Below are 49,455 nucleotides of genomic sequence, written 5' to 3' on the forward strand. Positions count from 1 at the left end.
CGCGCCCTCGGAGGAGTACGAACCGCCGCCGCCACCGCCGGCGGACGCGGCCGGAGCCGCAGCCTCGCCACCCTCGGCCGCAGCGGCCTCGTCGGCCTCGCGGGACTTGATGACCTGCTGCTGGTGCTGCTCGAAGCGGGACTGCGCCTCGGCGTACTGGTGCTCCCACGCCTCCCGCTGCTTCTCGTAGCCCTCGAGCCAGTCGTTGGTCTCGGGGTCGAAGCCCTCGGGGTAGATGTAGTTGCCCTGGTCGTCGTACGACGCGGCCATGCCGTACAGGGTCGGGTCGAACTCGACCGAGGCCGGGTCGGAACCGAAGGCCTCGTTGGCCTGCTTCAGCGAGAGGCTGATGCGACGACGCTCGAGGTCGATGTCGATGACCTTGACGAAGATCTCGTCGTTGACCTGGACGACCTGCTCCGGGATCTCCACGTGACGCTCGGCCAGCTCGGAGATGTGGACCAGACCCTCGATGCCCTCGTCCACGCGGACGAACGCACCGAACGGAACCAGCTTCGTGACCTTGCCGGGCACGACCTGGCCGATCTGGTGGGTGCGGGCGAACTGCTGCCACGGGTCTTCCTGGGTCGCCTTCAGCGACAGGGAGACGCGCTCGCGGTCCATGTCCACGTCGAGAACCTCGACGGTGACCTCCTGGCCGACCTCGACCACCTCGGAGGGGTGGTCGATGTGCTTCCAGGACAGCTCGGAGACGTGGACCAGGCCGTCGACGCCACCCAGGTCCACGAAGGCACCGAAGTTGACGATCGAGGAGACCACGCCGGAGCGGACCTGACCCTTCTGGAGGGTCGTGAGGAAGGTCTGGCGGACCTCGGACTGGGTCTGCTCGAGCCAGGCGCGGCGGGACAGGACCACGTTGTTGCGGTTCTTGTCCAGCTCGATGATCTTGGCCTCGAGCTCCTTGCCCACGTAGGGCTGGAGGTCGCGGACACGGCGCATCTCGACCAGCGAGGCCGGAAGGAAGCCGCGGAGGCCGATGTCGAGGATGAGACCACCCTTGACGACCTCGATGACGGTACCGGTGACGATCCCGTCCTCTTCCTTGATCTTCTCGATGGTGCCCCAGGCACGCTCGTACTGGGCGCGCTTCTTCGAGAGGATCAGGCGGCCTTCCTTGTCCTCCTTCTGGAGAACAAGGGCCTCGATCTCGTCACCGACGGCGACGACCTCGTTGGGGTCGACGTCGTGCTTGATCGAGAGCTCGCGGCTCGGGATCACACCTTCGGTCTTGTAACCGATGTCGAGCAGGACCTCGTCCCGGTCGACCTTCACGATGACGCCGTCGACGATGTCGCCGTCGTTGAAGTACTTGATCGTCTCGTCGATCGCGGCGAGGAAGGCTTCCTCGTTACCGATGTCGTTGACCGCTACCTGCGGGGTGGTGGCGGTGGTCTCGGTGCTGCTCGTCATGTGGGAAAGGGCTCCGGTACGGACATTGAAGTCGTAGGTACTGCTTACGCCGGGAGCCCGTTTCGCTCTGAAGAAGCCGGACAGCCAAGGAAGCGCCACTTGAGCACCGGAATGCCCGGCGGCGCCTCGAAAACCGAGGGGACATACAACAGATGCGAGCGCAGCCTGCTACGTCTGAGGAGCGCAGGCCCGCAGCGCAACTTGTAGCATACGGGGGCAGCCGGGCAGGGTCAATGCGCGAAGGCGCACACCCGGGGCGGATCACCGCATACCCGGCAGAAGAAAAGTCTCAGCGGGCCGCGCGGGCCCGCGCGAGTCCTTCCGTGGGGGCCCCTGTGCGGGTTGGACGGAAGGGTACGACGAGGGAGCCGATCATCCAAGAGCCGGAAGCGTACGAGCCTGAGGGTTCCGGGGGATCCGAGCCGGAGGCCACCCGGCGTGACGCGGACGTCACGGAGAGCGCGCGGGCCAACCGCGGCTGGTGGGACCGCAACGCCGACGAGTACCAGACCGAGCACGGCACGTTCCTCGGCGACGACCGCTTCGTGTGGTGCCCGGAGGGCCTGGACGAGGTGGAGGCCGAGCTGCTCGGCCCGCCGGAGGAGCTGAAGGGCAGGGCGGTCCTGGAGATCGGCGCGGGCGCGGCCCAGTGCGCGCGGTGGCTGGCCGCACAGGGCGCCCGCCCGGTGGCCCTGGACCTCTCGCACCGGCAGCTGCAGCACGCCCTGCGGATCGGCGGTTCGTTCCCGCTGGTCTGTGCCGACGCCGCCGCGCTGCCCTTCGCGGACGGATCCTTCGACCTGGTCTGCTCCGCGTACGGGGCGCTGCCGTTCGTGGCCGACCCGCGGCTGGTGCTGCGCGAGGCGCACCGGGTGCTGCGGCCGGGTGGCCGGTTCGTCTTCTCGGTGACCCATCCGGTCCGCTGGGCGTTCCCGGACGAACCGGGCCCCGAGGGCCTGACGGTGGCCTCCTCCTACTTCGACCGCACGCCCTACGTGGAGCAGGACGAGGAGGGCCACGCGGTCTACGTGGAGCACCACAGGACGCTCGGCGACCGGGTGCGGGACATCGTGGCGTCGGGCTTCCGGCTGGTGGACCTGGTGGAGCCGGAGTGGCCGGCCTGGAACACCTCGGAGTGGGGCGGCTGGTCGCCGCTGCGCGGGAAGCTGATCCCGGGCACGGCGATCTTCGTGTGCGAGCCGGACCGGATCTCCTAGCCGGAGTCCGCCTGCCTCCCTTCTCCTGCCTCCGCGCATGCGCGGAGGCAGGAGGGTTCCCGCCGTCGTACGACACTGGGGGCGTGATCCGTGACGACGCCCTGGGAGCGCTGCCCGTGCGCTCCGCCCTGCCCGCCCTGACCGGCGCCCTGGAGGATGTCGGCGCCGCCGTGCTGGTGGCGCCTCCCGGTACGGGGAAGACGACCCTGGTGCCGCTGGTGCTCGCGGGGCTGGTCGGCGGCGGTCCCGCGCGGCGGGTGGTGGTGGCCGAACCGCGGCGGATCGCGGCCCGGGCGGCGGCCCGGCGCATGGCCTGGCTGCTCGGTGAGAAGCCGGGCGGCAGCATCGGCTTCACGGTGCGCGGCGAGCGGGCCGTGGGGCGGCGCACGCGCGTGGAGGTCGTGACGACGGGTGTCCTGTTGCAGCGGCTCCAGCGCGACCAGGAACTGGCCGGTACGGATGCCGTCGTCCTGGACGAGTGCCACGAACGGCATCTGGACGCCGACACGGTGGCCGCGTTCCTGTGGGACGTGCGGCAGTCGCTGCGGCCGGACCTGCGGCTGCTGGCCGCGTCGGCGACCACGGACGCCGGAGGGTGGGCGCGGCTGCTCGGCGGAGCGCCGGTGGTCGAGGCGACGGGCGTGACCCATCCCGTGGACGTGGTGTGGGCTCCCCCGGCGCGTCCGGTACGGCCGCCGCACGGAATGCGGGTGGACCCCGCGCTGCTGGCGCACGTGGCGGCGGTGGTGCGGCGGGCGTTGGCCGAACGGGAGGGGGACGTGCTGTGCTTCCTGCCCGGCGTCGGCGAGATCGCGCGCGTGGCCGGACAGCTGGGGGACCTGGGGAGCGTGGACGTGCTCCAGGTGCACGGGCGGATGCCGGCCGCGGTGCAGGACGCGGTGCTGGCGCCCGGGGCGCGGCGCCGGGTGGTGCTGGCGACGTCCGTGGCGGAGTCGTCGCTGACGGTGCCGGGGGTGCGGGTGGTGGTGGACTCGGGGCTGGCGCGGGAGCCGCGGGTGGACCACGCGCGCGGGCTGAGCGGGCTCACGACCGTACGGGCGTCGCGGGCGGCCGGGCGGCAGCGGGCGGGACGGGCCGGGCGTGAGGCGCCGGGGGCGGTGTACCGGTGCTGGGCGGAGGCCGAGGACGGCCGCCTGCCGGCGTTTCCGGCGCCGGAGATCAAGGTGGCCGATCTGACCGCGTTCGCCCTTCAGGCGGCCTGCTGGGGCGATCCGGACGCCTCCGGGCTGGCGTTGCTGGATCCTCCCCCGGGCGGGGCGATGGCCGCAGCGCGGGAGGTGCTGGCGGCCGTGGGCGCGGTGGACCGCGCGGGGCGGGCCACGGAGCTGGGTGTGCGGCTGGGCAGGCTGGGGGTGCACCCGCGGCTGGGGCGGGCTCTGCTGGACACCTCGGGCGGGGGTGCGGAGGTCGTCGCCCTGCTCTCCGAAGAGGTGCCGAGGGAGTACGGCGACGATCTCGCGGGTGCTCTGCGGCGTGCCCGGCACGGAGGTGACGCCTACGCGGGGCGGTGGGCCGCGGAGGTGCGGCGGCTGCGGGCCGTCTCGGCGGAGGTCTCCCGTCCGCCCGCCGGGAAGGCGGCTCCGGGTGATGCCGTCCGGGTCGGACCGGGCACCGGTGACGACCGCCTGGCCGGGATCGTGGCGTCGCTGGCCTTCCCCGAGCGTGTCGCCCGGCTGGACGGCGGGTCGTATCTCATGGCCTCCGGGACGCGGGTCGAGCTGGGTGAGGGGTCGGCGCTGCGGGGGGCGCCCTGGATCGTGGTGGCGGTCGCCGGCCGGCCCGGCGGAACGGGGCACGCGCGCGTGCGGCTCGGGGCCGCCGTGCCCGAGGACGTGGCGCGGGACGCCGCGGCGGCGCTCCTGGAACAGCGGGAGGAGGTGCGCTGGGCCGACGGGGACGTCGTGACCCGGCGCGTGGCGCGGCTGGGGGCGATCGAGCTGGCCGTGCGTCCCCTGAGGGACGCGCGTCCGGCCCTCGTGCGTGCCGCCCTCCTGGCGGGGCTCCGCCAGGAGGGACTCGGGCTGCTGCGTTGGTCGCCGGCGGCGGAGCTGCTGCGGCAGCGGCTGGCGTTCCTGCGTACGCATCTGGGGGAGCCGTGGCCGGACGTGTCGGACGAGGCGCTGCACGCGCGCGTGGACGAATGGCTGGAGCCGGAGCTCGGCCGGGCCCGGCGGCGGGCGGATCTGGCGCGGATCGACGCCGGGCAGGCGCTCGCGCGGCTGCTGCCCTGGGCGGGCGGTGAGGCCGCCCGGCTGGACGAGCTGGCGCCCGAGCGGATCACCGTGCCGAGCGGGTCCAGGATCCGGATCGACTACGGGGATCCGGAGCGGCCGGTGCTGGCGGTGAAGCTCCAGGAGTTGTTCGGGCTTCAGAAGACGCCGGCCGTGGCGGGGGTCCCGCTGCTCGTGCACCTGCTCTCGCCCGCCGGACGTCCCGCCGCCGTCACGGCCGACCTCGCTTCCTTCTGGCGGGACGGCTACCGAGCCGTGCGCGCGGAACTGCGCGGACGCTATCCCCGGCATCCGTGGCCCGAGGATCCGGCGACGGCACAGGCGACCCGGCACACGAAGGCGCGGACGGACCGGGGCTGACCGCGGGGAAGCGCGGGGTGAGGAGTACGACCGGAGTCCTCGTCCCACGGTCCGCCCGTTCTGACGGGACGTCAGAAGGGCGTCGTGGCAGTGTGCTGGTGGGGTGACGACAGGGGCGCCCTGTCCCGCCGGAGCGGGGAGGGCGCCCCTGTCGGTCGGGTGCGGGCTCAGGAAGGGGCGGACCCGGTCGGGGACGGGGCGGTCGGGGACTCGGCGGGGGCGACCTTCAGTTCGACGGTGAGGGTCGCGCCGCCGGTGGTGGTGATGCGGAGCAGGAAGGTGCCGGTGGTGTCGTCCGCGTACAGCTTGGGCAGGGTGAGCAGGCCCTTGTCGTCCGTCCGAAGCGTGGTGAGGGTGCGTACGGGCTTGCCGCCGGCGTCCTTGAAGTAGGGGCCCTTGTCGTTCTCGGTGACGTCGGTCGCGGACCTGACCAGGGTGGCGGTGGCCGCGACCTTGTCCGCGACGGTGCCCAGGTACGTCGCCTTCACCTGGACCTGGTCGGCGAACTCGCCGCCCGGGGCGCAGGTCAGCGGGGTGTCGCTGGTGCGGGCCAGGATGTCGGCGGCGCGCGCGGTGACCGTGGCGGTGTAGTCGACGCCCTTGACCGGACGGCCCACGACGGACACGGCGACCTCGAAGTCGCCGGTCTTCTCGCCGGCCTGGAGCGCCGGGGCGAGCGCGACACCCTTGGCGTCGGTGACGACCGTGGCCACGGTCTCGCCGCCGGTGAAGGTGGCGTCGGTGCCGCCGGTGATGGTGAACCGGAGCCTGACCTTGGCCACCGACTTGCCCACCTTGGTCTCGGCGCGGGCGCCGATCCGGTCGCTGAAGGCGTCGCCGGCCATCGCGGTGAGCTTCCCCGTGCCCGCGTCCTCCAGGTGGTCCACCAGGTCGGTGTTGGACGGCGGGGGAGTCGGCGGGACGGGGGGCGTGGGCGGCTTCGGATCGGGGGTCTCGTGCCCGCCGTTGCCGTTGCCGTTGCCGTTCCCGTTGCCGCCCTTGTCGCCGCCGCCGTGGTCGCCCTTACCGGGCTTGCCGGGCTTGTCAGGCCTGTCGGGCCTGTCGGGCTTCGGGGCGGGCTCGGTCGTGGGCGGGTGCGTGGGCAGCGGGGACGTGGGGAGGCCGGAGCGGGAGTCGCTGCGGTGCTCGGGCACCCCGCCGGTGCCGTCGGGGATGGAGTGGGTGCCCCTGCGGTAGTACTCCATCCAGTTCAGGACCAGGTCGAGGTAGTCCTGCGAGTTGTTGTAGCTGAGGATCGCCCGGTGCAGATCGGCCTCGTGGGACAGGTCCCAGCCGTTGCGGCACAGGTAGTGGCCCGCGGCGAGCGCGGCGTCGTAGACGTTGTTGGGGTCCCGCTTGTCGTCACCGTTGCCGTCGCGGCCGGCCCAGGCCCAGGTGGACGGGATGAACTGCATGGGACCGATGGCCTGGTCGTACGCGCTGTTGCCGTCGTACGCGCCGTCGTCGGTGTCCGCGATGAGCGCGAAGCCGTTGCCGTCGAGCTGCGGGCCCAGGATCCGGCGCAGGGTGGTGCCGCCTGCGTCGACCTGGCCGCCGCGGGCCTGCCCCGACTCCACGTTGCCGATGGCGGCGAGCAGTTGCCAGGGCAGGTTGCAGCCGGGCTTGGAGGCGCGCAGCTCGGCCTCGGCCTTCTTGTACGCGTCCAGGACCGTCGCCGGGATGCCGCCCTCGGCCCTGGTGACGGGACCGGAGGGGCCGGCGCTCGACGAGGGGCTCGGGCTGGGGCTGTTCAGGGGGGGCAGGTCCGTGTAGTACGGCGAGTTGCCGGTGGCGTTGCCGTCGGTGTCCGGCGCGGGTGCGGCGGCACCGGCTGCCGTCTGTCTGCCGTGCTCCTCGCCGGCCGCTCCCGGAGCCTGGGACGCGGAGAGAGCCGCGACCGCCGCCGCGGCCACGGCGGTGGTCGCCGCTCCCTTGCGCAGTCGCCTGCCGAAATGCGCCGCCATGAAGTGAACCCCTCCCGTGGACGCCCGTGCGTCCGTCTCCGCCTGACTGCCTCGCTCTGGTGTGACGGTTGACCCGGTGCTGTGGTTGCCCCTGTTCCGCTTTTCCATGTGTGCGATATGCGTTCGACCGCGCCTCCGGCACGGTGACGCAGGTGACCCTACGACAACTTGCTGTGGGCGGGCACCCGTTCGGCCCCGGTTTCAGTGGCCGGCCGGGTGCCGTCGGCGGCGACGCGCCCGCACGGCTGTCCCGCATACTGGGCGGACCCGATCACCGGTGCCGTGTCCCGGTCCGGCGACCGCTCCAGGGGGTTCCGTTGCCGTTCACACTCAGCCATGCGGCCGCCGTGCTGCCCGCGATCCGCCGGGACGGCAGCGGCCGGGGCCGGCTGGTGCCCGCGGTGCTCGTCACCGGCTCCTTCGCCCCCGACGTGCCCTACTACGCGGCCGGGATCCTGCCGGGCGGCATGGAGTCCGGCACGGTCACGCACACCTTCGCGGGTGTCGTCACCGTCGACGTCCTCATCGCCTGGGCGCTCACGGGGCTGTGGCTGCTGGTCCGGGAACCGTTGCTCGCGCTGCTGCCGACGGCCCGGCAGGGAGGGCCGGCCGCCCTGCTGCGCCTCGGTGCGCCACGCGCGCGCGTGGGCGCCTCCGCGGTGGGCTGGTGGTACGGCTCCGCGGTGCTCGGCGCGCTCACCCATGTGGTGTGGGACGCGTTCACGCATCACGACCGGTGGGGGACGCGGCTGATCCCGGCCGTCGGGCGGGACCGTCCGGCGGGCATGCCGTTGTTCACGTGGCTTCAGTACGGGTCGTCCGTGGCGGGTGCCGTGGCGATCGCCCTGTTCGTGGCACGTGCGCTGCGGCGGGCGCCGGACGGGGTACCGGCGGGCGTACCCGTGCTGTCCGTACGGGACCGGTGGCGGGCGCTCGCGGTGATCGGCGGCTGCGCGCTGGCCGGCGCCGTGCAGCGGGCGGCGGGCTGGTGGGAGCACCGGGGTGCGGTGGCCCGGGCGTGGGAACTGGTGCCGACCCTGTGCTTCGGGGTGGGCGCCGGGCTGGTGCCGGGCCTGCTGCTGTACGCCGTCGGGGTCAGGGTCTGGCGTCCGGCCGCTGCTCCCGGGGTTCGTGGTGAGGCGGCCGGTGCGGGCCGGGAGCGGCCGGTCGCTCGGTGAGGGACGCCACGAAGACGGTGAGGGTGTGCCGGGGACGTGCCCTCGGGATCTGGGCGACCGCGAGGGCGAGATAGGCACGGGCCAGGTCGGCCCACAGGCGCCGGTCGGGGATGCGGGCCGTACGGCCGGCGAGCCGGCGCCGGAGGTCCCTGGTGGCCCTGCGGACGGTGGTGGCCGGGTCGGCCGGGATGCGGGCGGTGCTTGCGTCGGCCGCGACAGCCGGGACCCGCGAGGGGGGCATGGCCTGCGCCGAGAAGGTGTCCGCCCAGGTCCGGGGCACTGCCTCGGGCGTCCGGCGGTGAAGCATGCGTATACCCATGCCCGCAGTGTTGCGGCTGCGGGGGGTGGTGGGCGTTCTGACGGGGGCCACGAGAGTGACGGCCCCTCCGGGGAAGCCTCACGTCTGCTGCCCGGCTTGCGGCTCGGTGCGCAGGTGGGAGGGGGTGCCGGACTCCGGCGCCGAGGGGGTGCGCCAGCCGGGGGGTGTGGATCACCGTTGTGCGGGGTGCGCTGAAGGGGGTTGGGGCGGCTTGTGGGTGCACCGGTGCGGGGGGCTCGGGTGGTGTGCGGTGGATTCGGCACCGCCGGGACCGGCCGGGGGTGGTGGCTCGCCGTCGCAGCGGGGAGAACCCGGTGAGGTGCGTGGGTGGGGCGGCGCGGTGTCGCCTGCGGTGGGACCGGCGGCGCTTGCGGTGGTCCGGTGCCGTCGGGGCCCGTCCGGTCCCGGCTCGCCGCGAACCCGCCTGCCAGAAAGGGCTTGTGGATGCCCCCGGGCCCGGGCCCCTGGAGGGGCGTCCCAGCCGTCCGGCTGTGTCGCCCCCCCTGGCCCGGGCTCGGGGGTCGTGGGCTAGTGGGCCGCCGATTCCCAGTCCGGGCCCACGCCCACCGAGACGTCCAGCGGTGCCCTCAGGTGGACGGCGTTCGCCATCTCGCGGCGGACGATCTCCTCCGCGGCCGCCCGTTCGCCGGGGGCGATCTCCAGGACGATCTCGTCGTGGACCTGGAGGAGCATGCGGGACGTGAGGCCGGCTTCCCGCAGGGCGCTGTCCACCTTGAGCATGGCGAACTTGACGATGTCCGCCGCGGTGCCCTGGATGGGCGCGTTGAGGGCCATGCGTTCGGCCGCCTCGCGGCGCTGGCGGTTGTCGCTGTTGAGGTCGGGGAGGTAGCGGCGACGCCCGAAGAGGGTCGCCGTGTAACCCGTCGCCCGGGCCTCGTCGACCGCCCGGCGCAGATAGTCCCGGACCCCGCCGAAGCGCTCGAAGTACGCGTCCATCAGGGCCCGCGCCTCGGCCGCCTCGATGTTCAGCTGCTGGGACAGGCCGAACGCCGACAGGCCGTAGGCGAGGCCGTACGACATGGCCTTGATCTTGCGCCGCATCTCCGCGTCGACGGCGTCCCGCTCGACGCCGAACACCTGGGAGGCGGCCGTGGTGTGCAGGTCCTCCCCGGAGGTGAACGCCTCGATGAGGCCCGCGTCCTCGGAGAGGTGGGCCATCACCCGGAGCTCGATCTGGCTGTAGTCGGCGGTCATGAGGGACTCGAAGCCCGCGCCGACCACGAAGCCCCGGCGGATCGCCCGGCCCTCGTCGGTGCGGACCGGGATGTTCTGGAGGTTCGGGTCCGTGGAGGAGAGCCGGCCGGTCGCGGCCACCGTCTGGTTGAAGGTGGTGTGGATGCGGCCGTCGCCCGCGATGGTCCTGATCAGGCCCTCGACGGTGACGCGGAGCTTGGCCTGCTCCCGGTGCCGGAGCATGATCACCGGCAGTTCGTTGTCGGTCTGGGCGGCGAGCCAGGCCAGGGCGTCGGCGTCGGTGGTGTAGCCGGTCTTGGTCTTCTTCGTCTTCGGCAGGGCCAGCTCGCCGAAGAGGACCTCCTGGAGCTGCTTGGGCGAGCCCAGGTTGAACTCGTGACCGGCCGCCGCGTGCGCCTCCTTCACGGCCTGCTGCACTGCGCCGGCGAACATCTGCTCCATCGCGTCGAGGTGCGCGCGGTCCGCCGCGATACCGTGCCGCTCCATGCGGGCGAGCAGCGCGGACGTGGGCAGCTCCATGTCGCGGAGCAGGTCGGCGGCGCCCACCTCCGCCAGCCGGACCTCGAAGGCCTCGCCCAGGTCGAGGACCGCGCGGGCCTGGATCATCAGGGCCTCGGCCTCGGCGCCGTCGTCCGCGCCGAAGGCCAGCTGGCCGTCGGCCGCGGCGGCGGGGGCCAGCTCGCGGTGCAGGTACTCCATGGACAGCGCGTCCAGGTCGAAGGAGCGGCGGCCCGGCTTGACCAGGTACGCGGCGAGCGCGGTGTCCATGCGCACACCCTCGACGCTCCAGCCGTGCTCGGCGAGGACGCGCATGGCGCTCTTGACGTCGTGGAACACCTTGGGGCGGCCGGCGTCGGCCAGCCAGGCCGCGAAGGCGTTCTCGTCGGCCTCGTCCAGCTCGGACGGGTCGAACCAGACCGCCGCTCCCCCGGCCGCGGCGAGGGCCACCTCGGCGACCGAGCCGGCGCCCAGCGCCCAGGTGCCGACGGTGGCGACGCCCAGGGTGCCGGCGCCGTGCTCGGCGAGCCAGGGGGCCAGCTCGCCGGTGTGCAGGATGCTGCCGTCGATCTCGACGCCGTCGGTGGCGACCGGGGTGGCCTCGGCCTCCTCCGTGCCGGGGTCGACGGCGAAGAGGCGTTCACGCAGGGACGGGTTGCGGATCTCCAGGGTGTCCAGGACCATCGCGACGGCCTTGCGGTCGTACGGGGCCCGCTCCAGCTCGGTGACCGCCCTGGGCAGCTCGACCTGGCGCTCCAGCTCGGTGAGGACGCGGTTGAGCTTGACCGACTCCAGGTGGTCGCGGAGGTTCTGCCCGGCCTTGCCCTTGACCTCGTCGGCCCGCTCCACCAGCTCCGCGAACGAGCCGAACTGGTTGATCCACTTGGCGGCCGTCTTCTCGCCGACGCCGGGGATGCCGGGGAGGTTGTCGGAGGGGTCGCCGCGCAGGGCTGCGAAGTCCGGGTACTGGGCGGGTGTCAAGCCGTACTTCTCGAGCACCTTCTCCGGGGTGAACCGGGTCAGCTCCGAGACGCCCTTCGTGGGGTAGAGCACCGTCGTGTGCTCGGTGACCAGCTGGAAGGAGTCGCGGTCGCCGGTGACGATCAGCACCTCGAAGCCCTCGGCCTCGGCCTGGGTGGCGAGGGTGGCGATGATGTCGTCGGCCTCGAAACCCTCGACGGCGAAGCGCTGCGCGTGCATCGCGTCGAGCAGCTCGCCGATCAGCTCCACCTGCCCCTTGAACTCGTCCGGGGTCTTGGAGCGGTTCGCCTTGTACTCGGTGAACCGCTCGGAGCGCCAGGTCTTGCGCGAGACGTCGAAGGCGACCGCGAAGTGCGTGGGCGCCTCGTCACGCAGGGTGTTCGCCAGCATCGACGCGAAGCCGTAGATCGCGTTCGTCGGCTGGCCGGTCGCGGTGGTGAAGTTCTCCGCGGGCAGCGCGAAGAACGCGCGGTAGGCCAGCGAGTGCCCGTCCATGAGCATCAGCCGGGGACGCGTGCCGCCGGAGGTCTTGTCGGTCTGCTTCGATGCTGTTTCTGCCACGTCCCCGATCCTGCCACGCCGCACCGACAGTCCGGACCGGGCGTCTCGGCCCCGCCTCCCCCCGGCCCGCCCGGCGGCGTTGTCAGTGGGCCGTGGGAGGATCGTCGGCGTACTTGTCACACGCAGTCGAAGGGGAGCGTGCGATGGCGACGAAGCCGCCCAAGGGTGATCCGGTCCAGGACGCTCCGCAGGTCGGGGAGCCGAAGCACGCTGCGGCGGGGCTGCCGGCCATCGGGCACACGCTGCGTGTCGCTCAGCAGCAGATGGGGGTGCGGCGCACCGCGCTGACGCTGCTGCGGGTGAACCAGAAGGACGGCTTCGACTGCCCGGGCTGTGCCTGGCCGGAGCCGGAGCACCGGCACGCGGCGGAGTTCTGCGAGAACGGCGCGAAGGCGGTGGCCGAGGAGGCCACCCTGCGGCGGGTCACGCCCGAGTTCTTCGCCGCGCACCCGGTCGCGGACCTCGCCGGCCGCAGCGGCTACTGGCTGGGCCAGCAGGGCCGGCTCACGCACCCCGTGTACCTCCCCGAAGGGGGCACGCACTACGAGCCGGTCGGCTGGGACCGGGCCTTCGACATCATCGCCGAGGAGATCGCCGCCCTCGGCTCCCCGGACGAGGCCGTCTTCTACACGTCGGGCCGTACCAGCAACGAGGCAGCGTTCCTGTACCAGCTCTTCGCGCGTGAGCTGGGTACGAACAACCTGCCGGACTGCTCCAACATGTGCCACGAGTCGTCGGGGTCCGCGCTGAACGAGACCATCGGCATCGGCAAGGGCAGCGTCCTGCTGGAGGACCTGTACCAGGCCGATCTGATCATCGTCGCGGGCCAGAACCCGGGCACGAACCATCCGCGCATGCTGTCCGCGCTGGAGAAGGCCAAGGCCAACGGCGCGCGCGTCATCAGCGTCAACCCGCTGCCCGAGGCGGGCCTGGAGCGCTTCAGGAACCCGCAGACCCCGCAGGGCCTCCTCAAGGGCGCCTCGCTCACCGACCTGTTCCTCCAGATCCGCATCGGCGGCGACCAGGCGCTCTTCCGGCTCCTCAACAAGCTGGTCCTGGAGACGGACGGCGCGGTCGACGAGGAGTTCGTGCGCGAACACACGCACGGGTTCGAGGAGTTCGCCGAGGCCGCGCGTGCCGCCGACTGGGAGGAGACCCTCGCGGCGACCGGTCTCACGCGCGCGGAGATCGAGCAGGCGCTGCGCATGGTCCTCGCCTCGCGGCGGACCATCGTGTGCTGGGCCATGGGCCTCACCCAGCACAAGCACGCCGTCCCGACCATCCGAGAGGTGGTCAACTTCCTGCTGCTGCGCGGAAACATCGGCCGTCCGGGCGCGGGCGTGTGCCCGGTGCGTGGGCACAGCAACGTCCAGGGTGACCGCACCATGGGCATCTTCGAGCGGCCCGCCCCGGCCTTCCTGGACGCCCTGGAGAAGGAGTTCGGGTTCGCGCCGCCGCGCGAGCACGGCCTCGACGTCGTACGGGCCATCCGCGCGCTGCGCGACGGTGAGGCGAAGGTCTTCTTCGCCATGGGCGGCAACTTCGTCTCCGCCTCCCCCGACACCGAGGTCACCGAGGCCGCGATGCGGCGCGCGCGGCTGACCGTGCACGTGTCCACCAAGCTGAACCGCTCGCACGTGGTCACCGGCGCGCGGGCGCTGATCCTGCCGACCCTGGGCCGCACCGAGCGTGATGTGCGTGAGAGCGGTGAGCAGTTCGTGACGGTCGAGGACTCGATGGGCATGGTGCACGCCTCGCGCGGGCGGCTGAAGCCCGCGAGCCCGCATCTGCGGTCCGAGCCGGCCATCGTCTGCGGCCTGGCGCGCCGGGTGCTCGGCGGCCGCAGCGTCGTGCCGTGGGAGGAGTTCGAGAGGGACTACGCGGCGATCCGGGACCGCATCGCGCGGGTGATCCCCGGTTTCGAGGACTTCAACGCGCGCGTGGCCCGGCCCGGCGGTTTCGCGCTGCCGCACGCCCCGCGCGACGAGCGCCGCTTCCCGACCGCCACGGGCAGGGCGAACTTCACGGCGGCGCCGGTGGAGTACCCCGCGCTGCCCGAGGGCCGGCTGCTGCTGCAGACGCTGCGCTCGCACGACCAGTACAACACCACGATCTACGGGCTGGACGACCGGTACCGCGGCATCACGGGCGGGCGCCGGGTGGTGCTGGTGCATCCCGAGGACGCGCGGGCGCTGGGGGTCGCCGAGGGGGCGTACGTCGACCTGGTGAGCGAGTGGCGGGACGGGGTGGAGCGGCGGGCGCCCGGTTTCCGGGTGGTGCTCTATCCGACGGCGCGCGGGTGCGCGGCGGCGTACTACCCCGAGACGAACGTGCTGGTGCCGCTGGACGCCACCGCCGACACCAGCAACACCCCGGCCAGCAAGTCCGTCGTCGTCCGCCTCGAAGGCCGCACCGGGGACGCCGGGAGCCGTCTGGAACAATCGGCGACCGACTGAGCGTTTGCTCAGCAGCAGACAGGTGGACGAACGGAGCGGCCGATGGGTGAGCAGCAGCGAGTGAAGTTCCCGCAGGAGATCCTCGACGAGTACGCGGCGCTCGGTGTCGACCTGCCGGCCCTGTTCTCGGCCGGTCATCTCGGCACGCGCATGGGCGTACAGATCCTGGAGGCCTCGGCGGACCGGGTCGTCGGGACCATGCCGGTGGAGGGCAACACCCAGCCGTACGGCCTGCTGCACGGCGGCGCGTCAGCGGTGCTGGCGGAGACCCTCGGCTCGGTCGGCTCGATGCTGCACGGCGGCAGCTCGAAGATCGCGGTCGGTGTGGACCTGAACTGCACGCACCACCGGGGGGTCCGCTCGGGCCTGGTGACGGGCGTGGCCACGCCGGTGCACCGGGGCCGGTCGACGGCGACGTACGAGATCGTGATCAGCGACGAGGAGGACCGGCGGGTCTGCACCGCCCGGCTGACCTGTCTGCTGCGGGACACGCGGCAGGACGAGGGGACGCCCGCGCCGTCCGCCGGAAGCTGAGCCCGTCCCCGCCCGAGCGTTGCACCCCGCCGTCCCTCCCCTTAGCTTCGGCACATGGGACGGCGAGGAGGCCCCCGGCCGGGGGTGAGGTTCCTGGTGTGCGGGCTGCTGGCGGTGCCGGTGTGGCTGTGCGCGACGGGCTGTGGCGGACCCGACGGCTCCGCGCACCCGCCCCCGGGCACCACGGACCGCTCCGCGCACCCGCCCTCGGGCACCCCGCCCACATCCGCGTCCGCCCCGGCACCGGCGTCGCCCTCCGCGGCCTCCGGCACCGGCCTGTGCACCAGGATCATCGCGTACTGGTCACGCAGGGCGCTCGACGGTGACACCTACGGCGACTACCAGTCGATGGGCCTGTCCCATGGGCAGTACCAGATCCTGAGGGACGTCGTGGACGCCGCGCGCGTCACCCTGCGGCGCGAAGGAGCCGCGGCGGCCGACATGGTGATCGACCGTCGGGCGAGCCGGGCGTGCGCCGAGCGGTACCGCCACGGCCCCCCGAGCGAAGGCCCCTGGACATGAGCGGCGTCGGCCCGCCGGAGCCCGGTGAGGGCACGTGCGCGCGGGACACGCGGCGCCCCCGGGGCGCGCGTCCGGCCGGCCGGACGCGCGCGGCCGTTGCCGCCCGGTACGCCCGCCACCGGCGGGCCACCGTGGCGCTGGCCACCGCGACCGCCCTCCTCGGGGCCGGCGGCGCGCTCTACGCCACCCGGCCGCAGCAGCCGCCCCCGCGCCCCGCTCGGCCGCGCCCCGAGGTGCCGTATCCCGCCCAGGTGGTGGACGTGGCCTACCTGGGGGACCGGGTCCCTCCGGCCGACGCCCCGCCGCGCAGTTTCAGCTTCGCGGTCCTGTTCGGCGTGACCGCGGGACCGCCGGTCACCGTGACGCGCGTGACCCAGCCGTACGCGGGGCTGTCCCTGACGACGCGTCCACCGGCTCCGTGGCGGACCGGCGCGGGTTCGGCGCGCGAGATCACGGTGACCATGCACGTGACGAAATGCGGAGAAGTCCCCTGGCATGCGGGGCTTCCTTTCCTGGACGTAACCCTGCGTAATGCGCGCGCAATACAGATACAGAGCTTCATCCTCGGCGGCCGTTACGCACAGCATCTCTCCCACGCCGTGGAAGTAGCCTGCGGCAACAGGATTCGGTAATCAGCAAAACGACCGAGACGCCTGGATGGATCATGGCAGGTCCTGCGGGTTCTCAGAATGCGGACAGCGCGAATCCGTCTTAATTCGTCCGTTCCCCCCACGTCGTACCGCTCTGCATTACGCCGTGTCATAACAAGAGCGTCACAGCCTTGGCCAGACCCTCCTCCACGTTCCCCACACACGCCTAGAGTCACGGCCAGTCACCGCGCCATCGGAATCTCACTTCAGCGCGGCGCGCGACTCGGCCGCTTCCATGGGGAGGCGGTTGTGCCTGGGGAAAGGACTGATCGTGCGTCAAGGTTCGCTTATCGCCATCACCGCCGCGCTGGCGGCGGGAGCGCTCACCCTCACCGCCTGCGGCTCGCGCGACAGCGGCGACAAGGGCTCGGACTCCGGCAAGGGTGACGGCGGCACCACCGTCGTCATCGGCGTCGACGCTCCGCTGACCGGCGACCTGTCCGCCATGGGCCTCGGCATCAAGAACTCGGCGGACCTCGCCGCCAAGAACGCCAACAAGCAGAACCTCGTCAAGGGCGTCACCTTCAAGGTCGAGGCCCTCGACGACCAGGCCCAGCCCTCGGCCGGCCAGCAGAACGCCTCCAAGTTCGTGTCGGAGCAGAACGTCCTCGGTGTCGTCGGCCCGCTGAACTCCTCGGTCGCCGAGTCGATGCAGAAGGTCTTCGACGACGCCAAACTGGTCCAGGTCTCCCCGGCCAACACCGGCCCCGCCCTGAGCCAGGGCACGGACTGGCAGACCAAGAAGGTCCGCCCGTACAAGGCGTACTTCCGCACCGCGACCACGGACGCCATCCAGGGCCCGTTCGCCGCCCAGTACGTCTACAACACCGCCAAGAAGAAGAAGGTCTTCGTCATCGACGACAAGAAGACCTACGGCGCGGGCCTGGCCGCCACCTTCACCGACGAGTTCAAGAAGCTCGGCGGCAAGGTGGTCGGCACCGAGCACATCAACCCCGACGCCAAGGACTTCTCCGCGGTCGCCACCAAGGTCAAGAACTCCGGCGCCCAGGTCGTCTACTACGGCGGCGAGTACCCGCAGGCCGGCCCGCTGAGCAAGCAGATCAAGGCCGCCGGCGCCAAGGTCCCGCTCGTCGGCGGCGACGGCATCAAGGACGACACCTTCATGAAGCTGGCGGGCGCCGAGAGCACCGGCGACCTCGCCACCTCCGTCGGCGCCCCGGTCGAGGACCTGCCCTCGGCCAAGCAGTTCGTCAACGACTACAAGTCCGCCGGCTACAAGGAGGAGTACTCGGCGTACGGCGGTTACGCCTACGACTCCGCCTGGGCGGTCATCGAGGCCGTGAAGAAGGTCGTCGACGCAGGCGGCGGCAAGCTTCCCTCCGACGCCCGTGCGAAGGTCACCGCGGCCATGCAGGGCGTGTCCTTCGACGGTGTGACCGGCAAGGTCTCCTTCGACGAGTTCGGAGACGCCACCAACAAGCAGCTGACCGTCTACGCCGTGAAGAACGGTGCCTGGACGCCGGTCAAGTCCGGTACCTACACGGGCTGACCCCCGCCCGCACGACCCGAAGAGCCGCGCGGGGCGCTGTTCCACTGGCGCCCCGCGCGGACTCGCATCCGGCCACATCCGTCGAACTTTCCGAACGCTCGGAGGACATGCGGTGCACGAACTGCCGCAGCAGCTGGTCAACGGCCTGCTACTAGGATCCATGTACGGGCTGGTCGCCATCGGCTACACAATGGTCTATGGCATTGTCCAGCTCATCAACTTCGCCCACGGCGAGATATTCATGACGGGAGCGTTCGGCGCTCTCACCGTATGGCTCTGGCTTCCCGGCGGCACCACCATGTGGATCGCGCTGCCACTCATGATCGTCGGTGCCGTCGTCGTCGCCGTCGCCATCGCGGTCGGGGCGGAACGGTTCGCCTACCGTCCTCTCCGCAACGCCCCACGGCTCGCCCCGCTCATCACCGCCATCGGTCTCTCCCTCGCGCTCCAGCAGGCGGTGTGGGCCTGGTACCCGGAGGCCAAGTCCGCGCGCACCTTCCCGCAGATCGAGGGCGGCCCCTTCGAGATCGGCAGCGTCACCATCCAGACCGGTGACATCTTCCTGGTCGTCGCGGCACCCCTCAGCATGGCCGTCCTCGCCTACTTCGTGATGAAGACCCGCACCGGCCGCGGTATGCAGGCCACCGCGCAGGACCCGGACACCGCCAAGCTGATGGGCGTCAACACCGACCGCATCATCGTGATCGCGTTCGCCCTGGGCGCCGCGTTCGCCGCGGTCGGAGCCGTCGCCTACGGCCTGAAGTACGGCGAGATCAACTTCCGTATGGGCTTCATCCTCGGTCTCAAGGCGTTCACCGCGGCCGTCCTCGGCGGCATCGGCAACATCTACGGCGCCATGATCGGCGGTGTGGTCCTCGGCGTGGCCGAGACCCTGGCCACCGCCTACATCGCCGACATCCCGGGCATGGACAAGTTCGGCAGCCAGTCCTGGGCCGACGTCTGGGCCTTCGTACTCCTCATCCTCGTACTGCTGTTCAGGCCACAGGGCCTGCTCGGCGAGCGCGTCGCGGACAGGGCGTGAGACCGATGACCACACAGACCACCGCACCCGACACCCCCGACACCCCCGGCGCCGCCGCGGCCCCCGCCCCGTCCGGTCTGCTGCCCCTGCCGGAGAAGGCCGGCCGTGCCCTCGCCCTCGGCGGCAGCGTGCTGACGGTCGTGTCCACCTTCCTCGCCTGGACGTGGACCCAGGACTTCCCCGGCGACCTCACCGTCTACGGCTACCCGGGCGGCCTCCAGGTCCTCGTCCTCATCGGCGCGCTCCTCGCCACCCTGTTCGCCCTGGCGGCCTACGGCGTCCGGGGCCTGGACCGGCTGGTGCCCGCAGGGCCCGGCGCGGCCCTGCGGTTCGCCACCCTGGGCACCTTCGCCACCAGCTGGTACACGGTCCTCGCGATCAGTACCGAACTCGGCGGCCTCGTCAACCTCGAGCCCGGCGGCTTCCTCGTCGCCGTCGCCAGCCTCGCCGCCCTCGCCGGCGCCCTGGCCCTGCCGTTCCAGCGGCCCGAGCCGGAACCGGCCGACCCCGACGACAGCGGCCTGGAGAAGTTCAAGCACCGCCTCGCGTACCAGTGGGAGACGGTCAAGGCGGTCTTCGCCGCCGGTCCCGCGCGGCCCGTGGGCCCCCTGCCGTCGTACGCCGAGATCCTGATCATCGTCGCGGTCCTCGGACTCGGTCTGACCGTCTTCACCTACGGCATCGGCACCGAGTACGACGAACTGTTCGTCGGCTTCCTGATCACCGCGGGCCTCGGCTTCGCCGCCCTCAACAAGGCGGGGCTGATCTCGCAGGCCTCGCAGATCACCTCCCGGCACCAGAACATCACCACCTGCGGCGCGTTCGTCGCGGCGGCGCTGTTCCCCTTCACCCAGACGAACGACCAGTACGCGACCCTCGGCGTCTACATCCTGATCTTCGCCACCGTCGCCCTCGGCCTGAACATCGTCGTCGGCCTCGCCGGCCTCCTCGACCTCGGTTACGTCGCCTTCCTCGGCGTCGGCGCCTACGCGGCGGCCCTGGTCTCCGGCTCGCCCAGCTCGCCGTTCCACGTGCACTTCCCGTTCTGGGCGGCCGTCCTGGTCGGTGCCGCCGCCTCGCTCGTCTTCGGCGTGCTGATCGGCGCCCCGACGCTGCGGCTGCGCGGCGACTACCTCGCCATCGTCACCCTCGGCTTCGGTGAGATCTTCCGCATCACGGCGAACAACCTCGACGGCACCTCCGGGCCCGACCTCACCAACGGCTCGAACGGTATTTCGTCGATCCCGAACCTCGACGTCCTCGGCTTCGACTTCGGTACCCAGCACGACATGGGCGGCTTCACCATCGGCCGGTTCGCCAACTACTTCTTCCTGATGCTGGTCATCACCGCGATCGTGGTGCTGGTCTTCCGGCGCAGCGGCAACTCCCGCATCGGACGCGCCTGGGTGGCCATCCGGGAGGACGAGACCGCCGCGCTCGCCATGGGCATCAACGGCTTCCGGGTCAAGCTGATCGCCTTCGCCGTCGGCGCCTCGCTCGCCGGTCTCGCGGGCACCGTCCAGGCCCACGTCACCTACACGGTGACGCCCGAGCAGTACCTGTTCGCCGGTCCCATCCCGCCCAACTCCGCGTTCCTGCTCGCCGCGGTCGTCCTCGGCGGCATGGGCACCATCAGCGGTCCGCTGATCGGCGCGGCCCTGCTCTTCCTGATCCCGAACAAGCTCCAGTTCCTCGGCAACTACCAGCTCTTCGCCTTCGGTCTCGCGCTGGTCCTGTTGATGCGGTTCCGCCCCGAGGGCCTCATCCCCAACCGCCGCCGCCAGCTCGAGTTCCACGAAGAGGCGGAAGCACCCACCCTCCTGACGAAGGCGGGGGCCTGACCACCATGACCACCGACACCACCACGAAGGACACCGCCTCCGGCGCCACCCGGCCCGGCGAGACCGTCCTCGACGCCCGCGGCGTGACCATGCGCTTCGGCGGTCTGACCGCCGTACGCGGCGTCGACCTCACCGTCAACGCCGGCGAGATCGTCGGCCTGATCGGCCCGAACGGCGCCGGCAAGACGACCTTCTTCAACTGCCTGACCGGCCTGTACGTCCCCACCGAGGGCGAGGTCCGCTACAAGGGCACCGTCCTGCCGCCCAAGTCGTTCAAGGTCACCGCGGCCGGCATCGCGCGGACGTTCCAGAACATCCGGCTGTTCGCCAACATGACGGTCCTGGAGAACGTGCTCGTCGGCCGGCACACCCGTACCAAGGAGGGCTTCTGGTCGGCCGTGCTGCGCGGCCCCGGCTTCCACCGGGCCGAGAAGGCCTCCCGGGAACGGGCCCTGGAACTGCTGCGGTTCGTGGGCCTGGACCACAAGGCCGAGCATCTCGCCCGCAACCTGCCCTACGGCGAGCAGCGCAAGCTGGAGATCGCCCGCGCCCTGGCGAGCGAGCCCGGTCTGCTGCTGCTCGACGAGCCGACGGCCGGCATGAACCCGCAGGAGACCCGGGTCACCGAGGAACTGGTCTTCGCCATCCGGGACATGGGCATCGCCGTCCTCGTCATCGAGCACGACATGCGGTTCATCTTCAACCTGTGCGACCGCGTGGCCGTACTCGTGCAGGGCGAGAAACTGATCGAGGGTGACAGCGCGACCGTCCAGGGCGACGAGCGCGTCATCGCGGCCTATCTCGGCGAGCCCTTCGAGGACGCGCCCGGCGCCGAGGAGGCGGCCGAGGTGGAGGCCGCCGAGGCGCACGCCGGGACCACGACGGACGCCGCGCCCGGCAAGGAGGACGACCGATGACCGCACTGCTGGAAGTCGAGGACCTGAGGGTCGCCTACGGCAAGATCGAGGCCGTCAAGGGCATCTCCTTCAAGGTCGAGGCGGGTCAGGTGGTCACCCTCATCGGCACCAACGGCGCCGGCAAGACCACCACCCTGCGCACGCTGTCCGGCCTGCTGAAGCCGGTCGGCGGTCAGATCAGGTTCAACGGCAGGTCGCTGAAGAAGGTTCCGGCCCACCAGGTGGTCTCGCTGGGCCTCGCCCACTCCCCCGAGGGGCGGCACATCTTCCCGCGCATGAGCATCGAGGACAACCTGCGCCTCGGCGCGTTCCTGCGCAACGACAAGCCGGGCATCGAGAAGGACATCCAGCGCGCCTACGACCTGTTCCCCATCCTCGGGGAGCGCCGCAAGCAGGCCGCGGGCACCCTCTCGGGCGGTGAGCAGCAGATGCTGGCGATGGGCAGGGCGCTGATGTCCCAGCCGAAACTGCTGATGCTGGACGAGCCGTCGATGGGTCTGTCGCCGATCATGATGCAGAAGATCATGGCGACGATCGCCGAGCTGAAGGCCCAGGGCACGACGATCCTGCTGGTCGAGCAGAACGCCCAGGCGGCGCTCTCGCTCGCCGACCAGGGTCATGTCATGGAGGTCGGCAGTATCGCCCTGTCCGGCACGGGGCAGGACCTGCTGCACGACGAGTCGGTGCGGAAGGCCTATCTCGGCGAGGACTAGGCCCTCTCGTTCGGATCATGCCGGGCTCGCGGGCCCTGGCACCGCGCCTCGCCGCGTTGTCGTCGGTTGCCATGGCTCCGCCATGGCGCCCTCCTCCGCCTTGCGATGCACGGCACCAGGACCCGCTCCCTGATCCGGCCCGATCCGAACGAAAGACCCTAGGCCGGTCGCGCGAGTGCCCCGCGTCCCTTCCGGGCGCGGGGCACTCGTCGGTCCCGGGGCGGGCGTCAGGCGTCAGTCGTTCTTCGCGGACTTCTTCTCCTCGCTGTCCGCGATGACCGCCTCGGCGACCTGCTGCATCGACATGCGCCGGTCCATGGAGGTCTTCTGGATCCAGCGGAAGGCGGCCGGCTCGGTCAGGCCGTACTCCGTCTGGAGGACGGACTTCGCGCGGTCGACCAGTTTGCGGGTCTCCAGCCGCTGGGTGAGGTCGGCGACCTCCTGCTCCAGCTGCTTCAGCTCGGTGAACCGGGAGACGGCCATCTCGATCGCCGGGACGACGTCGCTCTTGCTGAACGGCTTCACCAGGTACGCCATGGCACCCGCGTCACGGGCGCGCTCGACGAGGTCGCGCTGCGAGAACGCGGTGAGCATCAGGACCGGCGCGATCGACTCCTCGGCGATCTTCTCGGCCGCGGAGATGCCGTCCAGCTTGGGCATCTTCACATCCAGGATGACCAGGTCCGGCTTGTGCTCGCGGGCCAGCTCGACGGCCTGCTCACCGTCCCCGGCCTCGCCGACGACGGTGTACCCCTCTTCCTCGAGCATCTCTTTCAGGTCCAGCCGGATCAGGGCCTCGTCCTCGGCGATGACGACGCGGGTCGTCAGCGGAGGCACGTGCGACTTGTCCTCGTCGGGCACGTCTACGGGCTGGGGCGACTCGGCGGTCACGGGGGCTCCTCGTTCGGGGCAGGGGCGCTGCTGACAAGAGCCTACCTAGCTACGGTATGGTGGACGCGCGGAGGGTCAGGGGGAACCTTCGATCCTGCGAGCCCCGGTAGCCCAATTGGCAGCAGGCAACGGATTCAAAACCCGTACAGTGTCGGTTCGAGTCCGACCCGGGGCACTTTTCCTTGGTTCACAAGGTCAGCGTTGAAGAGGGCCCCTCGGGTGAGGGGCCCTTTGTCGTATCTACTTCGGGCTGTCGTCCTCGCCGATGTGATGCACCCGGACCAGGTTGGTCGAGCCGGAGACACCGGGCGGGGAACCCGCCGTGATCACCACGACGTCGCCCTTCCGGCAGCGGCCGTACTTCAGCAGCAGCTCGTCCACCTGTTCGACCATGGCGTCCGTGGACTCGACGTGCGGGCCGAGGAAGGTCTCGGCGCCCCAGGTGAGGCTGAGCTGGGAACGGGTGGCCGGCTCGGGGGTGAAGGCGAGGAGCGGGATCGGCGAGCGGTAGCGGGAGAGCCGGCGGGCGGTGTCTCCCGACTGGGTGAACGCCACCAGGAACCTCGCGCCGAGGAAGTCGCCCATCTCGGCGGCGGCCCGGGCCACCGCGCCGCCCTGGGTGCGCGGCTTGTTCTGCTCGGTCAGCGGCGGGAGGCCCTTGGCCAGCATGTCCTCCTCGGCCGCCGCGACGATCTTCGCCATGGTGCGCACGGTCTCGACCGGGTACTTGCCGACGCTGGTCTCGCCGGAGAGCATGACCGCGTCCGTGCCGTCCAGCACCGCGTTGGCCACGTCGGACGCCTCGGCGCGGGTCGGCCGCGAGTTGTCGATCATCGAGTCGAGCATCTGGGTGGCGACGATCACCGGCTTGGCGTTGCGCCTGGCCAGCTTGACCGCGCGCTTCTGCACGATCGGCACCTCCTCCAGCGGCATCTCCACGCCCAGGTCGCCGCGCGCGACCATCAGCGCGTCGAAGGCGGCGACGATGCCGTCGAGGTTCTCCACGGCCTGCGGCTTCTCGATCTTGGCGATCAGGGGCAGACGGCGGCCCTCCTCCTCCATGATCCGGTGGACGTCCTCGGCGTCCCGGCCGCTGCGGACGAAGGAGAGGGCGATCAGGTCGAAGCCGGTGCGCAGCGCCCAGCGCAGGTCGTCCTCGTCCTTGCCGGACAGGGCGGGGACGGAGACGGCGACGCCGGGGAGGTTCAGCCCCTTGTGGTCGGAGACGACGCCGCCCTCGACGACCCGCGTGTGCACGCGGGGGCCGTCGACCGCGGTGACCTCCAGGCAGACCTTGCCGTCGTCGACGAGGATGCGCTCACCGGGGGTGACGTCGGCGGCGAGCCCGGCGTAGGTGGTGCCGCACCGGTGGCGGTCCCCCTCGACGCCGTCCTCCACGGTGACGGTGAAGAGGTCGCCGCGTTCAAGCATTACCGGTCCTTCGGCGAAGCGGCCGAGCCGGATCTTCGGGCCCTGAAGGTCGGCGAGGATTCCGACGCTGCGGCCTGTCTCGTCGGCCGCCTTGCGCACCCGCTGATAACGCTCCTCGTGCTCGGCCTGGGTGCCGTGGCTGAGGTTGAACCGGGCGACGTCCATTCCGGCCTCGACCAGTGCCTTGATCTGGTCGTACGAGTCGGTGGCGGGCCCCAGAGTACAGACGATCTTTGCTCGGCGCATACGTCGAGCCTAGGCCTTACCCGCGGGTAGAGAATTGGCCCCGCGTGACTACTCAACAGACTTTCGGCAAAGGGATATTGACAAGTGTTGAATTGAGTGCTGGTGCGCTCCGATGAGCGATGGTCATCAGATCGCAACCTGCCGGACCTGTTGACACAGGTCATGCTCAGGTCAGAATCTACGCGCGTCGTCGACCATGCGCCAAGGAGACCGAGAATGCCGCTGAACCGCCGGAAGTTCCTGAAGAAGTCCGCCGCCACCGGAGCGGGAGCGGCGGTCGCCGGAGCGGCGGCGACTCCGGCGGCCCGGGCGGCGGACGGCGGGAAGCCCCAGCACCCCGCCAAGCGGTACTCCCTGACCGTCATGGGCACCACCGACCTGCACGGCCACGTCTTCAACTGGGACTACTTCAAGGACGCGGAGTACGCCGACAAGGCGGGCAACGCCATGGGGCTCGCCCGTATCTCCACCCTGGTGGAGCAGGTGCGCGCGGAGAAGGGCCGCCGCAACACCCTGCTGCTGGACGCCGGTGACACCATCCAGGGCACCCCGCTGGCCTACTACTACGCCAAGGTCGACCCGATCACCGCCAAGGGCGGCCCGGTGCACCCGATGGCCCAGGCGATGAACGCGATCGGGTACGACGCGGCGGCGCTCGGCAACCACGAGTTCAACTACGGCATCGAGACGCTGCGCACGTTCGAGTCGCAGCTGCGCTTCCCGCTGCTCGGCGCCAACGCGGTGGACGCGAAGACGCTGCGGCCCGCCTTCCCGCCGTACGTCATGAAGACGTTCCACGTGCCGGGCGCCAGGCCGGTCAGGGTGGCCGTGCTCGGTCTGACCAACCCGGGCATCGCGATCTGGGACAAGGCGTACGTGCAGGGCAAGCTGGCGTTCCCGGGCCTGGTGGAGCAGGCCGCCAAGTGGGTGCCGAAACTGAGGTCGATGGGCGCGGACGTGGTCGTCGTCTCGGCGCACTCGGGTACGTCGGGCACGTCGTCGTACGGCGACCAGGTGCCGTACGTGGAGAACGCGGCCGCCGACGTGGCCCGGCAGGTGCCCGGCATCGACGCGATCCTGGTGGGCCACGCGCACCTGGAGATCCCGGAACTGAAGGTCGTCAACGACGGGACCGGCAGGACCGTCGTCCTGTCCGAGCCGCTGTGCTACGCCGAGCGGCTCACCCTGTTCGACATCGAGCTGGTGTTCTGCAAGGGCCGCTGGGAGGTCGAGTCGGTCTCCGCCTCGCTGCGCGACTCCAGCTCCGTCGCCGACGACCCCAGGATCACCAAGCTGCTCACCGACGAGCACAAGAAGGTCGTCGCGTACGTCAACCAGGTCGTGGGCCGGGCCACCGAGGCCCTGACCACGGTGGAGGCCCGCTACAAGGACGCCCCCATCATCGACCTGATCACCAAGGTCCAGGAGGACGTGGTCAAGGCGGCCCTCGCGGGCACCGAGTACGCCTCGCTGCCGGTGATCGCCCAGGCCTCGCCGTTCTCCCGGACCTCCGAGATCCCGGCCGGCGACGTCACCATCCGGGGCCTGTCGAGCCTGTACGTGTACGACAACACCCTGGTGGCCAAGCTGCTGACGGGTGCCCAGGTGCGCGCCTACCTGGAGTACTCGGCGGAGTACTACGTCCAGACGGCCGCCGACGCCCCGGTGGACGTCGAGAAGCTGACCAACGCCGGTGGCCGCCCCGACTACAACTACGACTACGTCTCCGGCCTGTCGTACGACATCGACATCGCCCAGCCGGCCGGATCGCGGATCAGGAACCTGACGTTCCAGGGGGCCGCGCTGGACGACGCCCAGCAGTTCGTGCTCGCGGTGAACAACTACCGCGCCAACGGCGGCGGCGCCTTCCCGTACGTCGCCACCGCCAAGGAGCTGTGGTCGGAGTCCACGGAGATCCGCACCCGGATCGCGGAGTGGGTCACCGCCAAGGGTGTCCTGGACCCGAAGGACTTCGCGTCGGTGGACTGGAAGCTGGTGCGCAACGGCACACCGGTCTTCTAGGGACTACGGCGGTTCACCTGCCCTCGACCAGCGGGGTCAGCCGCCCGGCGGGTCTGCTCTGCGGGACCCGGCCCGCGGGTTCCCGCAGTCCGAAACTGGTGAAGGCCGTACGGGCGGCGAGCGGATACACCTCCTTGCCGGTGAGCGAGTTGAGGATGGTGGCGCTGCGCCAGGCGGCCAGGCCGAGGTCGGGTGCGCCGACGCCGTGCGTGTGCAGTTCGGCGTTCTGGACGTGGACCGAGCCGGTGACCGAGGGGTCCAGGACGAGCCTGAACCGCTCGTCGATCCGCGGGCGTCCGCTGCCGTCCCGGCGGATGTAGGGGTCGAGCCCGGCCAGGATGCGGCCGAGGGGACGCTCGCGGTAGCCGGTGGCGAGGACGACGGCGTCGGTGGTGAGCCGGGACCGGCTGCCCTGCTGGAGGTGTTCCAGATGGAGTTCCACCTGGGTGGTGGCGATCCGGCCGGCGGTGCGGACGCGGACGCCGGGGGTGAGCACCGCGTCGGGCCAGCCGCCGTCCGGACAGCGGCGGTACAGCTCGTCGTGGATGGCGGCGAGGGTACCCGCGTCGATGCCCTTGTGAAGCTGCCACTGGGCGGCGACGAGCCGGTCCCGGACGGGCTCGGCTAGGGCGTGGAAGTAGCGGGTGTAGTCGGGCGTGAAGTGCTCCAGGCCCAGCTTGGAGTACTCCATCGGCGCGAACGCCTCCGTCCGGCCGATCCAGTGCAGCCCTTCGCGGCCGGCCGGGCGGTGGCGCAGCAGGTCGAGGAAGACCTCGGCGCCGGACTGTCCGGAGCCGACCACGGTGACATGCCCGGCGGCGAGCACGGTGTCGCGGTGGTCGAGGTAGTCGGCGGCGTGGAGGACGGGCGCACCGGGCGCGTCCACCAGGGGCCTGAGGGGGTCGGGCACGTAGGGGGCGGTGCCGATGCCGAGGACGACGTTGCGGGTGTGCGTACGGCCGAGGGCCTCGGCCTCGCCGTCGGCGTCGAGCTGGGTGTGGTCGACCTCGAACACGTCCCGCTCGGGGTTCCAGCGGACGGCGTCGACCTGGTGGCGGAAGTGCAGCCCGGGCAGCTGCTGCGCGACCCAGCGGCAGTAGGCGTCGTACTCGGCGCGCTGGATGTGGAAGCGCTCGGCGAAGTAGAACGGGAAGAGCCGCTCGCGGCTCCTGAGGTAGTTGAGGAAGCTCCAGGGGCTGGTGGGGTCGGCGAGGGTCACCAGGTCGGCGAGGAACGGCACCTGGACGGTGGCGCCGTCGATGAGCAGCCCGGGGTGCCAGTCGAAGCCGGGACGCTGTTCGTAGAACACCGCGTCGAGTTCGGCGAGCGGCTGGGCGAGCGCGGCCAGGGAGAGGTTGCAGGGGCCGATGCCGATGCCGACCAGGTCGCGCGGGGAAACGGGGTCGCGGCGTGGGGGGTGGGTCATCCGGGGGTGCTTCCTTCGGCGAGTGCGGCGAGTTCGACGAGTGCGAGCAGGCGGGCCAGGTCGTCCGGCCGGGTGTGGGGGTTGAGGAAGGTGGCCTTGAGCCAGAGGCGGCCGTCGAGCCGGGCGCGGCCGAGGACGGCGCGACCCTCGTACAGCAGCCTGCGGCGCGCGGTGGCCACGGCGGTGTCGTCGGCCTCGGCCGGGCGGAACAGGACGGTGCTGATGTCGGGCCGGTCGTACAGCGCGAAACCGGGGTGCTCGCGGACGAGCGCGGCGAACTCGCGGGCGAGGGCGCAGACCTGGTCGACGAGGGCGCCGAGACCGCCGCGGCCGAGTGTTCTCAGGGTGACGGCGATCTTCAGGATGTCGGGACGGCGCGTGGTGCGCAGGGAGCGTCCGAGGAGGTCGGGGAAGCCGGCGTCGGTGTCGTCGTCGGCGTTCAGGTAGTGGGCGCGCTGCTGGAGGGGGGCCAGTTCGTGGGGGTGGGCGACGGCGAGGAGGCCGGCGGCGACCGGCTGCCAGCCGAGCTTGTGCAGGTCGAGGGTGACGGTGTGGGCCGCGTCGAGCCCGGCGAGCTTGCCGCGGTGCCGGTCGCTGAAGAGCAGGCCCCCGCCGTAGGCCGCGTCGATGTGCAGCCGGACGCCGTGGGCGGCGCACAGGGCGGCGATCTCGGGGAGCGGGTCGATGAGGCCGGCGTCGGTGGTGCCGGCGGTGGCCGCCACCAGCAGCGGACCGGAGAGCGCGCTGAGGGCTCCGTCGAGGGCGGCCGGGTCGAGGGTGCCGTCGGGTGCCGGGATGACGACCGGGTCGGGCAGACCGAGCAGCCAGGCGGCGCGCGGCAGGGAGTGGTGGGCGCCTGCCCCGCAGACCAGCCGGACGCTGCCGCCGTGGGCCTCGCGGGCGAGCAGCAGGGCGAGCAGGTTGGACTCGGTGCCGCCGGTGGTGACGAGGGCGTCGGCAAGGCCGGCCGTGCGGGCGAGGGTGCGGGCGACCGCGGCTTCCAGGGCGGAGGCGGCGGGCGCCTGGTCCCAGGAGTCCAGGGAGGGGTTGAGGGCGCCGGCGGCGAGGTCGGCGGCGGTGGCCACGGCGAGCGGCGGGCAGTGCAGGTGGGCGGCGCACAGCGGGTCGGCGGGGTCGGCGGCGCCCTCGGCCAGGGCCTGGACGAGGGCGCGCAGTGCGTCCGGGTCGCCGGTGTCCGGCAGGACGTCCCCGAGGGCGTCGGCGACGCGCGCGGCGACGGCGTCGGGTCCGCCGGCGGGCAACGGTCCGCCGCGCCGGGCGGCGCCGGCCGCGAGCGCGTCCAGCACGGTGGTGAGCAGGGGCCGCAGGGCGTCGGTGCCGCCGGGCCCCGAGGCGAGCGGCGGCAGGTGCGGGGAGTGTCCTGCGCACATGGGCTCTCCTCCGGGCACGGGAACGTCCAGCGGGCTTCCGGCTTGTGGGTGGACTTCCAGCTTGTACCGGAAGGGTGCCCTGCGTCCCGAAAGCCCGGTGAACGGAACCCGAAAGTGTGTACTGCCGTCCCGGGGGACCCCGTGGGGGCAGTGGCCGCGTGCCCTCGCCGGTTACGCCCGGAAGTCCCCGGCGTGGTCCCGGGCCCACTGGTCGAAGGGGCGGGCTGGGGTGCCCGTGAGCTGCTCGACCGTGCCGGTGATCTCCGGGGGTACGCCGACGGTCTCGGCGAAGGTGCGCAGCAGGCGTTCGAGCATGTGCGGCGGCACGTGGGGGAAGAGTTCCGGGCCCGCGTCGGCTGGGTCGGCCTCCACGAACGTCAGCTTCCTGCCGAGCGCCGTGCCGATGGCCGCGACCTGGCCGGCGTTGCTGGTCGCCGCCGGCCCGGTCAGCCGGTACGCGGCGCCCTCGTGCCCGTCGTCGAGCAGGACGCGCTCGGCGACGGCCGCGATGTCGTCCTCGTGGATGGGCGCGGAGAGCCCGTCCGCGAAGACGCCCCGGACGGTGTCGCCGGCGCGGATCTGCGGCGCCCACTGGAGCGCGTTGGTGGCGAAGGCGTTGGGGCGCAGGAACGTCCCGGCGAGCCCGCTGTCCCGGATCTGCCGCTCGGCGGTGGCGTGCATGACGTGGATGGGGTGGGTCTCGTCGGCGCCCTCCTGGATGATGCCGCTGGAGAGCAGGACGACGTGCCGCACCCCGTGGGCGCGGGCCGCCGACAGCAGCGGGGCGGTGCCGGCCTGCGCGTACAGGAAGAGCTTCGTCGCCCCCTTGAACAGGGCGTCGGGCTCCTCCGGGCGGAACGGCACCACCTCCGCCCGCGCGGGCAGCCCGGCCCGCTCCGGGTCGCGGGTCAGCGCGCGGACGGGCTGTCCCGCGGCGAGGAGACGGTCGACGAGGGCACGGCCGACGTTGCCGGTCGCGCCGGTCACTACGATCACGATGCCGCCTTTCGGGGGCTGGACTGATCCCTGACCGCCCGAGCCTAGGGACCGCGGCCGGCCCCCCGCATCGTCGTCAGGGACCAGCCGCGCCCTACGTCGTCGGACCTACGCCCGCGCTCCCGCTCCCGGTGCCGCGGCCCGCGTGGTCCCCCGCTCCGGTTGTCCGCCGCGCACCCTCAGGGCGCGGGACAGGTCGTCCAGGCGGTCGGCGAGGGTGCGGCGCAGGGCCGGGGTGAGGTCGGCGTCGCGCAGACAGGCCTCGCCGAGCCGCAGGTTCCCGGTGTCGACGGCGTGGGCCGGGAAGCACCAGCGGCCGGCGGCGACGCCGATGGCGGGGCCGCGGCGGGCGGCGACGGTGACCGCGTCCTCGTAGAAGCGCGGCACGTACTCCCGGACCAGCTCGGCCTGTTCGGGCTGCCAGAAGCCCTGCGCGGTGGCCGTGAAGAGGTAGTTGGAGAGCGAGTCGCCGGCGAACATCGCCTCCCAGGCGGCACGCTTGGCCTCGGGGTCGGGCAGCGCGGCACGGCAGCGGGCGGCCCCCTCCTGGCCGGTGGCGCTCGGGTCGCGCTCCAGCTCGGCGGCGATGGCGGCCTCGTCGGTGGCACCGAGCACGGCGAGTCGGGCGAGGATGCGCCAGCGCAGCTCGGGATCGAGTTCCGGCCCGCCGGGCACCGTGCCGTCGGCGAGCCAGGCGGCGATGGTCTCCGGGCGGGTGGACACGCCGATCAGATGCCGTACGGCGATGAGCCGCAGGCCGGGATGGTCGCCGTCCTCGGTGCGCCGCAGCAGGTCGCGGCAGAGGGAGGTGAGGGTGGCCAGGGCGGCCGGGCGGTCCTCGGGCGCCAGGTACTGGTCGGCGATCTGGCCGGAGGCGAAGGCGAGGACGCCCTGGGCGACGGCCAGGTCGGTCTCGTGCGGGAGGTGGGCGCGGGCCGTCTCCAGATAGGCGGCGGCCGGCAGCTCACCGTCACGGACGGCGTCCCGGAGGGCGTTCCACACGACCGCGCGGGTGAGCGGTTCGGGCAGCCCGGACAGGTGGGTGCGCACCGTCTCGGAGGACGCGGCGTCGAAGCGGATCTTGGCGTAGGTGAGGTCGCCGTCGTTGAGGAGGACGAACGCGGGGCGCGGGCCGGCGGTGCGCAGGCTCAGGCCGTCGGCGGCGGGGAGGTCGGCCTCCACACGCCGGCGCAGGGTCAGCCGGCGCTCGTCGTGCAGGTCGCGGTCGTAGACGCCGAGGGTGACGCGGTGCGGGCGGCTGTCGCCGTCCCCGGCGGGGCCGGACCCGGACGGGACGCCGGCGCTGCCCAGGTGCCGGACGTCGAGGTGCCAGGTGCCGTTGTCGGCCGTGATGTCGGGCACGAGGGTGTCGATGCCGACGGTGCGCAGCCAGCTGTCGGCCCAGGCGTGCACGTCGCGCTCGGTGGCCGAGGCGAGGGAGTCGATGAAGTCGGCGAGGGTGGCGTTGCCGAACTTGTGCCGCGCGAAATGGGTGTTGATGCCGGCGAGGAAGTCCTTCTCGCCGAGCCAGGCGGCCAGCTGGCGCAGCGCGGAGGCGCCCTTGGCGTAGGAGATGCCGTCGAAGTTGAGCAGCGCGGAGGCCGTGTCGTCGACGTTCTCGGGGGCGACCGGGTGGGTGGTGGGCCGCTGGTCGGCGTCGTAGCCCCAGGACTTGCGGGTGACGCCGAACTCGGTCCAGGGGTTGGTGAACCGGGTGGCCTCGGCGGTGGTCTGGTAGCCCATGTACTCGGCGAAGGACTCGTTCAGCCAGATGTCGTCCCACCACTTGAGGGTGACGAGGTCGCCGAACCACATGTGGGCCATCTCGTGCGCGATGACCATGGCGCGGGTCTGCCGTTCGGTGTCGGTGACGGCGGAGCGGTAGACGAAGTCGTCGCGGAAGGTGACCAGGCCCGGGTTCTCCATGGCGCCCGCGTTGAACTCGGGGACGAAGGCCTGGTCGTAGGAGTCGAAGGGGTAGGGCTCCTCGAACTTCTCGTGGTAGCGGTCGAAGCACGCGCGCGTGACGTCGAGGATCTCGTCGGCGTCGGCGTCCAGGTGGGGCGCCAGCGAGCGACGGCAGTGGATGCCGAAGGGCAGTCCGCGGTGTTCGGTGCGCACCGAGTGCCAGGGGCCGGCGGCGACGGCGGCGAGGTACGTGGAGATCAGCGGGGTGGGCGCGGCCTGCCAGACGCCGTCGCCGCGCTGCTCGGTGACGCCGTTGGCGAGGACGCTCCAGCCCTCCGGCGCCCTGACGGAGATCTCGAAGACGGCCTTCAGGTCGGGCTGGTCGAAGGCGGCGAAGACCCGCTGGACGTCGTCCATGAACATCTGCGTGTAGACGTACGTCTCGCCGTCACTCGGATCGGTGAAGCGGTGCATGCCCTCGCCGGTGCGGGAGTAACGCATGACCGCGTCGACGCGCAGCTCGTGTTCGCCGGCGGTGAGGTCGCGCAGCGGCAGCCGACCCTCGTGCAGCGACTCGGGGTCGAGAGGCCGTCCGTCCAGGGTGACGCCGCGCAGTTCGGCGGGCTTCAGCTCGACGAACGTCTCCCCGTCGGACCGGGCGGTGAACCGGATCGCGGTACGGGAGCCGAAGGTCTCCTCGCCGGTCGTGAGGTCCAGTTCGACCGTGTAGCGGTGGACGTCGAGGAACTGTGCTCGGAGCTGCGCTTCGTCGCGCGTGAGTACGGACATGCAGGCCATGCTGCCTGATGGGGCCGACAGCGCACAGGGGCGGATCGGTACACGGCTTATGTCCCTTGTGCGCCCCCGGCCGGCGCGCTGCCCGGCCCCGCTGCCGGTGCCGCGGCCGGTCCGCCGGTCAGTCGGCGTCCGCGGCGTCCCCGTTGTGGGTGTCCTCGGCGATCCGCTCGTGGTGCCGGATCACCTCGGCGATGATGAAGTTCAGGAACTTCTCGGCGAACGCCGGATCGAGCTTGGCGTTCTCGGCGAGGCGCCGCAGCCGCTCGATCTGCCGGGCCTCGCGAGCCGTGTCGGCGGGCGGCAACTGGTGCACCGCCTTGAGCCTGCCGACCTGCTGGGTGGCCTTGAAACGCTCCGCGAGCATGTGGACGACGGCCGCGTCGATGTTGTCGATGCTGTCGCGGAGCCGCTCCAGTTCGTGGCGGACCTCGGGGTCCGCGGCACCCGTGCCGGGATTGCTGGTGGTCATGGACGCCAACCCTATGTGCTGGAGAGGCCGCACCTCACGGGGTGTCCGGGGACTGGATCGCCGGCGGGTTCCAGGGGTCCGGGATCCGCCTACAGTGGAGGGGGAGTTCCGGCGTCTGAAGGGGGTAAGGACGTGGCGGACGGCGGACGGGTCGAGCACGGCTACCCGCATCTGGACACGGTCCGGGCCGCGGTCACCGCGCTGTACCGGCGGCTGTCCCACGGCACCGTGCAGACGTTCTCGGTCAGCCTGGCCCCCGCCGACGTGGCCTTCTGCGACACCGACGACCTGCATCTGGGCGCACAGCGCGTGGCCCGCGAGATCGTGCGGCACTTCCGGCTGCCGGACGCGCGGCTGATCGTCGGCTTCCGGGAGATGACCCATGCGGCCAACGTCGAACTGACCTCCGGCCCGGAGTACTTCGTCGAGCTGAACGACCGGTTCCGTACCCACCGCACGGACATCGGCGCGGCGCTCGCCCACGAGGTCGCCCACGTCTACCTGCACCGCCTGGACCTCACGTTCCCCACCACGGCCGAGAACGAGATCCTGACGGACACCGTGACGGCATACCTGGGCGCAGGCTGGCTGCTGCTGGACGCCTACCGGGAGGACGGCGTCTCCTCTCAGAAACTGGGCTATCTCACCCCGGAGGAGTTCGGTTACGTCCTGGCCAAGCGGGCGCTGCTCTTCCACGAGGACCCGTCCGTGTGGTTCACCAGCCCGCAGGCGCACACCGCCTACGTCGAGGGGCTGGCCCGGGCCCGCCGCGACGAGCAGCAGCCGCCGCTGACCGCGGCCGGCTGGGCGGGCCGCCGGCGCTACGCCCACGACCGCCGGCACGCCCCGGACGTGCCCCCGGCGGCCACGTACGCCTTCACTCCCGACAGCCTCGGTCGCCTCCAGGTGACCTTTCCCTGCCCGACCTGCCACCAGCGGATCAGGGTGCCGGTACGGGGGCGGGTACGGGCGCGGTGCGGGTTGTGCCGGACGGTGCTGGAGTGCGACACGTAGGCCGTACGCCGTAGCCGCCCGGCCGGCCCCGGCGAGGCCGGGACGTGCGACGACGCCTGCCCAGTCGTCCGGTCGGGGACAGGCGGGCAGGCGCCGTCAGTGTTCCGTACGCCTTTGTACGGGACGTATCGATGGCCGCCGTCAGACCGCCAGGGCGCGGTCGGTCGGGCGGATCGGGGCCGGCAGGTCGCTGGCCCCGGTCAGGTAGCGGTCGACGCCGCGGGCGGCCGAGCGGCCCTCCGCGATCGCCCACACGATCAGGGACTGGCCGCGGCCGGCGTCACCGGCGACGAACACACCCGGCACGTTGGTCTGGAACTCGGCGTCGCGGGCGATGTTACCGCGTGCGTCCAGCTCCAGGCCGAACTGGTCGACCAGACCGTTCTCCCGGTCGGTGCCGGTGAAGCCCATGGCGAGGGTGACCAGCTGGGCGGGGATCTTGCGTTCGGTGCCCGGCTTCTGGGTCAGCCTGCCGTCGACGAACTCGACCTCGGCGAGGTGCAGCCACTGCACGTTGCCGTCCTCGTCGCCCTCGAAGTGGGTGGTGGAGGCGGAGTAGATCCGCTCGCCGCCCTCCTCGTGCGCCGAGGTGACCTTGTAGAGGATCGGGAAGGTCGGCCAGGGCTGGTTCGCCGGGTGCCGCTCGTCGTTCGGGCGGGGCATGATCTCCAGCTGGGTGACGGAGGCCGCGCCCTGGCGGTGGGCGGTGCCCACGCAGTCGGCGCCGGTGTCGCCGCCGCCGATGACGACGACGTGCTTGCCCTCGGCCGAGATCGGGGCCGTGACGTAGTCACCCTCCTGGACCTTGTTGGCCAGGGGCAGGTACTCCATCGCCTGGTAGATGCCCTTCAGCTCGCGGCCCGGCGCCGGCAGGTCGCGCGCGGTCGTGGCACCGGCGGCGATCACGATCGCGTCGTACCGCTTCTTCAGGTCGCGGGCGTTGATGTCGCGGCCGATCTCGACACCGGTGCGGAAGCGGGTGCCCTCCGCGCGCATCTGCTCGATACGGCGGTTGATGTGCCGCTTCTCCATCTTGAACTCGGGGATGCCGTACCGCAGGAGGCCCCCGACGCGGTCCGCGCGCTCGTAGACGGCGACCGTGTGGCCGGCCCGGGTCAGCTGCTGGGCGGCGGCGAGACCCGCCGGGCCGGAGCCGATGACCGCGACCGTCTTGCCGGACAGGCGCTCGGGGATCTGCGGGGTGACGTCCCCGGTGTCCCACGCCTTGTCGATGATCGAGACCTCGACGTTCTTGATGGTGACCGGCGGCTGGTTGATGCCGAGCACGCACGCCGACTCGCAGGGGGCCGGGCAGAGGCGACCGGTGAACTCCGGGAAGTTGTTGGTCGCGTGCAGGCGCTCCTGGGCGGCGGCCCAGTCCTCGCGGTAGGCGTAGTCGTTCCACTCGGGGATCAGGTTCCCCAGCGGACAGCCGTTGTGGCAGAACGGGATGCCGCAGTCCATGCACCGGCTGGCCTGCTTGCTGATGATCGGCAGCAGGGAGCCGGGGACGTAGACCTCGTTCCAGTCCTTGACGCGCTCGGCGACGGGGCGGGTCTTGGCGACCTCGCGGCCGTGGTTCAGGAAGCCCTTCGGGTCAGCCATTGATCGCCGCCTCCATCATCTTCTCGGTGATCTCGGTCTCGGAGAGACCGGCTCGCTCGGCGGCGTCCTTGGCGGCGAGCACTGCCTTGTACGTGCTGGGGATGATCCTGCTGAACCGTTCCACGGCCGTGTCCCAGTCGGCGAGCAGCTTCGCGGCGACCGTCGAGGCGGTCTCCTCGGCGTGGCGGCGCACCACGTCGTGCAGCCACTGCTTGTCCGTGTCGTCCAGCGCCTCGACGGCCCCGGCGTTGCCGGCGTTGACGTTGGCGGGGTCGAGGTCGATGACGTACGCGATGCCGCCGGACATGCCAGCCGCGAAGTTGCGGCCGGTCGGGCCGAGGACGACCGCGTGACCGCCGGTCATGTACTCGCAGCCGTGGTCGCCAACGCCCTCGGAGACGACCGTCGCGCCGGAGTTGCGGACGCAGAACCGCTCACCGGTACGGCCGCGCAGGAACAGCTCGCCGCCGGTGGCGCCGTAGGCGATGGTGTTGCCCGCGATGGTCGAGTACTCGGCGAGGTGGTCGGCCGCGCGGTCCGGGCGGACGACGATCCGGCCGCCGGACAGGCCCTTGCCCACGTAGTCGTTGGCGTCGCCCTCCAGGCGCAGCGTGACGCCGCGCGGCAGGAACGCGCCGAAGGACTGGCCGGCGGAGCCGGTGAAGGTGATGTCGATGGTGTCGTCGGGCAGACCGGCACCGCCGAACTTCTTCGTCACCTCGTGGCCGAGCATGGTGCCGACCGTGCGGTTGATGTTGCGGATGGCGACCTGGGCGCGCACCGGTTGCGCCTCGGTGGCGTCGCCGGCCGCGAGGGCGTCGGCGGCGAGCTTGATCAGCTCGTTGTCCAGGGCCTTCTCCAGGCCGTGGTCCTGGGCGATCAGCCGGTGGCGGACGGCGCCCGCGGGCAGGTCGGGCACGTGGAAGAGCGGCTCCAGGTTCAGGCCCTGTGCCTTCCAGTGGTCGACCGCGCGCTCGACGTCCAGCACCTCGGCGTGGCCGACGGCCTCCTCGATGGAGCGGAAGCCCAGCTCGGCCAGCAGCTCGCGGACCTCCTCGGCGATGAACCGGAAGAAGTTGACCACGTGTTCGGCCTTGCCGGCGAAGCGCTCGCGCAGGGCCGGGTTCTGGGTGGCGATGCCGACCGGGCAGGTGTCCAGGTGGCAGACGCGCATCATGACGCAGCCGGAGACGACGAGCGGCGCGGTCGCGAAACCGAACTCCTCGGCGCCGAGCAGCGCGGCGATGACCACGTCGCGGCCGGTCTTCAGCTGGCCGTCCGTCTGGACCACGATCCGGTCGCGCAGGCCGTTGAGCAGCAGGGTCTGCTGGGTCTCGGCGAGACCCAGCTCCCAGGGGCCGCCCGCGTGCTTCAGCGACGTCAGCGGCGACGCGCCCGTACCACCGTCGTGACCGGAGATCAGGACCACGTCCGCGTGCGCCTTGGACACGCCCGCCGCGACCGTGCCGACGCCGACCTCGGAGACCAGCTTCACGTGGATCCGCGCCTGCGGGTTCGCGTTCTTCAGGTCGTGGATCAGCTGGGCGAGGTCCTCGATGGAGTAGATGTCGTGGTGCGGCGGCGGCGAGATCAGGCCGACGCCCGGCGTCGAGTGACGCGTCTTCGCGACCCACGGGTAGACCTTGTGGCCGGGCAGCTGGCCGCCTTCGCCGGGCTTGGCGCCCTGGGCCATCTTGATCTGGATGTCGTCCGCGTTGACCAGGTACTCGCTGGTGACACCGAAGCGGCCGGAGGCGACCTGCTTGATGGCGGACCGGCGGGCCGGGTCGTACAGGCGCTCGGCGTCCTCGCCGCCCTCACCGGTGTTGGACTTGCCGCCCAGCTGGTTCATGGCGATGGCGAGGGTCTCGTGCGCCTCCTTGGAGATGGAGCCGTACGACATCGCGCCGGTCGAGAAGCGCTTGACGATCTCGGAGACCGGCTCGACCTCCTCGACGGGGATCGGGCCCCGGTCCGACCTGAAGCCGAACAGTCCGCGCAGCGTCATCAGACGCTCGGACTGCTCGTTCACGCGGTCGGTGTACTTCTTGAAGATGTCGAAGCGGCCGGTGCGCGTGGAGTGCTGAAGGCGGAAGACCGTCTCCGGGTCGAACAGGTGCGGCTCGCCCTCGCGGCGCCACTGGTACTCGCCGCCGATGTCCAGCGCCCGGTGCGCGGGGGCGATGCCGGAGGCCGGGTAGGCCTTGGCGTGGCGGGCGGCGACCTCCCGGGCGATGACGTCGATGCCGACGCCGCCGATCTTGGTGGCGGTGCCGTTGAAGTACGTCCGCACGAAGGTCTCGTCCAGGCCGACGGCCTCGAAGACCTGGGCGCCGCGGTAGGAGGCGACGGTGGAGATGCCCATCTTGGACATGACCTTCAGGACGCCCTTGCCCAGGGCGTAGATCAGGTTCTTGATGGCCTTCTCGGGCTCCAGGCCGTTCAGGAAGGTGCCGGCGCGCAGCAGGTCCTCGACGGACTCCATCGCCAGGTACGGGTTGACGGCGGCGGCGCCGTAACCGATGAGCAGGGCGATGTGGTGGACCTCGCGGACGTCACCGGCCTCGACCAGCAGGCCCACCTGGGTGCGCTGCTTGGTGCGGATGAGGTGGTGGTGGACGGCCGAGGTGAGCAGCAGCGACGGGATCGGCGCGTGCTCGGCGTCGGAGTGCCGGTCCGACAGGACGATCAGGCGGGCGCCGTTCTCGATGGCCGCGTCGGCCTCGGCACAGATCTCCTCGATGCGCGCGGCGAGCGTCTCGCCGCCGCCGGAGACCCGGTACAGGCCGGAGAGGGTCGCGGCCTTGAAGCCCGGCATGTCGCCGTCGGCGTTGATGTGGATGAGCTTGGCCAGCTCGTCGTTGTCGATCACCGGGAAGGGCAGGGTGACCGTGCGGCACGAGGCGGCCGTCGGCTCCAGCAGGTTGCCCTCCGGGCCCAGCGAGGAGCGCAGGGAGGTGACCAGCTCCTCGCGGATCGCGTCCAGCGGCGGGTTGGTGACCTGCGCGAAGAGCTGGGTGAAGTAGTCGAAGAGCAGCCGCGGGCGCTCGGACAGGGCCGCGATGGGCGAGTCCGTGCCCATGGAGCCGATCGGCTCGGTGCCGGCACGGGCCATCGGCGCGAGGATGAGGCGCAGCTCCTCCTCGGTGTACCCGAAGGTCTGCTGGCGGCGGGTGACCGAGGCGTGGGTGTGGATGATGTGCTCGCGCTCGGGCAGGTCGCCCAGCTCGATCTCGCCGGCCTCCAGCCACTCGGCGTACGGCTTCTCGGCGGCGAGGGCCGCCTTGATCTCGTCATCCTCGATGATGCGGTGCTCGGCGGTGTCCACGAGGAACATGCGGCCGGGCTGGAGGCGGCCCTTGCGGACGACCTTGGCCGGGTCGATGTCCAGGACGCCGACCTCGGAGCCGAGGACGACGAGGCCGTCGTCGGTGACCCAGTAGCGGCCGGGGCGCAGGCCGTTGCGGTCGAGCACGGCACCGACCTGGGTGCCGTCGGTGAAGGTGACACAGGCCGGGCCGTCCCAGGGCTCCATCATCGTGGAGTGGAACTGGTAGAAGGCGCGCCGGGCCGGGTCCATGGAGACGTGGTTCTCCCACGCCTCCGGGATCATCATCAGCACGGAGTGCGGCAGCGAGCGGCCGCCCAGGTGCAGGAGCTCCAGGACCTCGTCGAAGGAGGCGGAGTCGGAGGCGTCCGGGGTGCAGACCGGGAAGATCCGCTCGATGGCCTTCTCGTCCGAGCCGAACAGGCCGGAGACAAGCTGCGACTCGCGGGCCTGCATCCAGTTGCGGTTGCCCTTGACGGTGTTGATCTCACCGTTGTGGGCGACGAAGCGGTACGGGTGTGCCAGCGGCCACGACGGGAAGGTGTTCGTGGAGAACCGGGAGTGCACGAGCGCGATCGCGGAGGCGAAGCGGCGGTCGGACAGGTCCGGGAAGAAGGGCTCCAGCTGGCCGGTGGTCAGCATGCCCTTGTAGACGATCGTCCGGGCGGACAGGGACGGGAAGTAGACCCCGGCCTCGCGCTCGGCACGCTTGCGCAGCACGAACGCCCTGCGGTCCAGCGCGATGCCCTCGCTGGTCCCGTCGGTCACGAAGATCTGGCGGAAGACCGGCATGGTGGAGCGGGCGGTGGCGCCGAGCAGCTCCGGGGCGACCGGGACCGCACGCCAGCCGAGGACGGTCAGCCCTTCCTCGGCGGCGATCGTCTCGATCTCCGAGACGGCGGCCTCGGCCCCGTCCTCCGGAAGGAAGGCGATGCCTACCGCGTACGAGCCGGCCGCGGGAAGGTCGAAACCGGCCACCTCGCGGAGGAAGGCGTCGGGAACCTGGGAGAGGATGCCGGCGCCGTCGCCCGAGTCGGGCTCGGAGCCGGTGGCACCCCGGTGCTCCAGGTTGCGCAGGACGGTGAGTGCCTGCTCGACCAGCGTGTGGGACGCCTCGCCGGTAAGAGTGGCGACGAAACCGACACCACAGGCGTCGTGTTCGTTGCGGGGGTCGTACATACCCTGCGCAGCAGGGCGAGCATCCATGAACGACCAGTTCTGGCCGTTCTCGGAATGCTGGGACGGCTGGCGCGGCGTACGCATCGGCTCTCCCGTCGTCGTCATATGGCATGTGGCAGGTGCCGAGGGACGACGTTGGCCCTCTGCGTCAGATCAAAATTTCGTGCAGGTTACATGATGGAGCGATTCTCGGGAACCGGATACTCCGTTCCAACATGCGGACGCCGCGGTCGCGGCGGGGGTGCCGCGCGAACGCAGCGCGTGCCGTGGGTGGCGGCGGCTGCCGTGCGGTGACGGCGGGGGTGCCGCACTGTGGCGGCGAAGGGTGCGGCGGGGCCGGGACGGACAGGATCGGTCGGATCCGCGTCCGTCGACCCGGAGGGGCCGGGGGGAGCGTCATCGCCCACCCCGCAGGTGTGCGGCAGGCGTCATTGCCCACAGCGCTTACGGCTCATGCCCGGTGGTCATGCGCGCGAAACCAGCGAGTAACGGCTACTTATGCGGCCCATCGCATAGATAGCGGTCGCGCTATCCTACGGCCGTTCCGAACAGAGTGCCCAGGGCGTACGTCACACCGGCCGCCGCGCCGCCGAGCACCAGCTGCCGCAGACCGCTGAACCACCAGCTGCGCGCGGTCACCCTGGCCACGACGGCGCCGCAGCCGAAGAGCCCGGCGAGGGCGAGCAGCACGGCGGGCCACAGCACGGTCGCGCCGAGCAGGTACGGCAGCAGGGGCAGCAGGGCGCCGAGCGCGAACGAGCCGAAGGAGGAGACGGCCGCGATCAGCGGCGAGGGCAGGTCGCCGGGGTCTATGCCCAGCTCCTCGCGGGCGTGGATCTCCAGGGCCTGCTCGGGGTCCCGGGAGAGCTGCCGGGCGACCTGCCGGGCCAGCGCGGGCTCGACCCCGCGGGCCACGTACAGCGCCGCCAGCTCGTCCTCCTCGTCCTGCGGGTGCCTGCGCAGCTCTCGGCGTTCGACGTCGAGTTCGGCCTCGACGAGTTCACGCTGGGACGCGACCGAGGTGTACTCGCCCGCCGCCATGGAGAAGGCGCCGGCGGCGAGGCCCGCGAGTCCGGTGATGACAATGGTGTGCTGACCCACGGACCCGCCGGCCACGCCCGTCATCAGGGCGAGATTGGAGACCAGGCCGTCCATCGCACCGAAGACGGCGGGGCGCAGCCAGCCGCCGTTGACGTCGCGGTGGGTGTGGTTGTCACGGTGCGCCTCGTGAAGCGCGGCCTCGGTTTCGATGATCGCCATGCGGGCCCCCAGGGTAGCTAAGCCAAAGCTAACTTTGGACGAGTTCTATTCTTCGACAACACGGAATTTACCCCCCTCGTTCCCCCCTCGCCAGCAAGGAAAGGCTGGGCTAACCTGCGGCTTTCCCTCGTGTCCACCGACGCCGCCCGGGCCGCCGAAGAGGATGATTCGGGACATGGTGCCCGAAATTCTGAAACACCTCGAAAGACGTGTAACGCAACCAAGCTCCGACGATGACCCGGACACGGCCTCCGCTCACACCGTCCACAGCGTCTACGCGGCGATGTCCGCGGCCACCGCCATCGCCGCCGGCTTCCACAACGGCATCGGCTTCGACACCCTCGCCCACCTCACCTGCCCGGAGGCGATCCGCCCATGACCCACATCGCGGTCCTCGGCAGTACGAACATGGACCTCGTCACCTACGTGGCCAAGGCCCCGCAGCGCGGAGAGACCGTGACCGGGCGGGAGTTCCGTACGGTCCCCGGCGGCAAGGGCGCCAACCAGGCGATCGCCGCCGCCCGCGCCGGCGCCACCGTCTCGATGATCGGCGCGGTCGGCAACGACGCCTTCGGACTGCGGCTGCGTGACACCCTCGAACACTCCGGGGTGGACACCGACTCCCTGCGCACGGTCGAGGGCCCCTCCGGCACCGCGCACATCGTGGTGGACGACGAGGGCGGCAACTCCATCGTCGTCATCCCGGGCGCGAACGGCACCGTCGACCACCTCTCCCCCGGCGACGAGGGGGTGATCGCCTCCGCCGACGCCCTGCTGCTCCAGCTGGAGATCCCGTCGGCGGCCGTCGTCGCGGGTGCGCAGGCGGCACACCGGCACGGGGTCCGTACGGTGCTCACCCCGTCCCCCGTCCGTCCACTGCCGCCCGAACTCCTCGCCGCCACCGACCTGTTGCTGCCGAACGAGTACGAGGCGATCACCCTCACCGGACGCACCGACCCGCGCGAGGCGGCAGCCGCGCTGCTGGACCTGGTGCCCCAGGTCGTCGTCACCCTGGGCGCGACGGGCTGTCTGTACCGGGCCCGCGGCGCCGAGCCGCTGGTGGTGCCCGCGCCCCGCGTGCGCGCCGTCGACTCCACCGGCGCCGGCGACACCTTCGCCGGCGCGCTCGCCGTGGCCCTCGCCGAGGAGAGACCGGTGCGGGAGGCCCTGTCCTGGGCGGCTGCCGCGGCGGCGATCTCCGTGCAGCGGGCCGGGGCGTCGGTGTCGATGCCCTACCGGCCGGAGATCGAGGCGCGGTACGGCACGTGAGAGCGGCGGAACGGGCCGAGGGCGCCCGGAGGATCCCGGACGCCCTCGGTGTCGTACGACCGGCGGTCAGCTCTTCTCGGCCGACTCCGCCTCGTCCTTCCGCGGCTCCCCGGAGCCCTCCGTCTTCTCCTCGCCCCCGGCGCCGGCACGGGCCTCCGTACCGCCGCCGGCGTCCGTATCGCCGCCGGCCTCCGTGCCACCGCCGGCCGGGGCGCCGGAGACGCCCGGCTCCACGACGGTCTCCCGCCCCGGCCGCTTCTTCGACGACACGACGATGTACACCACCGCGAGCAGGAAGACGACCAGCGCCGTCCAGTCGTTGAGGCGCAGGCCCAGGATGTGGTGGGCGTCGTCCACGCGCATGTACTCGATCCAGCCGCGGCCCACGCAGTACGCGGCGACGTACAGCGCGAACGCCCGGCCGTGACCCAGCTTGAAGCGGCGATCGGCCCAGATGACGAGGAGGGCGACGCCGACGCACCACAGGGACTCGTAGAGGAAGGTCGGGTGGTAGTAGCCCGGCACCCGGCCGCCCTCGGCGGAGGTGATGTGCAACGCCCAGGGAACATGCGTCTCGTGGCCGTACAGCTCCTGGTTGAACCAGTTGCCCCAGCGGCCGATGGCCTGCGCGAACGCGATGCCGGGTGCGACGGCGTCGGCGTACGCCGGCATCGGGACGCCGCGGCGCCGCGCGCCGATCCACGCGCCGAGCGCGCCGAGGGCGATCGCACCCCAGATGCCCAGGCCGCCCTCCCACACCTTGAAGGCGTCCACCCAGTCGCGGCCCTTGCTGAAGTACAGCTCGTAGTCCGTGATCACGTGGTAGAGCCGGCCGCCGACGAGGCCGAACGGGACGGCCCAGACGGCGATGTCGGCGACCGTGCCGGGCTGCCCGCCGCGGGCGACCCAGCGTTTGTTGCCGAGCCAGACGGCGACGAAGACGCCGATGATGATGCAGAAGGCGTAGCCGCGCAGCGGGATGGGGCCGAGGTACAGCACCCCGCGCGACGGGCTGGGAATGAAGGCAAGTTCCATGGCAGGTCCGACGCTACCGTGCCGGGCCGTGGGGACGGCAGGCAGCCCGGCTACGGGTCCGTAACGGGGGCGTGCGGGAGACGCTCACCCCTGGCCGGCCGTCTCGACCAGCTGCTTGAGCCTGGCCGGGGTCATCGCCCGATCCTCCATGATGTTCTTGCCGCCGAGCAGGACGGTCGGCGTGCTGTTGTAGCCGGCGGCGCCCATGGCCTTGTGGGACTTGGTCACCCATGTGGTGTGGGTGCCCTCCTTGACGCAGGTGCGGAACGCGGGGGTGTCCAGGCCCTTCACCTTGCCGGCCAGCTGGATCAGCCTGCCGTTGTCACCGAAGGTGTCGACGTTCTCCTCGGGCTGGTTGTCGTACAGCACGTCGTGGTAGTCGCGGAACTTCCCGGCGTCCTGGGCGCATGCCGCGGCGTTTGCCGCGCGCAGGGAGCCGGCGCCGCCGAGGTTGCCGTCGATCAGCCGGACCAGGTGGTAGTCGACTCTGAGCTTGCCGGCGTCGGTCAGTTCGTGGAGGGTCGGCCGGTACACCGTCTCGAAGGCCCGGCAGGCCGGGCACCGGAAGTCCTCCCAGACGGTGAGCGTCTGCTTGGCGCCGTCCTTGCCGACCGGGATCGCGAGGCTGTCCTTGCCCTGCGCGCCCGAGGGCGCCACGACCGGGCCCGCGCTGCCTCCCTTGTCCTTGCCGGCATGGGCGGCGATCACTCCGATCACCGCCGCGAGGCCGAGGACACCGACCACGCTCGCGCCCACGATCAGCGTGCGCCGCCGTTTGTCCACGGCCTTCTGCTTCTCACGCTCGACCGCCAGCCGCTCCCTGGCGGTGCGCTTTCCGTCACGGTTCTTCTCGCTCACACCCCCAGAACGAACCGGGGAGGCGCAGCGCGCCTCCCCGGCCCGAGGTCCACTCGTTCGAGTGACCGCACCCCTCGGAAGGGGACCTCACGTGCGGTTACGCCTGTCCGCGGACACCCTTGGCCAGGTCGCCGGCCAGCTCGCGGACCGCCGCGAGGCCGGAGGCGTGGTCGGGTGCGTCCAGCATCCGCTTCACGAACGCCGAGCCGACGATGACACCGTCGGCAAAGCCGGCGACCTCGGCGGCCTGGGCCGCGTCGGAGACGCCGAGCCCGACGCACACGGGCAGGCCGGTGCCGGTGGCGCGGGTGCGCTCGACCAGGTCGTGGGCCTGCGCGCCGACCGACGCGCGGGTGCCGGTGACGCCCATGAGGGAGGCGGCGTAGACGAACCCGCTGCCCGCCGCGGTGATCCGGGCGAGCCGCTCGTCCTTGCTGCTGGGCGCCACGACGAAGACCGTCGCCAGGCCGTGCTTCTCGGCGTGCTCCCGCCACGACGCCGACTCCTGCACGGGCAGGTCGGGCAGGATGCAGCCCGCGCCGCCCGCCTCGGCCAGCTCGGCGGTGAAGCGCTCGACGCCGTACCGGTCGATCGGGTTCCAGTACGTCATGACCAGCACGGGCTTGCCGGTGGCCGCGTGGGCCTCCCGGACCGTGCGCATGACGTCCGCGATCTTCACTCCGCCGCGCAGGGCGATGTCGTCGGCGGTCTGGATGACCGGGCCGTCCAGGACCGGGTCGCTGTGCGGCAGGCCGACCTCGACGATGTCGGCGCCGCCGTCGAGAACGGCCTTGACCGCCTCGATGCCCCCGTCCACGGTCGGGAAGCCGGCCGGGAGATAGGCGATGAGCGCGGCGCGGCCCTCGGCCTTCGCGGCGGCGAGGGTGTCCGACAGCAGCTGGATGGTGCCGCTCACTTGGCGTCCCCCTCGATCTCGGCGGTGTCGGCCTGGTCGGCGGCCACCTCGGCGTCGGTGTCGTACAGGCCGAAGTAGCGGGCGGCGGTGTCCATGTCCTTGTCGCCGCGGCCGGAGAGGTTGACGACGATCAGGCCGTCGGGACCCAGCTCCCTGCCGACCTCCAGGGCGCCGGCGAGGGCGTGGGCGCTCTCGATGGCCGGGATGATGCCCTCGGTCCGCGACAGCAGGCGCAGGGCCTGCATGGCGGCGTCGTCGGTGACCGCGCGGTACTCGCCGCGGCCGGAGCTCTTCAAGTAGGAGTGCTCGGGGCCGACGCCCGGGTAGTCCAGGCCGGCCGAGATCGAGTACGGCTCGGTGATCTGGCCCTCCTCGTCCTGGAGGACGTAGGACCGGGAACCGTGCAGGATGCCGGGCTCGCCGGCGGTGAGGGTGGCCGCGTGCTCGCCGCTCTCGATGCCGTGGCCCGCGGGCTCGCAGCCGATCAGGCGGACGCCCTCGTCGGGGATGAAGGCGTGGAAGAGGCCGATGGCGTTGGAGCCGCCGCCGACGCAGGCGACGGCGGCGTCCGGGAGGCGCCCGGCACGCTCCAGCAGCTGGCGGCGGGCCTCCACACCGATCACCCGGTGGAAGTCGCGCACCATGGCCGGGAAGGGGTGGGGGCCGGCGACGGTGCCGAACAGGTAGTGGGTGTGGTCGACGTTGGCGACCCAGTCCCGGAACGCCTCGTTGATGGCGTCCTTGAGGGTGCGGCTGCCGGACTTCACGGCGACGACCTCGGCGCCGAGCATGCGCATGCGGGCCACGTTGAGGGCCTGGCGTTCGGTGTCGATCTCGCCCATGTAGATCGTGCAGTCGAGGCCGAACAGCGCGCAGGCGGTGGCGGTCGCGACGCCGTGCTGGCCTGCGCCGGTCTCGGCGATGACCCGGGTCTTGCCCATGCGCCTGGTCAGCAGGGCCTGGCCGAGCACGTTGTTGATCTTGTGGGAGCCGGTGTGGTTGAGGTCCTCGCGCTTGAGGAACACCCGGGCGCCGCCGGCGTGCTCGGCGAAACGGGGCACCTCGGTGAGGGCGCTGGGACGGCCGGTGTAGTGGGCGAGCAGGTCGTCGAGTTCGCGGGCGAACTCGGGGTCCGCCTTCGCCTTGTCGTACTCGACGGCGACCTCGTCCACGGCGGCGACGAGGGCCTCCGGGATGAACGTGCCGCCGAACGCGCCGAAGTAGCCTTCCGCGCTGGGCACCTGACCGGTGTGGTCAGGGAAGAAGAAATCACTGGGCATGCCAGAACCTCACGGTGAGTGCGTGGAAAAGACACTGTTCGCCGTGGGGCATCGGGGTGGTCAGTCGCCTGCGGGCCCGTGGTGGCCGGTCGCGCAGTTCCCCGCGCCCCTCAGGGTCGGCTGCTGCCATCGCATGCCGTTGACCTGCCCGGGTTCGTCACCGATGACGTACCGGACCCGTCGGCCGTGCACCCGCCTCGCGGGCGCGCGGCAGCCCCGGGGCCGGCAGCCTCGCGCCAGGCGGGCGTACCGGTCCACGGTCGTCACGGTGCAAGTCATCGATGCCAAGCCTAGCGGGATCAGCCGCGCCCGTGCCGCAGGGCCGGGTGCTCGCCCGCCGCCACCAGGTCGGCCACCGCCGACTTCGGGTCGCGGCCGGTGACCAGGGACTCGCCGACCAGGACAGCGTCGGCGCCGGCGTTGGCGTAGGCGATCAGGTCGTGCGGTCCGCGCACTCCGGACTCGGCCACCTTGACGACACTGTCCGGGATCTCCGGGGCGATCCGCTCGAAGGTGCCGCGGTCGACCTCCAGCGTCTTCAGGTCGCGCGCGTTGACGCCGATGACCCGGGCGCCCGCGTCCACCGCCCGCTCGACCTCGTCCTCGTCGTGCACCTCGACGAGGGGTGTCAGGCCGATGGACACCGCCCGCTCGATCAGCGACTCCAGGGCCGGCTGGTCCAGCGCGGCCACGATCAGCAGCACGAGGTCGGCGCCGTACGCCCGGGCCTCCCACAGCTGGTACGACGTGACGATGAAGTCCTTGCGCAGCACCGGGATGTCCACGCGCGAGCGGACGGTCTCCAGGTCGGCGAGGGAGCCGCCGAAGCGGCGCTGTTCGGTGAGCACGGAGATCACGGCGGCGCCGCCCGCCTCGTAGTCCGCCGCGAGTGCGGCCGGGTCGGCGATCGCGGCCAGCGCGCCCTTGGACGGGCTGGAACGCTTGACCTCGCAGATCACCTTGACGCCGTCGCCCTTGAGCGCGGCCACCCCGTCCTTCGCGGCCCGGGCCTTGGCCGCACGCTCCTTGAGCTCATCGAGGCTGACGCGTGCCTGCCGCTCCGCGAGGTCGGCACGGACTCCGTCGATGATCTCGTCGAGCACACTCACGCGAGCGGCCCCCTTCCAGGACGGTGGTTCCTTCAGGTTCTGAAAACCCGTGGTCACTGCGATGGTATCCGCAGGAGGGCCGAGGCTTCGCATCCAGTTCCGGGCGGTCCCACTACCTGGACGTTCGCTGTTCGATCAAGGGTGTAGCCAGCCACCGAACGGCAGGTTCCGGACGACGGTGAACGCCAGCAGCAACGCGCCCAGCGCCCACAGCCGTGCCGGTCCGGGGTCGATCCGGACCGGCAGGCCGCGCGCCGCGCGGACCACCCAGACGGCCCACAGCACGGCGAGGCCCAGGCAGGCGGCCACCCCCAGCGCGTTGTCGCGCAGGGCGGTGAGGAGGTCGCCGTGGACGAGGGCGTGCACGCCGCGCAGTCCGCCGCAGCCGGGGCAGTACAGGCCGGTGAACCGGTACAGGGGGCAGGCGGGGTAGTGGCCGGGCTCGTTCGGGTCGACGACGCCGACGTAGGCGAGGGCCCCGGCGGCGGCGGCGAGCAACCCCGCCGCGACGGCGAGCCGCCGCCGCACGGGCACGGGCGGAGCGGGGCGCGGAAGGCTCCGCGGAGCCCACGGCGGGGCCGGTCGGCTGTCGGCGTTCACGCGGGCAGTCTCCCCCGCGCCCCCGACCCGGGCGCGCTGAACGCGTCCGGCCGGGGGACGGGTGCGGGGGCCGGGGCGTGCGCCCCCGGAAGTGGTCCGGGTCCGACCGGCAGCCACGCGGCGGAGGGCACCCTTCAGCACGCGGTGGGCGGCGGGGTCGGGGCGCGCGCCCGCGCCGGCAGCCACGCGGCGTAGGGGACCCCTCAGCACGCGGTGGGGGGACTGGTTGCGGGGCCGGGGCCCACGCACCGAAGTAGGTCCGG

The 49,455-nt window shown here is 71.9% G+C and carries 36 protein-coding genes and 1 tRNA gene (1 of these 37 cut by a window edge); 16 read left to right on the forward strand and 21 right to left on the reverse strand.

Features of this window, described 5'->3' with window-relative positions; translation table 11 throughout:
- Positions 1 to 1,431, reverse strand: the 5' portion of a protein-coding gene (gene rpsA, locus ACF1BE_RS00270; RefSeq protein ID WP_392196717.1) for a 30S ribosomal protein S1. Its footprint begins 75 nt before the window's first position; only the first 1,431 of its 1,506 coding nucleotides appear in the window; its start codon is at positions 1,429 to 1,431; its stop codon lies beyond the left edge, outside the window.
- 335 nt (positions 1,432 to 1,766) lie between these two features.
- Between rpsA and ACF1BE_RS00275 the strand changes: the two genes are divergently transcribed.
- Both ACF1BE_RS00275 and hrpB read left to right on the forward strand, forming a co-directional pair.
- Positions 1,767 to 2,648 (forward strand): class I SAM-dependent methyltransferase, encoded by an 882-nt coding sequence (locus tag ACF1BE_RS00275; RefSeq protein WP_392196718.1) that lies wholly within the window; start codon positions 1,767 to 1,769, stop codon positions 2,646 to 2,648.
- Positions 2,649 to 2,731: 83 nt separating this feature from the next.
- Complete coding sequence (gene hrpB / locus ACF1BE_RS00280; RefSeq protein ID WP_392196719.1) at positions 2,732 to 5,260, forward strand: ATP-dependent helicase HrpB; 2,529 nt, start codon at positions 2,732 to 2,734, stop codon at positions 5,258 to 5,260.
- 167 nt (positions 5,261 to 5,427) lie between these two features.
- Here the strand turns inward: hrpB and ACF1BE_RS00285 are convergent, their stop codons facing one another.
- On the reverse strand, positions 5,428 to 7,224 hold the full coding sequence (locus ACF1BE_RS00285; protein ID WP_392196720.1) for a lytic transglycosylase domain-containing protein: 1,797 nt from the start codon (positions 7,222 to 7,224) through the stop codon (positions 5,428 to 5,430).
- Positions 7,225 to 7,541: 317 nt separating this feature from the next.
- Here ACF1BE_RS00285 and ACF1BE_RS00290 point away from each other — a divergent pair, with 317 nt between their 5' ends.
- Positions 7,542 to 8,402 carry a DUF4184 family protein gene (locus ACF1BE_RS00290; protein WP_392196721.1) on the forward strand — a complete coding sequence of 287 codons (861 nt, stop codon included), beginning with the start codon at positions 7,542 to 7,544 and terminating at the stop codon, positions 8,400 to 8,402.
- On the opposite strand, the gene ACF1BE_RS00295 is transcribed toward ACF1BE_RS00290, so the two are convergent.
- A complete protein-coding gene (locus tag ACF1BE_RS00295; protein ID WP_392196722.1) occupies positions 8,320 to 8,721 on the reverse strand; it encodes a hypothetical protein in 402 nt (133 codons plus the stop codon). The two genes, ACF1BE_RS00290 and ACF1BE_RS00295, sit on opposite strands and share 83 nt — an antisense overlap.
- A 528-nt stretch (positions 8,722 to 9,249) precedes the next feature.
- Positions 9,250 to 11,976 carry a DNA polymerase I gene (gene polA / locus ACF1BE_RS00300; RefSeq protein WP_392196723.1) on the reverse strand — a complete coding sequence of 909 codons (2,727 nt, stop codon included), beginning with the start codon at positions 11,974 to 11,976 and terminating at the stop codon, positions 9,250 to 9,252.
- 143 nt (positions 11,977 to 12,119) lie between these two features.
- On the opposite strand from polA, the gene ACF1BE_RS00305 reads away from it, so the two are divergent.
- The 9 genes from ACF1BE_RS00305 to ACF1BE_RS00345 all read left to right on the forward strand — a co-directional run bounded on the left by ACF1BE_RS00305 (position 12,120) and on the right by ACF1BE_RS00345 (position 22,161).
- Positions 12,120 to 14,432 (forward strand): FdhF/YdeP family oxidoreductase, encoded by a 2,313-nt coding sequence (locus tag ACF1BE_RS00305; RefSeq protein ID WP_392196724.1) that lies wholly within the window; start codon positions 12,120 to 12,122, stop codon positions 14,430 to 14,432.
- A gap of 42 nt (positions 14,433 to 14,474) precedes the next feature.
- Positions 14,475 to 14,966: a PaaI family thioesterase gene (locus ACF1BE_RS00310; RefSeq protein ID WP_392196725.1), complete on the forward strand. Its 492-nt coding sequence runs from the start codon at positions 14,475 to 14,477 to the stop codon at positions 14,964 to 14,966.
- A gap of 54 nt (positions 14,967 to 15,020) precedes the next feature.
- Complete coding sequence (locus ACF1BE_RS00315; RefSeq protein ID WP_392196726.1) at positions 15,021 to 15,488, forward strand: hypothetical protein; 468 nt, start codon at positions 15,021 to 15,023, stop codon at positions 15,486 to 15,488.
- A 131-nt stretch (positions 15,489 to 15,619) separates the two neighbouring features.
- Positions 15,620 to 16,120 carry a Tat pathway signal sequence domain protein gene (locus ACF1BE_RS00320; protein ID WP_392196727.1) on the forward strand — a complete coding sequence of 167 codons (501 nt, stop codon included), beginning with the start codon at positions 15,620 to 15,622 and terminating at the stop codon, positions 16,118 to 16,120.
- Positions 16,121 to 16,409: 289 nt separating this feature from the next.
- Entirely contained in the window at positions 16,410 to 17,648 is a 1,239-nt protein-coding gene (locus ACF1BE_RS00325) for a branched-chain amino acid ABC transporter substrate-binding protein (protein WP_392196728.1), read from the forward strand.
- A 112-nt stretch (positions 17,649 to 17,760) separates the two neighbouring features.
- Positions 17,761 to 18,690 (forward strand): branched-chain amino acid ABC transporter permease, encoded by a 930-nt coding sequence (locus tag ACF1BE_RS00330; protein ID WP_392196729.1) that lies wholly within the window; start codon positions 17,761 to 17,763, stop codon positions 18,688 to 18,690.
- A gap of 5 nt (positions 18,691 to 18,695) precedes the next feature.
- A complete protein-coding gene (locus ACF1BE_RS00335) occupies positions 18,696 to 20,531 on the forward strand; it encodes a branched-chain amino acid ABC transporter permease (protein WP_392196730.1) in 1,836 nt (611 codons plus the stop codon).
- A 5-nt stretch (positions 20,532 to 20,536) separates the two neighbouring features.
- Positions 20,537 to 21,448 carry an ABC transporter ATP-binding protein gene (locus tag ACF1BE_RS00340; protein WP_392196731.1) on the forward strand — a complete coding sequence of 304 codons (912 nt, stop codon included), beginning with the start codon at positions 20,537 to 20,539 and terminating at the stop codon, positions 21,446 to 21,448.
- On the forward strand, positions 21,445 to 22,161 hold the full coding sequence (locus ACF1BE_RS00345) for an ABC transporter ATP-binding protein (RefSeq protein ID WP_392196732.1): 717 nt from the start codon (positions 21,445 to 21,447) through the stop codon (positions 22,159 to 22,161). Before ACF1BE_RS00340 ends, ACF1BE_RS00345 begins: the two co-directional genes overlap by 4 nt.
- Before the next feature lie 234 nt (positions 22,162 to 22,395).
- Here the strand turns inward: ACF1BE_RS00345 and ACF1BE_RS00350 are convergent, their stop codons facing one another.
- The gene (locus ACF1BE_RS00350; RefSeq protein ID WP_392196733.1) at positions 22,396 to 23,052 is read right to left on the reverse strand and encodes an ANTAR domain-containing response regulator; all 657 of its coding nucleotides are present in this window, start codon (positions 23,050 to 23,052) and stop codon (positions 22,396 to 22,398) included.
- A 100-nt stretch (positions 23,053 to 23,152) separates the two neighbouring features.
- On the opposite strand from ACF1BE_RS00350, the gene ACF1BE_RS00355 reads away from it, so the two are divergent.
- Positions 23,153 to 23,227, forward strand: a tRNA-Leu gene (locus tag ACF1BE_RS00355).
- A gap of 65 nt (positions 23,228 to 23,292) precedes the next feature.
- Here ACF1BE_RS00355 and pyk read toward each other — a convergent pair.
- Positions 23,293 to 24,729, reverse strand: a complete 1,437-nt coding sequence (gene pyk / locus ACF1BE_RS00360) for a pyruvate kinase (protein WP_392196734.1) — start codon at positions 24,727 to 24,729, stop codon at positions 23,293 to 23,295.
- 216 nt (positions 24,730 to 24,945) lie between these two features.
- Between pyk and ACF1BE_RS00365 the strand changes: the two genes are divergently transcribed.
- A complete protein-coding gene (locus ACF1BE_RS00365; RefSeq protein WP_392196735.1) occupies positions 24,946 to 26,751 on the forward strand; it encodes a bifunctional metallophosphatase/5'-nucleotidase in 1,806 nt (601 codons plus the stop codon).
- A gap of 13 nt (positions 26,752 to 26,764) precedes the next feature.
- On the opposite strand, the gene ACF1BE_RS00370 is transcribed toward ACF1BE_RS00365, so the two are convergent.
- The 5 genes from ACF1BE_RS00370 to ACF1BE_RS00390 all read right to left on the reverse strand — a co-directional run bounded on the left by ACF1BE_RS00370 (position 26,765) and on the right by ACF1BE_RS00390 (position 33,739).
- Positions 26,765 to 28,177, reverse strand: a complete 1,413-nt coding sequence (locus ACF1BE_RS00370; RefSeq protein ID WP_392196736.1) for a lysine N(6)-hydroxylase/L-ornithine N(5)-oxygenase family protein — start codon at positions 28,175 to 28,177, stop codon at positions 26,765 to 26,767.
- A complete protein-coding gene (locus tag ACF1BE_RS00375) occupies positions 28,174 to 29,568 on the reverse strand; it encodes a pyridoxal phosphate-dependent decarboxylase family protein (RefSeq protein ID WP_392196737.1) in 1,395 nt (464 codons plus the stop codon). The genes ACF1BE_RS00370 and ACF1BE_RS00375 overlap by 4 nt, the downstream gene beginning before the upstream one ends.
- Before the next feature lie 171 nt (positions 29,569 to 29,739).
- Positions 29,740 to 30,564, reverse strand: coding sequence for an NAD(P)H-binding protein (locus ACF1BE_RS00380; protein WP_392196738.1), 825 nt, complete (start codon positions 30,562 to 30,564; stop codon positions 29,740 to 29,742).
- Positions 30,565 to 30,672: 108 nt separating this feature from the next.
- Entirely contained in the window at positions 30,673 to 33,270 is a 2,598-nt protein-coding gene (gene pepN / locus ACF1BE_RS00385; RefSeq protein ID WP_392196739.1) for an aminopeptidase N, read from the reverse strand.
- Positions 33,271 to 33,388: 118 nt separating this feature from the next.
- Positions 33,389 to 33,739, reverse strand: coding sequence for a chorismate mutase (locus ACF1BE_RS00390; protein WP_392196740.1), 351 nt, complete (start codon positions 33,737 to 33,739; stop codon positions 33,389 to 33,391).
- Positions 33,740 to 33,871: 132 nt separating this feature from the next.
- Between ACF1BE_RS00390 and ACF1BE_RS00395 the strand changes: the two genes are divergently transcribed.
- Complete coding sequence (locus ACF1BE_RS00395; RefSeq protein ID WP_392196741.1) at positions 33,872 to 34,753, forward strand: hypothetical protein; 882 nt, start codon at positions 33,872 to 33,874, stop codon at positions 34,751 to 34,753.
- Between the two features lie 141 nt (positions 34,754 to 34,894).
- Here the strand turns inward: ACF1BE_RS00395 and ACF1BE_RS00400 are convergent, their stop codons facing one another.
- The 3 genes from ACF1BE_RS00400 to ACF1BE_RS00410 all read right to left on the reverse strand — a co-directional run bounded on the left by ACF1BE_RS00400 (position 34,895) and on the right by ACF1BE_RS00410 (position 42,125).
- Positions 34,895 to 36,358 (reverse strand): glutamate synthase subunit beta, encoded by a 1,464-nt coding sequence (locus ACF1BE_RS00400; RefSeq protein WP_392196742.1) that lies wholly within the window; start codon positions 36,356 to 36,358, stop codon positions 34,895 to 34,897.
- Positions 36,351 to 40,865 carry a glutamate synthase large subunit gene (gene gltB, locus ACF1BE_RS00405; RefSeq protein WP_392197384.1) on the reverse strand — a complete coding sequence of 1,505 codons (4,515 nt, stop codon included), beginning with the start codon at positions 40,863 to 40,865 and terminating at the stop codon, positions 36,351 to 36,353. The genes ACF1BE_RS00400 and gltB overlap by 8 nt, the downstream gene beginning before the upstream one ends.
- A 528-nt stretch (positions 40,866 to 41,393) precedes the next feature.
- Positions 41,394 to 42,125: a VIT1/CCC1 transporter family protein gene (locus tag ACF1BE_RS00410; protein WP_392196743.1), complete on the reverse strand. Its 732-nt coding sequence runs from the start codon at positions 42,123 to 42,125 to the stop codon at positions 41,394 to 41,396.
- Positions 42,126 to 42,500: 375 nt separating this feature from the next.
- On the opposite strand from ACF1BE_RS00410, the gene rbsK reads away from it, so the two are divergent.
- The gene (gene rbsK / locus ACF1BE_RS00415; protein WP_392196744.1) at positions 42,501 to 43,394 is read left to right on the forward strand and encodes a ribokinase; all 894 of its coding nucleotides are present in this window, start codon (positions 42,501 to 42,503) and stop codon (positions 43,392 to 43,394) included.
- A 66-nt stretch (positions 43,395 to 43,460) separates the two neighbouring features.
- Here rbsK and lgt read toward each other — a convergent pair whose 3' ends face one another.
- From lgt to ACF1BE_RS00450, 7 genes are all read right to left on the reverse strand, one after another.
- Positions 43,461 to 44,429 carry a prolipoprotein diacylglyceryl transferase gene (gene lgt / locus ACF1BE_RS00420; protein ID WP_392196745.1) on the reverse strand — a complete coding sequence of 323 codons (969 nt, stop codon included), beginning with the start codon at positions 44,427 to 44,429 and terminating at the stop codon, positions 43,461 to 43,463.
- 84 nt (positions 44,430 to 44,513) lie between these two features.
- Positions 44,514 to 45,287, reverse strand: a complete 774-nt coding sequence (locus ACF1BE_RS00425; RefSeq protein WP_392196746.1) for a DsbA family protein — start codon at positions 45,285 to 45,287, stop codon at positions 44,514 to 44,516.
- A gap of 97 nt (positions 45,288 to 45,384) precedes the next feature.
- Complete coding sequence (trpA, locus tag ACF1BE_RS00430) at positions 45,385 to 46,203, reverse strand: tryptophan synthase subunit alpha (RefSeq protein ID WP_392196747.1); 819 nt, start codon at positions 46,201 to 46,203, stop codon at positions 45,385 to 45,387.
- Positions 46,200 to 47,483 carry a tryptophan synthase subunit beta gene (trpB, locus tag ACF1BE_RS00435; RefSeq protein WP_392196748.1) on the reverse strand — a complete coding sequence of 428 codons (1,284 nt, stop codon included), beginning with the start codon at positions 47,481 to 47,483 and terminating at the stop codon, positions 46,200 to 46,202. The genes trpA and trpB overlap by 4 nt, the downstream gene beginning before the upstream one ends.
- Positions 47,484 to 47,543: 60 nt before the next feature.
- The gene (trpM, locus tag ACF1BE_RS00440; protein WP_392196749.1) at positions 47,544 to 47,762 is read right to left on the reverse strand and encodes a tryptophan biosynthesis modulator TrpM; all 219 of its coding nucleotides are present in this window, start codon (positions 47,760 to 47,762) and stop codon (positions 47,544 to 47,546) included.
- A gap of 20 nt (positions 47,763 to 47,782) precedes the next feature.
- Entirely contained in the window at positions 47,783 to 48,592 is an 810-nt protein-coding gene (gene trpC / locus ACF1BE_RS00445; protein WP_392196750.1) for an indole-3-glycerol phosphate synthase TrpC, read from the reverse strand.
- Positions 48,593 to 48,727: 135 nt separating this feature from the next.
- Positions 48,728 to 49,192, reverse strand: a complete 465-nt coding sequence (locus tag ACF1BE_RS00450) for a DUF2752 domain-containing protein (protein WP_392196751.1) — start codon at positions 49,190 to 49,192, stop codon at positions 48,728 to 48,730.
- Positions 49,193 to 49,455: the final 263 nt, after the last annotated feature.

It is taken from the genome of Streptomyces sp. NPDC014991 (assembly GCF_043080665.1).
In the GTDB taxonomy this organism is placed as follows: Bacteria; Actinomycetota; Actinomycetes; order Streptomycetales; family Streptomycetaceae; genus Streptomyces.

Bases quoted from the DNA above. Each gene is read 5' to 3' on its own strand.
- ACF1BE_RS00315 (WP_392196726.1), top strand. From the start codon at position 15,021: ATGGGACGGCGAGGAGGCCCCCGGCCGGGGGTGAGGTTCCTGGTGTGC.
- rbsK (WP_392196744.1), top strand. From the start codon at position 42,501: ATGACCCACATCGCGGTCCTCGGCAGTACGAACATGGACCTCGTCACC.
- ACF1BE_RS00370 (WP_392196736.1), bottom strand. From the start codon at position 28,177: ATGACCCACCCCCCACGCCGCGACCCCGTTTCCCCGCGCGACCTGGTC.
- ACF1BE_RS00410 (WP_392196743.1), bottom strand. From the start codon at position 42,125: ATGGCGATCATCGAAACCGAGGCCGCGCTTCACGAGGCGCACCGTGAC.
- ACF1BE_RS00345 (WP_392196732.1), top strand. From the start codon at position 21,445: ATGACCGCACTGCTGGAAGTCGAGGACCTGAGGGTCGCCTACGGCAAG.
- ACF1BE_RS00335 (WP_392196730.1), top strand. From the start codon at position 18,696: ATGACCACACAGACCACCGCACCCGACACCCCCGACACCCCCGGCGCC.
- gltB (WP_392197384.1), bottom strand. From the start codon at position 40,865: ATGTACGACCCCCGCAACGAACACGACGCCTGTGGTGTCGGTTTCGTC.
- ACF1BE_RS00310 (WP_392196725.1), top strand. From the start codon at position 14,475: ATGGGTGAGCAGCAGCGAGTGAAGTTCCCGCAGGAGATCCTCGACGAG.
- ACF1BE_RS00340 (WP_392196731.1), top strand. From the start codon at position 20,537: ATGACCACCGACACCACCACGAAGGACACCGCCTCCGGCGCCACCCGG.
- pyk (WP_392196734.1), bottom strand. From the start codon at position 24,729: ATGCGCCGAGCAAAGATCGTCTGTACTCTGGGGCCCGCCACCGACTCG.
- trpM (WP_392196749.1), bottom strand. From the start codon at position 47,762: ATGACTTGCACCGTGACGACCGTGGACCGGTACGCCCGCCTGGCGCGA.
- lgt (WP_392196745.1), bottom strand. From the start codon at position 44,429: ATGGAACTTGCCTTCATTCCCAGCCCGTCGCGCGGGGTGCTGTACCTC.
- ACF1BE_RS00305 (WP_392196724.1), top strand. From the start codon at position 12,120: ATGGCGACGAAGCCGCCCAAGGGTGATCCGGTCCAGGACGCTCCGCAG.
- ACF1BE_RS00365 (WP_392196735.1), top strand. From the start codon at position 24,946: ATGCCGCTGAACCGCCGGAAGTTCCTGAAGAAGTCCGCCGCCACCGGA.
- trpB (WP_392196748.1), bottom strand. From the start codon at position 47,483: ATGCCCAGTGATTTCTTCTTCCCTGACCACACCGGTCAGGTGCCCAGC.
- ACF1BE_RS00390 (WP_392196740.1), bottom strand. From the start codon at position 33,739: ATGACCACCAGCAATCCCGGCACGGGTGCCGCGGACCCCGAGGTCCGC.
- ACF1BE_RS00375 (WP_392196737.1), bottom strand. From the start codon at position 29,568: ATGTGCGCAGGACACTCCCCGCACCTGCCGCCGCTCGCCTCGGGGCCC.
- ACF1BE_RS00295 (WP_392196722.1), bottom strand. From the start codon at position 8,721: ATGGGTATACGCATGCTTCACCGCCGGACGCCCGAGGCAGTGCCCCGG.
- pepN (WP_392196739.1), bottom strand. From the start codon at position 33,270: ATGGCCTGCATGTCCGTACTCACGCGCGACGAAGCGCAGCTCCGAGCA.
- ACF1BE_RS00400 (WP_392196742.1), bottom strand. From the start codon at position 36,358: ATGGCTGACCCGAAGGGCTTCCTGAACCACGGCCGCGAGGTCGCCAAG.
- ACF1BE_RS00285 (WP_392196720.1), bottom strand. From the start codon at position 7,224: ATGGCGGCGCATTTCGGCAGGCGACTGCGCAAGGGAGCGGCGACCACC.